Annotated in this window: 49 protein-coding genes and 1 CRISPR repeat array (1 of these 50 running past the window's edge); of the genes, 30 read left to right on the top strand and 19 right to left on the bottom strand. The window is 70.3% G+C overall.

All coding sequences use genetic code 11. The features are described from left to right. Both QM641_RS02510 and QM641_RS02505 read right to left on the bottom strand, forming a co-directional pair. Positions 1 to 535 carry the 5' portion of a response regulator gene (locus QM641_RS02510; protein ID WP_415113111.1) on the bottom strand. The gene continues 116 nt to the left of window position 1, outside the view, so the window shows 535 of its 651 coding nt (coding positions 1–535); the start codon lies at positions 533 to 535; the stop codon falls past the left edge of the window. Beyond that, complete coding sequence (locus QM641_RS02505) at positions 532 to 2,076, bottom strand: sensor histidine kinase (protein WP_415113109.1); 1,545 nt, start codon at positions 2,074 to 2,076, stop codon at positions 532 to 534. Before QM641_RS02505 ends, QM641_RS02510 begins: the two co-directional genes overlap by 4 nt. Positions 2,077 to 2,242: 166 nt before the next feature. Here QM641_RS02505 and QM641_RS02500 point away from each other — a divergent pair, with 166 nt between their 5' ends. Then, entirely contained in the window at positions 2,243 to 2,887 is a 645-nt protein-coding gene (locus QM641_RS02500) for a hypothetical protein (RefSeq protein ID WP_415113107.1), read from the top strand. A gap of 181 nt (positions 2,888 to 3,068) precedes the next feature. After that, the gene (locus QM641_RS02495; protein WP_415113105.1) at positions 3,069 to 3,944 is read left to right on the top strand and encodes a Fic family protein; all 876 of its coding nucleotides are present in this window, start codon (positions 3,069 to 3,071) and stop codon (positions 3,942 to 3,944) included. A gap of 147 nt (positions 3,945 to 4,091) precedes the next feature. Here QM641_RS02495 and QM641_RS02490 read toward each other — a convergent pair whose 3' ends face one another. Continuing rightward, positions 4,092 to 4,295, bottom strand: a complete 204-nt coding sequence (locus QM641_RS02490) for a hypothetical protein (protein WP_415113103.1) — start codon at positions 4,293 to 4,295, stop codon at positions 4,092 to 4,094. Positions 4,296 to 4,358: 63 nt separating this feature from the next. On the opposite strand from QM641_RS02490, the gene QM641_RS02485 reads away from it, so the two are divergent. From QM641_RS02485 to QM641_RS02470, 4 genes are all read left to right on the top strand, one after another. Then, positions 4,359 to 4,535 (top strand): hypothetical protein, encoded by a 177-nt coding sequence (locus QM641_RS02485; protein ID WP_415113101.1) that lies wholly within the window; start codon positions 4,359 to 4,361, stop codon positions 4,533 to 4,535. A gap of 109 nt (positions 4,536 to 4,644) precedes the next feature. Continuing rightward, positions 4,645 to 6,069, top strand: a complete 1,425-nt coding sequence (locus tag QM641_RS02480) for an ATP-binding protein (RefSeq protein ID WP_415113099.1) — start codon at positions 4,645 to 4,647, stop codon at positions 6,067 to 6,069. 104 nt (positions 6,070 to 6,173) lie between these two features. Next, on the top strand, positions 6,174 to 6,701 hold the full coding sequence (locus QM641_RS02475) for a GNAT family N-acetyltransferase (RefSeq protein WP_415113097.1): 528 nt from the start codon (positions 6,174 to 6,176) through the stop codon (positions 6,699 to 6,701). A 30-nt stretch (positions 6,702 to 6,731) separates the two neighbouring features. Then, entirely contained in the window at positions 6,732 to 7,127 is a 396-nt protein-coding gene (locus QM641_RS02470) for a type II toxin-antitoxin system VapC family toxin (protein ID WP_415113095.1), read from the top strand. 76 nt (positions 7,128 to 7,203) lie between these two features. Here QM641_RS02470 and QM641_RS02465 read toward each other — a convergent pair whose 3' ends face one another. From QM641_RS02465 to QM641_RS02445, 5 genes are all read right to left on the bottom strand, one after another. Next, entirely contained in the window at positions 7,204 to 7,641 is a 438-nt protein-coding gene (locus QM641_RS02465) for a hypothetical protein (protein ID WP_415113093.1), read from the bottom strand. Positions 7,642 to 7,836: 195 nt separating this feature from the next. Beyond that, on the bottom strand, positions 7,837 to 8,433 hold the full coding sequence (locus QM641_RS02460) for a GNAT family N-acetyltransferase (RefSeq protein ID WP_415113091.1): 597 nt from the start codon (positions 8,431 to 8,433) through the stop codon (positions 7,837 to 7,839). Further along, entirely contained in the window at positions 8,433 to 8,801 is a 369-nt protein-coding gene (locus tag QM641_RS02455) for a hypothetical protein (RefSeq protein ID WP_415113089.1), read from the bottom strand. Before QM641_RS02455 ends, QM641_RS02460 begins: the two co-directional genes overlap by 1 nt. 152 nt (positions 8,802 to 8,953) lie before the next feature. Then, a CRISPR array of direct repeats spans positions 8,954 to 17,615; the repeat unit is 28 nt; unit sequence GTGCTCCCCGCCCCCGCGGGGATGATCC. A gap of 508 nt (positions 17,616 to 18,123) precedes the next feature. Beyond that, entirely contained in the window at positions 18,124 to 18,564 is a 441-nt protein-coding gene (locus QM641_RS02450) for a hypothetical protein (RefSeq protein ID WP_415113087.1), read from the bottom strand. Beyond that, a complete protein-coding gene (locus QM641_RS02445) occupies positions 18,557 to 18,988 on the bottom strand; it encodes a hypothetical protein (RefSeq protein ID WP_415113085.1) in 432 nt (143 codons plus the stop codon). The genes QM641_RS02450 and QM641_RS02445 overlap by 8 nt, the downstream gene beginning before the upstream one ends. Before the next feature lie 231 nt (positions 18,989 to 19,219). Here QM641_RS02445 and cas3 point away from each other — a divergent pair, with 231 nt between their 5' ends. The 15 genes from cas3 (at position 19,220) to QM641_RS02370 (ending at position 36,059) form a co-directional block, all read left to right on the top strand. Beyond that, positions 19,220 to 22,129, top strand: coding sequence for a CRISPR-associated helicase Cas3' (gene cas3 / locus QM641_RS02440; protein ID WP_415113083.1), 2,910 nt, complete (start codon positions 19,220 to 19,222; stop codon positions 22,127 to 22,129). After that, a complete protein-coding gene (casA, locus tag QM641_RS02435) occupies positions 22,126 to 23,751 on the top strand; it encodes a type I-E CRISPR-associated protein Cse1/CasA (RefSeq protein ID WP_415113081.1) in 1,626 nt (541 codons plus the stop codon). The genes cas3 and casA overlap by 4 nt, the downstream gene beginning before the upstream one ends. 38 nt (positions 23,752 to 23,789) lie before the next feature. Beyond that, entirely contained in the window at positions 23,790 to 24,434 is a 645-nt protein-coding gene (casB, locus tag QM641_RS02430; RefSeq protein WP_415113079.1) for a type I-E CRISPR-associated protein Cse2/CasB, read from the top strand. A gap of 21 nt (positions 24,435 to 24,455) precedes the next feature. Further along, positions 24,456 to 25,598: a type I-E CRISPR-associated protein Cas7/Cse4/CasC gene (gene cas7e, locus QM641_RS02425; protein WP_415113077.1), complete on the top strand. Its 1,143-nt coding sequence runs from the start codon at positions 24,456 to 24,458 to the stop codon at positions 25,596 to 25,598. Beyond that, positions 25,595 to 26,383 (top strand): type I-E CRISPR-associated protein Cas5/CasD, encoded by a 789-nt coding sequence (gene cas5e, locus QM641_RS02420; protein WP_415113075.1) that lies wholly within the window; start codon positions 25,595 to 25,597, stop codon positions 26,381 to 26,383. The genes cas7e and cas5e overlap by 4 nt, the downstream gene beginning before the upstream one ends. A gap of 1 nt (position 26,384) precedes the next feature. Continuing rightward, entirely contained in the window at positions 26,385 to 27,050 is a 666-nt protein-coding gene (gene cas6e / locus QM641_RS02415; protein WP_415113073.1) for a type I-E CRISPR-associated protein Cas6/Cse3/CasE, read from the top strand. 13 nt (positions 27,051 to 27,063) lie between these two features. Next, entirely contained in the window at positions 27,064 to 28,017 is a 954-nt protein-coding gene (gene cas1e / locus QM641_RS02410) for a type I-E CRISPR-associated endonuclease Cas1e (protein ID WP_415113071.1), read from the top strand. Continuing rightward, the gene (gene cas2e / locus QM641_RS02405; protein ID WP_415113069.1) at positions 28,011 to 28,373 is read left to right on the top strand and encodes a type I-E CRISPR-associated endoribonuclease Cas2e; all 363 of its coding nucleotides are present in this window, start codon (positions 28,011 to 28,013) and stop codon (positions 28,371 to 28,373) included. The genes cas1e and cas2e overlap by 7 nt, the downstream gene beginning before the upstream one ends. A gap of 44 nt (positions 28,374 to 28,417) precedes the next feature. Further along, positions 28,418 to 30,850: a phosphoribosylformylglycinamidine synthase subunit PurL gene (gene purL / locus QM641_RS02400; RefSeq protein WP_415113067.1), complete on the top strand. Its 2,433-nt coding sequence runs from the start codon at positions 28,418 to 28,420 to the stop codon at positions 30,848 to 30,850. Positions 30,851 to 31,245: 395 nt separating this feature from the next. Next, the gene (locus QM641_RS02395; protein WP_415113065.1) at positions 31,246 to 31,380 is read left to right on the top strand and encodes a hypothetical protein; all 135 of its coding nucleotides are present in this window, start codon (positions 31,246 to 31,248) and stop codon (positions 31,378 to 31,380) included. A 44-nt stretch (positions 31,381 to 31,424) separates the two neighbouring features. Further along, a complete protein-coding gene (locus tag QM641_RS02390; RefSeq protein ID WP_415113063.1) occupies positions 31,425 to 32,594 on the top strand; it encodes a hypothetical protein in 1,170 nt (389 codons plus the stop codon). 233 nt (positions 32,595 to 32,827) lie between these two features. Then, entirely contained in the window at positions 32,828 to 33,577 is a 750-nt protein-coding gene (locus QM641_RS02385) for a hypothetical protein (RefSeq protein WP_415113061.1), read from the top strand. 495 nt (positions 33,578 to 34,072) lie between these two features. After that, the gene (locus tag QM641_RS02380) at positions 34,073 to 34,462 is read left to right on the top strand and encodes a GntR family transcriptional regulator (RefSeq protein ID WP_415113059.1); all 390 of its coding nucleotides are present in this window, start codon (positions 34,073 to 34,075) and stop codon (positions 34,460 to 34,462) included. Continuing rightward, positions 34,459 to 35,367: an ABC transporter ATP-binding protein gene (locus QM641_RS02375; protein WP_415113057.1), complete on the top strand. Its 909-nt coding sequence runs from the start codon at positions 34,459 to 34,461 to the stop codon at positions 35,365 to 35,367. The genes QM641_RS02380 and QM641_RS02375 overlap by 4 nt, the downstream gene beginning before the upstream one ends. Further along, entirely contained in the window at positions 35,364 to 36,059 is a 696-nt protein-coding gene (locus tag QM641_RS02370) for a hypothetical protein (RefSeq protein ID WP_415113055.1), read from the top strand. Before QM641_RS02375 ends, QM641_RS02370 begins: the two co-directional genes overlap by 4 nt. 43 nt (positions 36,060 to 36,102) lie before the next feature. On the opposite strand, the gene QM641_RS02365 is transcribed toward QM641_RS02370, so the two are convergent. After that, on the bottom strand, positions 36,103 to 36,396 hold the full coding sequence (locus tag QM641_RS02365) for a chorismate mutase (RefSeq protein ID WP_415113053.1): 294 nt from the start codon (positions 36,394 to 36,396) through the stop codon (positions 36,103 to 36,105). A gap of 80 nt (positions 36,397 to 36,476) precedes the next feature. Between QM641_RS02365 and QM641_RS02360 the strand changes: the two genes are divergently transcribed. After that, positions 36,477 to 37,664: an AI-2E family transporter gene (locus QM641_RS02360; protein WP_415113051.1), complete on the top strand. Its 1,188-nt coding sequence runs from the start codon at positions 36,477 to 36,479 to the stop codon at positions 37,662 to 37,664. A 158-nt stretch (positions 37,665 to 37,822) separates the two neighbouring features. Here the strand turns inward: QM641_RS02360 and QM641_RS02355 are convergent, their stop codons facing one another. After that, positions 37,823 to 39,109, bottom strand: coding sequence for an adenylosuccinate synthase (locus tag QM641_RS02355; protein ID WP_415113049.1), 1,287 nt, complete (start codon positions 39,107 to 39,109; stop codon positions 37,823 to 37,825). Between the two features lie 273 nt (positions 39,110 to 39,382). Then, complete coding sequence (locus tag QM641_RS02350; protein WP_415113047.1) at positions 39,383 to 40,597, bottom strand: cytochrome P450; 1,215 nt, start codon at positions 40,595 to 40,597, stop codon at positions 39,383 to 39,385. Positions 40,598 to 40,691: 94 nt separating this feature from the next. On the opposite strand from QM641_RS02350, the gene argG reads away from it, so the two are divergent. Next, positions 40,692 to 42,134, top strand: a complete 1,443-nt coding sequence (gene argG / locus QM641_RS02345) for an argininosuccinate synthase (RefSeq protein WP_415113045.1) — start codon at positions 40,692 to 40,694, stop codon at positions 42,132 to 42,134. A gap of 149 nt (positions 42,135 to 42,283) precedes the next feature. Beyond that, positions 42,284 to 44,890 carry a penicillin acylase family protein gene (locus QM641_RS02340; protein ID WP_415113043.1) on the top strand — a complete coding sequence of 869 codons (2,607 nt, stop codon included), beginning with the start codon at positions 42,284 to 42,286 and terminating at the stop codon, positions 44,888 to 44,890. Between the two features lie 231 nt (positions 44,891 to 45,121). Here the strand turns inward: QM641_RS02340 and mnhG are convergent, their stop codons facing one another. Genes mnhG through QM641_RS02310 form a run of 6 tightly spaced genes read right to left on the bottom strand, consistent with a single transcriptional unit; the run spans position 45,122 to position 51,296 of the window. Then, the gene (mnhG, locus tag QM641_RS02335) at positions 45,122 to 45,469 is read right to left on the bottom strand and encodes a monovalent cation/H(+) antiporter subunit G (protein WP_415113041.1); all 348 of its coding nucleotides are present in this window, start codon (positions 45,467 to 45,469) and stop codon (positions 45,122 to 45,124) included. Next, on the bottom strand, positions 45,466 to 45,735 hold the full coding sequence (locus QM641_RS02330; RefSeq protein WP_415113039.1) for a monovalent cation/H+ antiporter complex subunit F: 270 nt from the start codon (positions 45,733 to 45,735) through the stop codon (positions 45,466 to 45,468). The genes mnhG and QM641_RS02330 overlap by 4 nt, the downstream gene beginning before the upstream one ends. Further along, positions 45,732 to 46,295 (bottom strand): Na+/H+ antiporter subunit E, encoded by a 564-nt coding sequence (locus QM641_RS02325; RefSeq protein ID WP_415113037.1) that lies wholly within the window; start codon positions 46,293 to 46,295, stop codon positions 45,732 to 45,734. The genes QM641_RS02330 and QM641_RS02325 overlap by 4 nt, the downstream gene beginning before the upstream one ends. Continuing rightward, positions 46,292 to 47,854: a Na+/H+ antiporter subunit D gene (locus QM641_RS02320; RefSeq protein WP_415113035.1), complete on the bottom strand. Its 1,563-nt coding sequence runs from the start codon at positions 47,852 to 47,854 to the stop codon at positions 46,292 to 46,294. The genes QM641_RS02325 and QM641_RS02320 overlap by 4 nt, the downstream gene beginning before the upstream one ends. Beyond that, positions 47,851 to 48,366 carry a Na(+)/H(+) antiporter subunit C gene (locus QM641_RS02315; protein ID WP_415113033.1) on the bottom strand — a complete coding sequence of 172 codons (516 nt, stop codon included), beginning with the start codon at positions 48,364 to 48,366 and terminating at the stop codon, positions 47,851 to 47,853. The genes QM641_RS02320 and QM641_RS02315 overlap by 4 nt, the downstream gene beginning before the upstream one ends. After that, on the bottom strand, positions 48,363 to 51,296 hold the full coding sequence (locus tag QM641_RS02310) for a Na+/H+ antiporter subunit A (RefSeq protein ID WP_415113031.1): 2,934 nt from the start codon (positions 51,294 to 51,296) through the stop codon (positions 48,363 to 48,365). Before QM641_RS02310 ends, QM641_RS02315 begins: the two co-directional genes overlap by 4 nt. 71 nt (positions 51,297 to 51,367) lie before the next feature. Between QM641_RS02310 and QM641_RS02305 the strand changes: the two genes are divergently transcribed. The 3 genes from QM641_RS02305 (at position 51,368) to QM641_RS02295 (ending at position 53,173) form a co-directional block, all read left to right on the top strand. Next, the gene (locus QM641_RS02305; RefSeq protein WP_415113029.1) at positions 51,368 to 51,670 is read left to right on the top strand and encodes a ribbon-helix-helix domain-containing protein; all 303 of its coding nucleotides are present in this window, start codon (positions 51,368 to 51,370) and stop codon (positions 51,668 to 51,670) included. Between the two features lie 78 nt (positions 51,671 to 51,748). Continuing rightward, positions 51,749 to 52,450, top strand: a complete 702-nt coding sequence (nucS, locus tag QM641_RS02300; RefSeq protein WP_415113027.1) for an endonuclease NucS — start codon at positions 51,749 to 51,751, stop codon at positions 52,448 to 52,450. Positions 52,451 to 52,495: 45 nt separating this feature from the next. Continuing rightward, entirely contained in the window at positions 52,496 to 53,173 is a 678-nt protein-coding gene (locus QM641_RS02295) for an HAD hydrolase-like protein (protein WP_415113025.1), read from the top strand. Between the two features lie 172 nt (positions 53,174 to 53,345). Here QM641_RS02295 and QM641_RS02290 read toward each other — a convergent pair whose 3' ends face one another. Beyond that, a complete protein-coding gene (locus QM641_RS02290; protein ID WP_415113023.1) occupies positions 53,346 to 53,552 on the bottom strand; it encodes a cold-shock protein in 207 nt (68 codons plus the stop codon). Positions 53,553 to 53,699: 147 nt separating this feature from the next. Between QM641_RS02290 and QM641_RS02285 the strand changes: the two genes are divergently transcribed. Continuing rightward, entirely contained in the window at positions 53,700 to 54,191 is a 492-nt protein-coding gene (locus QM641_RS02285) for a GNAT family N-acetyltransferase (RefSeq protein WP_415113020.1), read from the top strand. A 182-nt stretch (positions 54,192 to 54,373) separates the two neighbouring features. Here the strand turns inward: QM641_RS02285 and QM641_RS02280 are convergent, their stop codons facing one another. Further along, entirely contained in the window at positions 54,374 to 55,015 is a 642-nt protein-coding gene (locus tag QM641_RS02280; protein ID WP_415113018.1) for a hypothetical protein, read from the bottom strand. A gap of 226 nt (positions 55,016 to 55,241) precedes the next feature. Here QM641_RS02280 and QM641_RS02275 point away from each other — a divergent pair, with 226 nt between their 5' ends. Continuing rightward, positions 55,242 to 55,880 carry an ABC transporter ATP-binding protein gene (locus QM641_RS02275; RefSeq protein ID WP_415113016.1) on the top strand — a complete coding sequence of 213 codons (639 nt, stop codon included), beginning with the start codon at positions 55,242 to 55,244 and terminating at the stop codon, positions 55,878 to 55,880. Further along, positions 55,877 to 57,370 (top strand): hypothetical protein, encoded by a 1,494-nt coding sequence (locus QM641_RS02270; protein WP_415113014.1) that lies wholly within the window; start codon positions 55,877 to 55,879, stop codon positions 57,368 to 57,370. Before QM641_RS02275 ends, QM641_RS02270 begins: the two co-directional genes overlap by 4 nt. Positions 57,371 to 57,671 lie beyond the last annotated feature (301 nt).

Here is a 57,671-nt window from a genome sequence, read left to right as displayed (position 1 = left end):
GCAGGTGGGCGGCGATCTCGGCGTTCGAGCGGCCCTGGGCGAGCGAACGCAGCACATCGTGCTCCCGCTCGGTCAGCTCGCGGTACCCCGGCGGCTCGGGCACCGGTTCCGGCCGCGCCGTGAAGCTGTCCACCAGCATCTCCAGCACGCGCGGGCTGAGGGTCGTGGCGCCCGCCGCGCAGTCCTTCACCGCGGCCACGAGGTCTTCCGGCTCGGTGGTCTTCAGGAGGAACCCGGCCGCGCCGGCACGCAAGGCATCCGCCACGTACTCATCGAGGTCGAACATCGTCAGCATCAGCACGCGCGTGGTCGGGAACAACCGATGCACCTGCGCCGTCGCCGCGATTCCGTTGCCGCCGGGCATCTCGATGTCCATCAGCACGACATGGGCCTCGGCCTCACCCAGCCGGACAAGGGCCTCGGGGCCGCTTGCGGCCTCGCCCACGACCTCGATCCCCGGATCGCTCGCGAGCACGGCCGAAAGCCCTGCCCGCACGAGCGAGTTGTCGTCCACGATCAGCACGCGCACGCTCATGTCGACATCCGCTCCAGCGGTACGGATGCCTCCAGCACGAACCCGCCGTCCGGGCCCGGCCCCGTCGTAAGGCTGCCTCCCGCAAGTTCGGTGCGCTCGCGCAGCCCCACCAGGCCATAGCCCGGTGCCGCGGTCGAGCCGTTGCCGGCATCCGAGATCGTGATCCGCACGGTGCCGCCGCGGCGCGTCACCACGACCCGTGCCTGCCGTGCGCCCGAGTGCCGCAGCACATTCGTCAGCGATTCCTGCGCGATACGCGCGAAAAGCGGTTGCAGCGCGCTCGGCACCTCTGCATCGCTGAACCGCACGTCCAGCCCGGCGAGCCGGAAACGGTCGACGATGTCGGCGACGGTCGCCTCCAGCGGCGCGCCCACGCCGATCGCCCCGAGCTCGGCGAGCGCGTCGTGCGCGACCTTGCCCGCGACCGCGAGCGCTTCGCGAGCCCGATCGGGATAGGCGGGCCACGAGATCCGGGCCGCGGCAGCCTGCACCGCCACCACGCCGACGGCGTGCGAAACCGTGTCGTGCAGCTCGCGCGCCATGGAGCCGCGTTGCATGGCGAGAGCGGCGTCGAGGGCCGGCCGCACGGCGTCGGTCCTGCTGCGCTCGCGGGTTCGCGCGGCATCTGCCCGTCCGCGAGCCCACCGCACGGCAAGGCCCGCCAGCGTGCCGATCGCAAGGAGCACGGCGGTGATCGGAGCGTTGTCAGGGTCGGTGCGCGCCACCGACCATACCACGGCCGCCGGGAAGAGAGTCAGCACAGCGATGGCCACCATGGGCGCGCTGTCGCGTGCGGCGCCGAACGACAGCAGGCCGAGCGTGGCGATCACCCAGAAGCCGCCGCTGACGCCGAGGCCGCCGAGCGCGGCCGCCATCCACACCGCGGCGCACAGGCCTGCGCCCAGCCAGGGGCGCCGGCGCCACCAGATCGTCGTGAGAGCCGCGATCACGCTCGCGACGGTCCAGAGGCCGGTTCCGGGTATCGGGCCCAGAGTCCGGTAGAGCAAGGATTCGCCGACGGCGAGCGCGGCGATGCCCAGCGCGATCGCGAGGTCGGCGTGCGGATGCCGCACCTCGGCCGCCGTCACGGGCAGGAGCCGCGGCTCGCCGTCGGACTGCCGCAGCATGCCCAGCCCGCGCCGCAGTTCCGCCGTGGCTTCGCGGCTGATCCGATGCACGCTTCGCGCCGCGAGCCCGATGTCTGCGGTCGCCTCCGCCGCACCAGCTGCGACATCCGCGACTTCAGCCAATGCGGCGCGAAGGCGCTGGTCGATGTCGGCGGCCAGCCGCGTGCGCTCCGCGGCGACCGCGGCCGCGACGAGTTCGTCATCGGCCAGCTCCCAGGCCCGCTGTGCCGAGTGCCGGGCGCGCCGGGCGTCGACCACCGCGCGGACGACGGCGGCGGCTACGCCAACGAGAGTGCCGATCATCACGCTGAGAAAGACCGCCTCGGCCGGCCCGACGCCCGACATCGCGGCGGCCACGGAACCGATCGCCACGCTTCCCAGCGCGACCACGAGCACCGTACGGCGTGGCGACATGCGCTCAGAATATGAACCGGCCGCGCGGGCGTCTACCTCCGAAAGGATGAGGCGCCCTCCCTCGCGCGGCGCGTGACTTTTCGCCCCCGAGACCGATGTGAGCGCGCTCACGCCGTCCGTAGGTTGGCGGCACGTGGCATCCGCCACTCGAACGAAGGGAGTCGCCATGGGCCTCACCGGATACCACCGCTTCGCGCTCGTCGCCAACCTCGCACTCGGTGCGATCGCACTCCTCGACGCGACCGTGCGCGGGATCACGGGCGACAACTGGTTCGTCGCCGAGGAGGCGAGCACGCTCGCGGTGCTGGGCGTGTGCGCCGTGCACGCGATCGCCTATGCCTCGCTCGTGGTCGTGCTGGTGCGCGAGAAGCCGTGTTTCCAGCGTGCGAACCGTTTCGCACGGGTGCTGCGGGTCGTGTTGCTGGTCTGCTTCAGCGTGCTGTGCGTCGGCTACACACTGCTCATCCCGCTCACCACCCTGCTGGAGGTCCCCGCCGACAGCCCCTTCCAGGTGGCCTCCGAGGCGTTCGCCACCACCGTGTTCATCGCCATGCTGCTCGGCGCGACTGTGCTCGGCTTCGCCCTGCTGCGCACCAATCCGACCGGCGTCGGTGGCCGCATCCTGCTGGCCGTCGTGCCCACTATCGCCCTGATGGTCGTGCTGGGGTTCGTGGCCCCCGACTGGTTGCACCCGGGGTATCTCGAAGCCGTCGTCGGTGTCGGAGTCGCGCTGCTCGGGGTCGGCGCGCCGGCCACAGCAGACGTCGTCGCGCGGGGGCGCCGCCAACGCCGCTACTCCACCGAAACGTGAGCGGAGCGTATCCACACGGCGGCTCATGACTACTCCATGAGGAGAGGGGGCCACGTGGAGATGAGTAGCGCGACGATCGTGGTGGCGGCGAACTCGCGACCGGCCGCACCGTGAATCTACTGATATTCGTTCTTTGATTCACGGTAACCTGACGGCAGGGCGGTGGGCAATGATCAATCAGGTGACGACGGCCCGCATCGACGCACTGTGGGCGCGGTATCGAGAGCTGGCGGCGCAGCATCCGGATGCGCTCACCGAGATCGCGTTGGCCGAAGTGCCCGAGGCCGTGCACCAGTCGAACGCGATCGAGAACTCCTCCCTCACGCTGGACGACACCGAGCGGATCCTCGAAGGCCGGCTGCCGCGGGGGACACATGAGCTGCGCGAGGTCTTCGAGGCGAGCAACCTCGCGCGCGTGACCACCGAACTGCTGCAGGCGACGGAACCGCTGACCTCCGACCTGATCCTGCGCTGGCATCGGGAACTGCTCACCGGCATCCGCGACGACGCCGCAGGCCGGTTCCGGAGCAGCAATGAGTGGGTGCGTGTCGGCGCCCATCTGGGGGCCAACCCAGCGTTCGTCCCCGAACTCGTCGACCGAGCGCTCGAGCGCTACCGGAGCGGTCCGCCCGACGGCGTGCTGGAGCGCATCGCGTGGTTCCACTGCGAGTTCGAGGTCATCCACCCCTTCGTCGATGGCAACGGCCGGATCGGGCGGGTGCTGATCAATCACCAGCTGCTGCGACAGGGCCTGCCTCCCGTGATCGTGCGGGCACGCGGGCGGCATACCGAGTACTACCCGGCGCTCGAGGCGTACCGACGCACCGACCGGCACGACGCGATGACTCGGCTGCTTACGCTGCTCGTACTCGAAGCGCTTCACAAGCGGCTCGCACTGGTCACCAGCCGCGACATCATCCCACTCGCCGACTGGGCTCGCGCCGCCGCCATTCGCAGCAACGTCGCCGCGAACAAGGCCAAGCGACAGACGATCCCCGCCTTCCGAATGCGAGACCGCTGGATGATCGCGGCCGAATACCGGGAGCCGACGCGATGAGCAGCAGCGGCCGGTGGTAGGGCGACTTCCGGGAGGATGCCACGACAACGACGACCCGAAAGAGTGTCCGTATCGAGCGACATCCAGTATCGGCGCGCACCGTTCCGGACGGCCAGCGATGCGCGAGCGGGGTGCCGCCGCGGCGTCTCAGGCGCGCCCGAGCGCCATCTCCAGCAGCGACACCGCCATCCGGTCGGTCGAATCCACGCGGGGGTCCCAGCCGGTCGCGACGAGCTGCTGGTAGCCCACGACGGACGCGGTCACGGCGATCGCGCGGCGACGAGCCTCGTCCTCGTCGAGACCGAGTTCGGTGAGGATGCCGGCAATGTACGAGACGCGACGCTCCGTCACCCGCGCCACCCGATCGGCGACCCCGTTGCGCTCCGCCGCCGCGTCCGCGGCGGCGAGATCTACATGCGGCTGATCACGCGGACCCGGTTCGTGAAGCGCTCCGGCGGCGCCATCACGATCGCCGAGGTCCGCGAACAGCTCGGCACGATCCCCGACGAGGTCCCGGAGTGGGTGTACGACTGGGCGGACGCGTCGCGCCTGGCCTCGACGAAGCAGCGGCTCGTCAGTGACTGGGCGTAGCGGTCGAGGCGCGAGGCTTGATCTCGGCGCTCGGCCCAGCGCCTGCCGAGTTCGTGGGCGCCAGCGTGCACTGAGCACACTATTACTCTAAAAGTTTTATAGTGTTTCCATGTCAACCAATGAGGTCGATCGCGCGCTCAACGCCGATATCCATCAGCGCGCGGCACAGTTGCTCGCCCTTCCCGAGGATCAGTGGTTCGAGCGCAAGTCGATACGCATCGCCCCGAAGGACCTCGCGAAAACCCTGTGCGCGATGGGGAACGCCGAGGGCGGCACAGTGATCATCGGACTCAGCAACGGTTCGGTCGAGGGGACCAGGAACCACGCGAAGGCGGTGAACGCGCTACGCCAGGCATCCATGGACCACACCTCACCCCCGGTGCGAACGCACTTCAGCACCGTGGGCTGTATCAACGACTCACAGGGGATGGACAATCTCCTGATCGCGCACGTGCAGCCCGGCGAAGCCGTACACGAGATGACGAACGGCGACTGCTACCTCCGCGTTGGAGACGAGTCGCGCAAGCTGGGCTTCGCCCAACGACAGGAGCTGCACTTCGACCGCGGCGTCGCGCAGTTCGACGGATCCCCGGTGTCCGATGTGACGGCCGCCGACCTCGATCCCGCTCTTCTACGGCACTACCGCGCAAGCGCCGACTTCAGCGGTACGAACACGCAGCTGCTACGCAACCGCGGACTGCTGACATCGTCAGGTGACGTCACCGCGGCCGGATACCTGCTGTTCGCGCCGAACCCCATCGAGCGCTTTCCGCACGCCGTTGTCCGAGTCGTGCGATATCGCAGCACGAGCCGGGGGACAGGAGCAGATCTCAACGTGGATGCGGGCTTCGATGAGCGTGTCGAAGGCCCGATCCCGACGGCCATCAATCGAGCGCGGTCCCTGATCGACGCCTGGCAGCCACGGCGAACCCGCCTGTCGGGTGGCATATTCGCGGATGAGCCCGTCGTCCCTCCTGACGCGTGGATGGAGGGGCTCGTCAACGCGGTCGTCCATCGCTCCTACAGCCTCGCCGGCGATCACGTGCGCGTGGAGATATTCCCAGACCGCATCGAGATCACGAGCCCCGGACGCTTTCCCGGTCTGGCAGATCCGACCCGGCCACTCGACATCAGCCGCTACGCGAGGAATCCGCGCATCGCTCGAGTATGCACGGACCTCCGGATCACGAGGGAACTGGGTGAAGGCATTCGCCGAATGTTCGACGAGATGCGCGATCGAGGTCTCACCGACCCGGCATACAGACAAGGCTCCGGATCCGTCACCCTCATTCTCTCAGCGCTGTCCCGCCTCCCCGACGTCGTTCTTCAGCGCCTCCCCCGCGGAGCGACCGAAACGCTGAGCACTCTGCGGGCGGCCAGACAGCCGTTGGGAACCGGTGACCTGCTCGGGCTGACCGGGCTCAGCCGCCCCACACTGGTCAAGCAACTCAATGCGCTCCGAGACGAACGGCTGGTGCTGTGGACGGGCAAGTCCCCCAAAGACCCCCGCGCGACGTGGGAACCGGTGGAGTAGGCGCGGATCGGACAACCGGGGTCAGATCGTCGACGTCGCGGCGCCCGACGAGGCGGCGCGAGGCGCGAGCGACTCCGGGACGGCACGGCACCTATCATCGGGCCATGGCCCCTCCGATCGTCGTGCGCCCGGCCCGCATCGACGACGTCCCCGCGCTGGCTCGCGTGATCGTCACGTCGTGGCGCGAGACGTACCGCGGGATCATGCGCGACGAGGTGCTGGACGACCCCGACCTCGTCGCCGCGCGCGAGCGGTTCTGGACCGCGGTCTTCGAGGACGAACGGTACGCGGCCAACCGCGCGAGCGTCGCCGAGCGCGACGGCGAGGTGATCGGCGTGGCGATGTCGGGGGTGCCGTTGGACACGGATGCCACGTGGCCGAGGCAGCTCTACGTGCTCTACGTGCTCGCGGCGGAGCACGGCAGCGGCGCCGGCCACACGCTGCTCGAGGCCGTCGCGCCCGCGGGCGAGGACGTGGCGCTCTGGGTGGCCGACCCCAACCCGCGCGCGCAGGCCTTCTACCTCGCGCACGGGTTCGCCTTCGACGGCGCCGTCAAGATCGAGGACGGGGTGACTGAGCTCCGCATGGTGCGGGTCGCGAGGCCCGGCGAAGGCGTCCGCCAAGCTGGCTAGCTACCTGGCTAGGATGCGCGAGGCGCGGGCGTGATCTATGTCGACGCGTGCCTGCTCAGCAACGCGATGGAGGACGAAGGCGAGCTCGGTCGTCGGACGCGCGCCCTGCTCAGCAGGCGGGACGAGGTCTTCACGATCAGTCCGTTGGTGATGTTGGAAGCTCTCGTCCTCCCCCTCCGAGCGGATGCCGCGGAGAGACGCGTCAAGCAAGAGAGCCTGTTCGCCGAGTTCGTCGTCCTCGGCATCGATGATGCGGCCTACCTGCTCGCCGCCGAGGTGCGGGCAGCGAGCCCGGGCCTGAAGACAGTCGACGCACTCCACGTCGCCATCGCGCAGCTCGGCGGATGCGCGGCCCTGTGGACGAACGACCAGCGGCTCGCCACGGCATCGGCCGGCTTCGCCGTCAACGTGATCGGGGCGAGGTAACCGCCGACGGATCGATCCCTCGCCCGTGGCTGATCAGGACAGGACCATTCGAGGGCGCCGACCGTGGCATCCGGGCTCACATGAGGTCGTCGGGCGCGATCATCCGCAGCCCGCCGCTGTGCAGCAGGAGCTGAGCGCGCACCCGAGCGCCCTCGTCCCGGAGCGCCGCGCCGAACGCGCGCGCCCAGGCGCGGGTCTCGACGTCGATCGTGTCGTCGCCCTCCCGCTCCCAGACCACCACGAGCTCGGCCGCGTCGACCGTGCGCACGATGTGCGCGAAGCGGGCGCCGAAGACCTCGGCGACCGTGCGCTCTCCCAGATCGTCGGTCGTTATCGGAAGCGAGGGGTCGGTCGGGTAGTCGTCGTTGGGCATGATCGGGTCGGCGATGCGGCCGTCCTCATCGAGGAAGAAGATCCAGAGCTGGCGTCGAATCGCCGTCTCCAGCAGCTGAGCGAGGAACGCCGTGAGCGTGGCGTCGTCGGTGAGTCGTGGGGTCTCGAGGTGTGTCGTCATGCCGACGAGCATGGCCCGCGGGGGCAGTGCCGTGGGGGTGTTTGGCCGAATCGGTGGACAGTTTCGCGAAATCGCCGATTGTGGAGGAGTTCACGCTCCAACCAACTGCGTACTCAGTTGGAGCGTGCGCCGGACGCTCCAACTGCAGTTGCTCCCCCGTCGGTCGCCCGGTGGAGAGGGCCAGACCCAGGTGGATCAGAGCTTCGCGGTCATCTGGACGCGACGGCCCAGGGCGGTGAGGCCGAGCTCGTCCTCGTGCGCCGCGAGCGCGAGCTGGAACTCGGTCGTCGGGCTGGTCTCGACGAAGCCGCACGTGGCGTAGAACGGGGCGTTCCACGGCACCTTCGCGAAGGTCCGGAGGGTCAGGCGCTCGTAGCCGCGGGCGCGCGCCTCGGCCTTGGCCGCCTCGACGAGCGCACGGCCGTACCCGCGTCGCGCATGCGCAGGGTCGACCGAGACCTGTTCGAGGTGCGCCAGGCCGTCGGCCTCCAGGACGTGCACGAAGCCGATGGCGTGGTCGGCGGCATCCGTCACGATTAGGACGAAGCCCGGCTCTTCCAGCCTCGACCTGCCAGGCGGCGCCGGATGCCACGTCTCGGGCCGCAGCAGTTCGACGAGCAGCGCGTCGGCGGCGTTCTCGATCTGTTCGATGCGCGCGGCGTCGTCGAGACGGGCGGGACGGATGCTTGTGGGCACGGTCGCCAGCTTATGGGCGCGGGCGGGGCTCTTGGTGGCATCCAGCCCGCGGCCCACCCGTACGACGCCGCTGACGCTCTCCAGGCGCTGCCGCATCAGAAGCCGCCGGGCAGAACTCCCAACTGCGAGCGCACTGCGGCGCCCTCCTCGGCGTCGAGCCATGCAAACTCGTAGTCTCCGCTATGGACACCGTCCGGCCGGGTGAAACGCCCATGCCGCATTTCGTCCACAGTCAGCCACGGTGGATAGTCCTCGGTGGACTGCTCGCGGGTGCCGTCCGCCCAGATGACGATGTACCAGACCCACCACTGCAGACGCAGCGGGGAGCCCGGCGACCAGAACTCTGTCACCGTGGTCATGATGTGGCCCGCGACCGCGCCCTCGCGCCGTAGGACGCCTACGCCGTCGCGAAACGGCGTCAGGGTCGCATCCGGCCGCGGCGGCTTGATCAGCCCCATGTCCACCTCCACGAGTCTCGCCGGAATGTCAGCGATACGCCCTCACCGCCCGAGGAGGCCACGCCGCCCGGCCCGCGCCCCGATCCGGACGTGCCCGTCGGTTGTCAAAAGTGAGCTCACTCCATGGGGTCGTCGATAGAATACCCAGATCAGCAAGTGTGCTCCCCGCCCCCGCGGGGATGATCCCCACGGAAGGCATCATCATGACCTGGCTCCACAGTGCTCCCCGCCCCCGCGGGGATGATCCGGCGATGGGACGCACCACAATCTCTCTGTCCAAGTGCTCCCCGCCCCCGCGGGGATGATCCCTCTCGCTGCGGATACGCGACCATCATTGCGTGGTGCTCCCCGCCCCCGCGGGGATGATCCCTCCTGTGGAGACGCACGATAGAGGCCGTCAGGGTGCTCCCCGCCCCCGCGGGGATGATCCGCGGGTACGCAGAAAGTGTCACTTTCTGGGGGGGTGCTCCCCGCCCCCGCGGGGATGATCCGGGCTCCCGCGAGCTCATCGACCGCACAATTTCGTGCTCCCCGCCCCCGCGGGGATGATCCCCTCATGTCCACTACAGCAGCTACCAAGGCCGCGTGCTCCCCGCCCCCGCGGGGATGATCCGGCGGGGAGGTGGAGAGTAACACTTTCCGGGGGGTGCTCCCCGCCCCCGCGGGGATGATCCCCTCTCGACGAACCCGTCCGTGGAGACGGTGTCGTGCTCCCCGCCCCCGCGGGGATGATCCGCCGACAGGTCCGCGGACCGCCAGCGGGCCGCCGTGCTCCCCGCCCCCGCGGGGATGATCCCTGGAGCGCCTGGAGCGCCTGGAGCGCCTGGAGGTGCTCCCCGCCCCCGCGGGGATGATCCGGCCGACCGGAAGGGGGAGCTCGTCCCCGGCCAGTGCTCCCCGCCCCCGCGGGGATGATCCCCCCGCCCCACAGGGCGTGGGCGGCACGCTCAGGTGCTCCCCGCCCCCGCGGGGATGATCCGTCCACCGTCTCCGACTACCGACCGCTCAGTGCGTGCTCCCCGCCCCCGCGGGGATGATCCGCCGGGAAAGAGCGGGCCACCCGCATCGATCAGGTGCTCCCCGCCCCCGCGGGGATGATCCGTGGTCACGCGGAGGACTTCAAGCGCCTGCGTGGTGCTCCCCGCCCCCGCGGGGATGATCCGTGAGCGCGCTGTGGCACTACCTGAGCACGCCGGTGCTCCCCGCCCCCGCGGGGATGATCCCGAGGATATCCAGCCCGTCTTCGGCCCCCTCATCGTGCTCCCCGCCCCCGCGGGGATGATCCCCATTATGGTTGTTGGCTCACTAATGTCTGTCAGTGCTCCCCGCCCCCGCGGGGATGATCCCAACGACACGAGTTCTTGTCCAATTTTTCGATGGTGCTCCCCGCCCCCGCGGGGATGATCCACATCATTTACGGCCATTTTGTATTTACCCTTCGGTGCTCCCCGCCCCCGCGGGGATGATCCTGAGGCCCTATGGAGACGCACGATCGAGGCCGTCAGTGCTCCCCGCCCCCGCGGGGATGATCCCCTTTCTGGGCGGCCGCGTCCGCCCTTCCGCGTGTGCTCCCCGCCCCCGCGGGGATGATCCCAGCCTGGCCGGCACATCCGTCGCCGTGTCCGTGTGCTCCCCGCCCCCGCGGGGATGATCCCGTGGTCAGGGTCGGCAGTCACGCTTAAGCCCGGTGCTCCCCGCCCCCGCGGGGATGATCCGGGTTCCAAGGACCTCATCGGCCGTACGGTTTCGTGCTCCCCGCCCCCGCGGGGATGATCCGTCCACCATCTCCGACTACCGACCGCTCAGTGCGTGCTCCCCGCCCCCGCGGGGATGATCCCCTCCTGGTCTACGACAAGCGCGTGCGCAAGCCGTGCTCCCCGCCCCCGCGGGGATGATCCGGTCACGGGGCCGGAGAGCGTGCCGTCGGCGTCGTGCTCCCCGCCCCCGCGGGGATGATCCCTTCCCGACCGTGTCGCCCGTCGCCGCGGACCTGGTGCTCCCCGCCCCCGCGGGGATGATCCGCCGTGGCCCGGGACTGCGCCTGCATGCCAAGGGTGCTCCCCGCCCCCGCGGGGATGATCCGCGTTACCTTCCACAGCGTAGCTCACAGCAACGGTGCTCCCCGCCCCCGCGGGGATGATCCCGCTGTGCGCGGTCCCGCCGCTGCGATGGCCGAGTGCTCCCCGCCCCCGCGGGGATGATCCGCCCCAGCTCCGGGTGTCGCTCCACCTGCCGGCGTGCTCCCCGCCCCCGCGGGGATGATCCCGTCATCCGCCCCCGCACCTGGTCGAGCAGGAAGTGCTCCCCGCCCCCGCGGGGATGATCCCGAGTCACGATGGACGGTGAGGATGCCGCTGCTGTGCTCCCCGCCCCCGCGGGGATGATCCCACGGGGGACGTCGCCTCACTGGCGAGCACGTAGTGCTCCCCGCCCCCGCGGGGATGATCCCCCTACAACAGTGGGCTGTTCTAATGTCATGACGTGCTCCCCGCCCCCGCGGGGATGATCCCACGGGAACCTCTAATGCTAACAGCGAGAATGAGTGCTCCCCGCCCCCGCGGGGATGATCCCGGAGATCATGGCCGAGGTGCAGGGGCTCGTCCGTGCTCCCCGCCCCCGCGGGGATGATCCCTCGTACGCCCACAGCTCCCCGGATGCGTGGACGTGCTCCCCGCCCCCGCGGGGATGATCCCTTCCAGCCGTGCTCCGTCCGCCGCTCGGGGTGGTGCTCCCCGCCCCCGCGGGGATGATCCTCCGCGCCGGCACGACTCCGCCGAGCTGGTGGCGTGCTCCCCGCCCCCGCGGGGATGATCCGGATTCGTCCGTGGAGCCTTTGCCCGGGGTGGTGAGTGCTCCCCGCCCCCGCGGGGATGATCCCCCACCGGCCACGCGTACCTTAGTGACACCCCGGTGCTCCCCGCCCCCGCGGGGATGATCCGTCGATGCCGACACCGAGAGCGTCCAGCGCCTCGTGCTCCCCGCCCCCGCGGGGATGATCCCTGCTCGCGAAGAGCGGTGGCGGACTCTCCGACGTGCTCCCCGCCCCCGCGGGGATGATCCGCATCGCATCGCGGAGCGGTGGCAGACCCCCTTGTGCTCCCCGCCCCCGCGGGGATGATCCGTCCCGCATCGCGTCCAGGGTCTGGGTGAAGGTGTGCTCCCCGCCCCCGCGGGGATGATCCCCGGCCGCCGCCAGTGCGGCGCCGAGCCACCAGCGACCGGGCCAGAGCGTGCTCCCCGCCCCCGCGGGGATGATCCTGCCCAGCCCTGCGGACTGGCCCACCGAGGCGGGGTGCTCCCCGCCCCCGCGGGGATGATCCCGTTCCGCGGGCGGGGTCGAAGAACCACTGATCGTGCTCCCCGCCCCCGCGGGGATGATCCGGCTTGGCCGACGCCGTCATCGCATCCCGGCTGGTGCTCCCCGCCCCCGCGGGGATGATCCCGCTCAGAGCGTGCCGAAGCTCAAGGCCCGGCGGTGCTCCCCGCCCCCGCGGGGATGATCCGAAATTTTTGGTGCTATGACGCCTGAGGTGCAGGTGCTCCCCGCCCCCGCGGGGATGATCCGCATTTAGGGGGTTCTCCTGGTCGGGAAGCGACGTGCTCCCCGCCCCCGCGGGGATGATCCGGTCGCGAGCGTGGGGCGGGAGCCGGCGTCGGTGTGCTCCCCGCCCCCGCGGGGATGATCCGGGCGATAACATCACCACCCTCGTCGTCCGCGAGTGCTCCCCGCCCCCGCGGGGATGATCCGGCGCGCGCGGCATACTCGCCGTCACGCCCCCCGTGCTCCCCGCCCCCGCGGGGATGATCCCGCGGCGACGACCCGGTCCACGCATACCGGGTAGTGCTCCCCGCCCCCGCGGGGATGATCCGCGTGCAGACCGCCTGCAGCATCCGGACCACGCGTGCTCCCCGCCCCCGCGGGGATGATCCCGCGGTGTGGGACGTCCCCGGCGGCGGCATCCGGTGCTCCCCGCCCCCGCGGGGATGATCCCATCGGCCTGATGGTCGTCTTCGACACCGAGCAGTGCTCCCCGCCCCCGCGGGGATGATCCCTTCAATGCCGCGATGGAGCAGGGCCAGATCACGTGCTCCCCGCCCCCGCGGGGATGATCCCGCCGTGGGAGGCGGGTCCGCCGAGACCTTCCAGTGCTCCCCGCCCCCGCGGGGATGATCCGGTGTGGGCGCCCGAATGGCTGCGCGAGGCGATGTGCTCCCCGCCCCCGCGGGGATGATCCGGATTCGTCCGTGGAGCCTTTGCCCGGGGTGGAGTGCTCCCCGCCCCCGCGGGGATGATCCCAGCTTCTTCACCGGGGACGCTCTCCCGACCGGGTGCTCCCCGCCCCCGCGGGGATGATCCGCGTTCGACCGGGGCGCGGTCGGATACGACTACGTGCTCCCCGCCCCCGCGGGGATGATCCCAGCGAGAGGCGCCAGGCGCTCGCCCCCATGTCGTGCTCCCCGCCCCCGCGGGGATGATCCGTTCAACGCGGGGTTTGGTGACGATATCCTCCGGTGCTCCCCGCCCCCGCGGGGATGATCCCTCGTCGGGGTGACCGAAGCAGCGGGCATGCTCGTGCTCCCCGCCCCCGCGGGGATGATCCGCGGTGGTTATTGCGCTTGACGAATCAGCCGCCACGAGTGCTCCCCGCCCCCGCGGGGATGATCCCTAACACAGCTCTGGCTGAAAGGTATGTCCCACGTGCTCCCCGCCCCCGCGGGGATGATCCGCACTTTCGGTGCGGCCCAGATTAGCAACGACGGGTGCTCCCCGCCCCCGCGGGGATGATCCGACGGGGTGCGGGCAGGTCTCGGCTGCTGACCCGTGCTCCCCGCCCCCGCGGGGATGATCCCAGGCCCTTGCGGTCCCACTCGATGCGATCCGGGTGCTCCCCGCCCCCGCGGGGATGATCCCCTGCGCGGCGCGTGGAGCATCTGGCTCGCGATGTGCTCCCCGCCCCCGCGGGGATGATCCCAATTGCATCAGCATGACCGACGCCGGCTCCCGGTGCTCCCCGCCCCCGCGGGGATGATCCCCGGAACACCGTCCCGGTCGGGTCGAGGGACACGTGCTCCCCGCCCCCGCGGGGATGATCCCTACTACTGACGTCTCCCACAGCTTGATTTCCTGTGCTCCCCGCCCCCGCGGGGATGATCCGGGCCTGCCGAACAAGGCCGTGATGCGCAGCATGTGCTCCCCGCCCCCGCGGGGATGATCCGTGCCTTGACGACCTCGCCCTGCGCGGCGATGAGTGCTCCCCGCCCCCGCGGGGATGATCCCGCGTTGTCCGATTCGCTGTCCAACGCGTTGGAGTGCTCCCCGCCCCCGCGGGGATGATCCGGCGGCGTCCCAGCTGGTGAGCAGGCGCGCCCCGTGCTCCCCGCCCCCGCGGGGATGATCCGCCCGCCTCTGCCCGCTTGCGATCGACGGCGGCGTGCTCCCCGCCCCCGCGGGGATGATCCCCAGCGCTACACCTCGGCGATCGTCAAGGCGTGGTGCTCCCCGCCCCCGCGGGGATGATCCCCGTCCGGACGGCGACTGCCACCCCGAGGCGACGTGCTCCCCGCCCCCGCGGGGATGATCCGGGGTAGAGCGCCCGGACCCGAGGCCCCGCCTGGTGCTCCCCGCCCCCGCGGGGATGATCCCCCTCACACCTGTACTCGGTTCAAACGGAAAGGGTGCTCCCCGCCCCCGCGGGGATGATCCCTAGTTCAATCGTCAGATAACGCCAGCCAGTCCGTGCTCCCCGCCCCCGCGGGGATGATCCCCGGGCGTGTCACTGTAACGGAATCGTCCGGTGGTGCTCCCCGCCCCCGCGGGGATGATCCCGCGTAGTCGCCGCAGTACCGCCGCCACACGTCGTGCTCCCCGCCCCCGCGGGGATGATCCCTGCACGCGGTACTTGTTCACGGTCACCCGTTGGTGCTCCCCGCCCCCGCGGGGATGATCCCCGCGCCGTGCGGAGAGAGGCGGCGACCATGTCGTGCTCCCCGCCCCCGCGGGGATGATCCGGACATGGCCAAGAGCGGCCAGGGGGGTGTCGCGTGCTCCCCGCCCCCGCGGGGATGATCCCCATCATGTCTGACACCATCGTCCTCGCTCGCGGTGCTCCCCGCCCCCGCGGGGATGATCCGTTACACACGCTGGAAAATGCTTAAGGTCAAAAGTGCTCCCCGCCCCCGCGGGGATGATCCCGCGTCGATCGCAGGATCCCCCGTGTGAGGGTCGTGCTCCCCGCCCCCGCGGGGATGATCCCCCTTCCGGTGTGCCATGGTCGGCACCGAGCAGGTGCTCCCCGCCCCCGCGGGGATGATCCCACTGGGATCGCGGGGCGTTGTGTCGTTGTCAGGTGCTCCCCGCCCCCGCGGGGATGATCCACAGTGCGGTGATCGCGGCCGGCGGCTGCTGCTGTGCTCCCCGCCCCCGCGGGGATGATCCCTGGAACCACGCGCCTTCACGGAGCGTGGCCTGGTGCTCCCCGCCCCCGCGGGGATGATCCGACCCCTCGAACCCTGGCCTGTACATCCTGGCCGTGCTCCCCGCCCCCGCGGGGATGATCCCACCGACGGCACACACGGAGTGTCGCTGCTCGTGTGCTCCCCGCCCCCGCGGGGATGATCCCGCCCCGAACGTCACGATCCGCAACTGCGTGATGTGCTCCCCGCCCCCGCGGGGATGATCCCGGGGCGGCTCCCCCTCCCGCCACAGCGGCGGCGTGCTCCCCGCCCCCGCGGGGATGATCCCCTCGCTGTCACGGACGCGAAGGTCGCGACCGGGTGCTCCCCGCCCCCGCGGGGATGATCCCGAACACGTTCGGGGCATCCATCACCACATTCAGTGCTCCCCGCCCCCGCGGGGATGATCCCTCGGCCATCAGCTCTCCCGGTGGGTGTCGGTGGTGCTCCCCGCCCCCGCGGGGATGATCCTGGAAGGACCTGTACCGTCCGTTCGAGCTCTGGGTGCTCCCCGCCCCCGCGGGGATGATCCCCAGGTCATCTGCGCGGCCGCGAACCGTGACCAGTGCTCCCCGCCCCCGCGGGGATGATCCCCTCCCGGTCCACGACGAGTGCGTGCGCAAGCCGTGCTCCCCGCCCCCGCGGGGATGATCCCGAGATGCCGAGACTCTACGACGATGCTGACGCGTGCTCCCCGCCCCCGCGGGGATGATCCGTCCTCGGACCGCCAGCGGGCCGCCAACTCGATGTGCTCCCCGCCCCCGCGGGGATGATCCGGACCACTGGTAGGAGGCGACGGTGCCGTCCGTGTGCTCCCCGCCCCCGCGGGGATGATCCCAGAAGTTCGTCCATGCTCGGACGCAGGCGGCGGTGCTCCCCGCCCCCGCGGGGATGATCCGCAACGGGCGTGGTGGTTGGGGGTGCTCTCAGGGTGCTCCCCGCCCCCGCGGGGATGATCCGCCCCAAGACGGGGGAGCGAGTCGTGCTGAACGGTGCTCCCCGCCCCCGCGGGGATGATCCCAGCCGACAGAGCCTTTCGCTGCGCCTTCACCGGTGCTCCCCGCCCCCGCGGGGATGATCCCCCGGGAGGGGGATTTGATGCCGAGGAGGTTCTGTGCTCCCCGCCCCCGCGGGGATGATCCGTCCCCCATGACGATCAACCCGCCCACCGTTCCGTGCTCCCCGCCCCCGCGGGGATGATCCCCGAAGGGATCGAGAGATGGACGTCACCAGCCTGTGCTCCCCGCCCCCGCGGGGATGATCCCGCCGACGATCTCACCACAGTCGGCCAGCAGACGTGCTCCCCGCCCCCGCGGGGATGATCCCACGGGGGACGTCGCCTCCGCGGGGAGCACGTAGTGCTCCCCGCCCCCGCGGGGATGATCCGTGCCCACTACGGGTGGATCGGGATCTCAATCGGTGCTCCCCGCCCCCGCGGGGATGATCCGGTGTACTCGTAGTCGATGCGGATGCCGCCGCCGGGGTGCTCCCCGCCCCCGCGGGGATGATCCGGATCGGGGCCGCATCGCCCTGGTCGCCCCCGGGTGCTCCCCGCCCCCGCGGGGATGATCCCGACATTCCCCGTACTCGTGAAGATCTCGACCGGTGCTCCCCGCCCCCGCGGGGATGATCCCTCCGGCGAGGCGATCTTCTCGTCGGCCATGCCGTGCTCCCCGCCCCCGCGGGGATGATCCCGGCGCGACGATCGACACCCGTGAGGTCCAGTACGTGCTCCCCGCCCCCGCGGGGATGATCCGGCCCGGGCACAACAACTCAGAGAGGGACAGCAAGTGCTCCCCGCCCCCGCGGGGATGATCCCTGGTACGTCCCGTCCACCTGAGCGCGGATGCCGTGCTCCCCGCCCCCGCGGGGATGATCCCCCGATCGACAGCTGGGTGACGACACCGTCGCGGTGCTCCCCGCCCCCGCGGGGATGATCCCCCCGTCGAACGCCTCGATCCTTTTGGCAGCGCGTGCTCCCCGCCCCCGCGGGGATGATCCCGGGACCGTCAACCTCACCACATCCAGCAGCGTGTGCTCCCCGCCCCCGCGGGGATGATCCGGCCGGGGACAGCGGATGGGAGTTCCTCACACCGTGCTCCCCGCCCCCGCGGGGATGATCCACAGCACGGCGGGCGACACAACATCCTGAGTTCGTGCTCCCCGCCCCCGCGGGGATGATCCGGACCTGTCGAGGTCGAGGCGCACCGGGCCGGTGTGCTCCCCGCCCCCGCGGGGATGATCCGCTGGGATCCTCGTTGCGGCGTTGCCGCCCGGTGTGCTCCCCGCCCCCGCGGGGATGATCCGCTGACGGGGCCGATGAGACTCATGCGTAGTGCGTGCTCCCCGCCCCCGCGGGGATGATCCCCGTCCTCCAGCTCAGGGGTCACGCGGCGCAGGGTGCTCCCCGCCCCGCGGGGATGATCCGTAATGCATTCTGGAAAGTAACGCTTTCCCCCGGTGCTCCCCGCCCCCGCGGGGATGATCCGCCGTGAATCTCCGCGGAAAATCCCGGGTTTCCGTGCTCCCCGCCCCCGCGGGGATGATCCCTCGTCGAGTGTCCGAGTCCTGGCGACCGTCCTGTGCTCCCCGCCCCCGCGGGGATGATCCCCCATTCGACCGGGAAGCCGAGCCGGTCGGTGCGTGCTCCCCGCCCCCGCGGGGATGATGCGACCTGGGACCACGGCGGCCACGGGGCCGGTCGGGACCGCGCCAGGCGGCGGCGAAAATCTCCCCCCGCCTGTTCATCGCCGCGACAGAGGGGAGGATGTCTCCCAAAGCTTGGGCTCCCCACCCATCCAACGGAGCAGCATCACTACGATTCGCACCAGACCCCCGTTCGGACGCGAACGACCGCCTTCGTCAACAGTTGTGCTCAGGATCCGGACAACGACATCTCTCTCGGCCGACCCACAATCGCGACTTCATCGTCATTCAAACGCGAGGGGATGCGGACGCCGTTGGGACGGGTGCGGAGGTAATCCAAGAACATCCCGACGTTCGCGGCGGCACTGGGGCGACCTTCTGCGCTCGCGAAGTCCTCTGCGGCATCCGGATCGATAGCACCCGCGACATCGATGATCGCAGTACGCGAGTGTCCCCCCGGTAGGCGCACGAAGACATTCGCGTAGCCGCCCACGTTTCGAACACGGGCAAGCAGCACGCTAAGGCGCTCTTCGGCGAGAGCGACCACGACCGGTGACTCCCCGTCATCATTCACGACCGGCAGCGTGGACGACGACAGTCCTCCGATCGCAAGCTCAAGATTGATCTCGCGACTGAACTCGTCTAGTTCGTCACGCAGAACGTCACTCATCGTCACTCCTTCCCGTGTCTCGAATCATACGGCTGATCTGGGCAAGGCGCTCGTAGGCAACCGTGAACGCAGTTCGCATGTCACCGGCGTCGTTCAACAGCATCAGCACCTCGTGACGATCGAGATCCTCCGGTGGGTGCAAATGGCAGGTACCACCCGTGCAATCGACCCGTGCGACGATCGTCCATCGATTCACATCCGCGATCTCGACACTCAGCGCGAAGTCTGCCAACACTGAGCCCTTGCGCCAGGTCCTGAAGTAGATGCGGATCGTATCGGCATCGTCGATGGACTGGAACCAGGTCTTGGCTCGGCACTCACCCCGAGGCGGGGGCTGGTAAGAACCATGCGTCAACAGCGCTCGTTCAACTTCACGCTGGGCCCGCTTCTCATCTCGACGCGGCTGCTGATCTCGTCGAACCATGACGCCTCCGACTCCTCGCTTTCTTACGTAGGATCGTGATGCCCCGCGTCCGCAGGGATGATCCCGTTGGCTCTAGACGGGTCGAAGTGCTCCCTGCCTATGCAGGGATGGAAGAAGGATAGCTGTACTCTCACGCGATCACTAACGTTGGTTCTTGGCGGGTTTTTAGGGATTGACGTCAGAACTAGGCTGTCCTACGCTTCTACAAGTACCCACCGACGGGCCACACTCATGCTCTCCGAACCCACCGACACCAGCGACGATGCCGGCCTCAGCGCCGCGGTGCGGCATGCGTGGGCGAAGAGCCGCGTCGATCCGACGAATCCAGGGCCACCGATCGAGTGGCTTCCTCTCCCTCAGCACCTCGCAGACACAGCCGAGGTCGCCGGCAGACTGTGGGATCACTGGGCGACCCCGTCGGTGAAGTCGCTCATCGTCCAGAGCGTGGGCGGCGACGATCTCGCCGCGCGGGCACTGTACGTCTGGCTCGCGAGCGTCCATGACGTGGGCAAGCTCAGCCCCGCGTTCGCGGTGCAGGTCGAGACCCTCGCCCAGACGATGCACGAGCATGGCCTGCGCAGTGACTCGACACTCGCGGGCACGGAGGAGCGCCGGCAAGCGCGCCACGAACTCGTCAGCCACATCACCGTCGCTGACTGGCTCGAGACCGCTCGCGGCTTCGACTTCGAACGCGCGAAGCGCCTGGCGAGCGTCCTCGCCGCCCACCACGGCATGCCCGCAGGCACCGAGCAGATCCGGGCGGCACGACCGCAACAGCGCCTGCTCGGCGACCAGGCGTGGAGCGACGCCCGCGTCGAGGTGCTCGAGTGGGCCACGCAACGCTACGCCGATGACACACAGCTCGCCATATGGCGGTCAGCCGAAATCCCGCAACCGACCCTCGTTCTACTGTCAGCGCTGGTGATCGTTGCTGACTGGATCGCCAGCAGCGACCACTTCCCGCTTGCACCCATCGGTGGGTTGCCCACGGAGACAGCCGCTGTCCGAGCTGCTCGGGCCTGGCTCGAGCTCGATCTGCCCTCCCCGTGGACGCCACGCCCGCCGAGAACAGATAGCGACCTGTTCGCGCGCCGTTTCGACCTTTCCGACGCACGCCCCGTCCAACGGGAGATGATGCGCCTCGCGCGCACGGTGGACGAGCCGTGCCTCCTCGTCCTCGAAGCGGAGATGGGAGTCGGCAAGACCGAGGCGGCGCTCGCCGCCGCCGAGATCCTCGCCCACCGTTTCGGTCTGGGCGGCATCTTCATCGGCCTGCCGACGCAGGCCACAGCCGACGGCATGTTCTCGCGCATGCTCTCATGGGCGGAGCGACTCGATCTCACGGTGCCGTCCAACGTCTTTCTCGCACGCAGCAAGGCTCAACTCAACGAGGACAACGCTCGCCTCTGGCGAGACGCCTACCGATCGATCGGCGACGACCAGCCGAGCGGACGCCGACAAGACAAGGTGGATGCCGGAGAGCTCGTCGTCGTGCACCGTTGGTTCGGCGATCCGAAACGCGGCCCGCTGTCGAACCTCGTCGCGGGCACGATCGACCAGGCGCTGCTCGGGGGCCTGCGCAACCGCCATCTGATGCTGCGCCATCTCGCCCTCGCGAGCAAGGTCGTGGTGCTCGACGAAGTGCACGCGTACGACGCCTACATGGGCCGGTACCTCGCCCGAGTGCTGCACTGGCTCGGCGCCTATCGCGTACCCGTCATCATGCTGTCCGCCACCCTCCCGGCGTCGAGCAGGCGCGCGTTCGTCCGGGCCTACGACGAGGGTCGCCGTGTCGGCCTCGTAGCCGGGCCATTCACAGCCGGCCGCGACAAGACTCGAGAGCGAGAGGCACCATCCGACATTCTCGACGGCGACATCGGATACCCGTCGATCGTCGTCTCCGGCGGTGCCAGTCCACCGCAGATCGTCCGAGCCGAGAGCGCGAGCGCGCCGAAGAAGATCCGCGTCGAGCGGCTGCCCGACGACGATGCCAGCCTCGTCACACTCCTGCGCTCCGCACTGCGCGACGGCGGCAACGCCGCGGTAATCCGCAACACGGTCACTCGTGTGCAGGAGACCGCCGCGCTCCTGACCGCGGCCTTCCCCGGCATCCCCGTCACGATCGCCCACGCACGATACCTCGCCGCCTGCCGTGCCGCGAAGGATGCGCAGCTGCTCAAGCTGTTCGGCAGAAGCGGCGATCGACCCGACGCGCACATCGTCGTGGCATCCCAGGTCATCGAGCAGTCCCTCGACCTCGACTTCGATCTGCTCATCACCGACCTCGCCCCGGTCGACCTCCTGCTGCAGCGCGCGGGCCGGCTCCATCGGCATGGGGGCCGCGAGCGGCCGGCACCGCTACGGGCGCCTCGCCTCGTCATCGCTGGCGCGGACTGGGCCGTGAGTCCTCCCGACCCGGTGAAGGGCAGCAAGTGGGTGTACTCGCCCCACATCCTGCTGCGCACGCTCGCCGCGCTGGAGGGGCGCACCGAGATCATCGTGCCGGACGACCTTCCGCCGCTCGTGCAGGCCGTATACGGCGAGGAAGAGCTTGGACCCGACTCGTGGCACACGGCCTTCGACGAGACGAAGCGCGCCTTCGAGGAGGAGCGCCGAGACAAGGAGCACCGGGCCAGCGCGTTCCTGCAGAGCGAAGTGAGGCACGCGCGGCTCGCGAGCCTGCTGGGGTGGCTGGATGCCGCGGCCGGCGACCCCACGCAGGAACGCCGCGCGCTCGCCACAGTGCGGGACGGCGACGACAGCCTCGAGGTGCTCGTGCTGCAGCGCGACGAGGAGGGGATCCTCAGAACGCCGTCATGGTTGCCTGACGGCGGCGGTCGGCAGATCCCCGCCAACGAGCGGCCGAGCCCCTGGCTGGCGCGCACGATCCTCGGCAGTTCATTGCGACTTCCCGCCGGGATGAACCGGGGCTCGCTCATCGACCGGATCATCGAGGAACTCGAACTCGCGTTCCGCCGCCAACCCGAGCTGGCGCACTGGCACTCGAGCCCCGCGCTGAGGGGCGAACTCGTGGTCGTCTTCGACACGAACGGTCACGCGACGCTCGGTCCGTTCGATCTGCGATATACCGATGTCGGGGGTATGGAGTATTCCTGGATCACCAGGGAGGGGGACTCATGACTGTTGCCGCGAACGACAGCTTCGATCTGCTGGAGAAGGGTTGGATTCCGGCACGGCTCCACGGCGGAACGACAGACGAGCTCTCGATCCGAGAGGTCTTCCATCGCGCGCGAGACATCCGCGAGCTCGGCGGAGAGCTTCCCACCCAGACGTTCGCGATCATCCGTCTGCTGCTTGCGATCGTCTACCGCGCCGCCGGGAGCCCGGTGGACGCCGACCGGTGGGCGCTCTGGTGGGACGGCGGCCTCCCGCTCGACAACATCGACGGCTATCTCGACAGGTTCCACGATCGCTTCGACCTGCTGCATCCCGATCGGCCGTTCTTCCAAGTCGCCGACCTGGCGACAGCGCGCGGTGAGGTGAAGGATGTCGCACCTCTCATCTTCGACCTGCCGAGCAACAACCGCCTCTTCACGAATCGAGCGGGAGAAGGTGCGACGCGTCTGTCCTATGCCGAGGCCGCGCGATGGGTGGTCAACGCACAGGCATTCGATCCCTCGGGCATCAAATCCGGTGCCATCGGCGACCCACGCGTCAAGAACGGCAAGGGCTACCCGATCGGCCTTGCGTGGACGGGGCTGCTCGGCGGCGTCCTGAACGAGGGCGACGACCTGCACGAGACACTTCTGCTGAACCTTGTCGGCGGCGACTCCGACCTCGCGTTCGACCTCGATGGAGACCTCCCGCCTTGGGAAGACGACGTCCCCGACAGCGCCGTCGAGCGCGGCATTCGCCCCTTGGGACCGGTCCGTCTCTTCACGTGGCAGTCGCGGCGGATCCGGCTGGTCTCTGACGGCTCTCACATCACCGGCTGCCTCATCGCGAACGGCGATGCCCTCACACCGCAGAATCTCTTCGCCTACGAACCGCATACAGCGTGGCGCTATAGCGAGCCTCAATCGAAGCGTGCGAGGGTCACGACGTACATGCCTCGCGAGCACCGTCCCGACCGCGCCTTCTGGCGCGGGATTTCCGCCCTGCTACCCGCAACGACCGAAACAGTCAAGGGCATCGATCTTGCCCGCAGCCCCGCGAACGTCCGCTGGGTAGGGTTCCTCCAAGAAGAGCGCCTCCTGAACCCCCGCAAACGCATTCGGCTACGTGCGATCGGCGTGGTCTACGGCAGCAACAACTCCGTAGTCGACGACATTGTCGATGACCGGCTCACCGTATCGCTCGCGCTGCTGAGCGAGCAGCATCCCGTGATCGCCGCCGAGGCCGAGAACGCCGTCCGCCTCGCCGAGGAGGGGATTCGGGCGCTGCGCCGACTCGCCGAGAACCTCGCGAAAGCAGCCGGGGGAGATGGGGAAGGCCCACGCGCGCGGGCCGAGGAAAGGGCATACGCGCGACTCGACGGCGAGTATCGCACGTGGCTGGCTCGCTTGGATGCGGACAGCGACCCAGCTGCAGAGATCGCGACGTGGCGCGAGACGGCACGAACCGTCCTTCACGAACTAGGCGCGGCACTCGTGCGCGATGCGGGCCCGACGGCATGGGTCGGCCGCGAGCTCGCCGGTCACGGCGGCACCGAGCTCGTCAACACGTCACGTGCGGAGAGCTGGTTCCTCCGCGCCCTTCACAACACCTTCGGCTCCTCGACCGGAAAGGACCAGGCCGCATGACACCTCCAGAGACCACGGAGATCAGCCGCGGTGAACGCGTGCAGCGGTTCGTCGAGGAGCGCGTGTCGGCGCTCCAGAGGCTCTATCGAGCAAACAGTTCGGCGGGGGTTGCGGCCCTGGCGCGGCTCCGGCGCGGGGTCGGGAAGCAGCCCACCGATGATCTCGAGCTGTTCGGGCTGGCCGTCCCGGAGGATGACACGACGACGGCGCGGCTGCACGATCCTCAATGGCTTCTGCCCGACGACGAGACGACGGAGGAGGAGCGCGCCGCGTTCGCGGCGATCACGCTCTACGCGGTGCACCAGCAGTCGCGACGCGAAACGTCCCTCCACCGGGAGGGATACTCTTTCGGACGCTCCGCGCGCCTGCTCGGTAAGCACAGCAATGCGAGTAACGCCGTCCGAGCCCGCTTCGCGGCGGTGGGCACCGCGACCACCTGGGACGAGACTCTGTATCACGCACGGGGCCTCATACAGCAGTTCCGGCAGCACTCCATCCCTCTGGACTACGGCCGGTTCGCTCGCGACTTGTTCGATCTCCAGCACCCCTCACGCGCCGACCGCGTACGCCTGCGGTGGGGCCGCGACTTCTATCGCGTACGGCGGGTCGATGACGACGGTGACGACGCAAACCAGCCGAACGATGGGAATGCCCGCATCCCCGCATCCGACTACGAAGACTGACCGCACTTTCGAGGAGCAATCATGACCCGGACCATCATCGACATCAACATCCTGCAGACGGTGCCCCCGTCGAACATCAACCGCGACGACACCGGCAGTCCGAAAACGGCCGTGTACGGCGGAGTGCGTCGCGCGCGCGTGTCGAGCCAGGCGTGGAAGCGCGCGACACGACGCGCCTTCGCCGACCTGCTCGACAAGGAGAACCTCGGCACACGTACCAAGCGCGTCGTGGAGCTGCTCGCCGACCGGGTCCGGGAGAAGGACGCCTCGATCTCAGCCGAGCGCGCCGAGGAACTTGCGGCGCTCACTTTCAAAGCGGCGGGTATCAAGCTGCAGGCGCCGAGGAAGTCCACGAAGGAGAACCCTCTGCCCGAGGAGTCCGGCTACCTGCTGTTCGTGAGCGCGCGCCAACTCGACCGCCTCGCCGAGATCGCGGTCGCCGCCCACTCGAGCGACGACGCGGATGCCTCCATCAAAGCAGCGGGAGTCAAGAAGAGCCTCGACCTTGACAACTCCGTCGACCTCGCGCTCTTCGGTCGCATGGTAGCTGACGCGAGCGACCTCAACGTCGACGCCGCAGCGCAGGTCGCGCACGCGATCAGCGTGCATCCCGTCGAGAACGAGTTCGACTACTTCACGGCCGTGGACGACCACAAGGACGCCGACGACGAGGAGGACGCCGGCGCGGGCATGATCGGAACCGTCGAATTCAACTCCTCCACCCTCTACCGCTATGCAACGGTCGACGTGAACCGCCTCCGCGACAACCTCGGCGACGACGAGGCGACTCGGCGCGCCGTCGAGGCGTTCGTGCAGGCGTTCTCGCGCAGCCTGCCGACCGGCAAGCAGAACACCTTCGCCAACCGCACGCTGCCGGACGCGATCGTCATCAGCGTGCGCGACGCGCAGCCGGTGAACCTGGCCGGAGCGTTCGAAGAGGCGATCACGACTTCCTCGGGACGCTTGAAGGCGGCTAGCGCGGCACTCGCGAGTCAGGCGACCTCGGTGGACGATGCCTTCGGCACGACGCCCGTCAAGACGTGGGTGATCAGGGTATCCGAAGCGACCGATGCGCTGGACGCGCTCGGCGACCGCACCTCGTTGGACGCGGCGGTGACCGCTCTCGGCTCGCTCGTGGCCGAGCGACTCGCGGAGCCCGCGTGAGCACTCTCCTCATCGAGCTGGCCGGCCCCCAGCAGGCGTGGGGCTCGCGCAGCCGCTTCGCCGTTCGCGCCACCGAGCTCGCGCCGACGCGCAGCGGCGTGATCGGGCTGATCGCCGCAGCACTCGGCTACGAGCGGACGGCCTCGCTCGAACGCTTCGCACCGCTACGCTTCGGCGTGCGCATCGATCAGCCCGGAACACTCGAACGTGACTTCCAGACGGCTCGCTCTCTGGACGGGTCGACCGCGTTCCCGCTCTCCCAGCGCTTTTATCTTGCCGATGCCGTCTTCCTCGCAGGACTCGAGTCCGATGACGAAAGCGAGCTTCGCGCCTTCCGGGACGCGCTCGCCAGGCCCTACTTCCCGCTGTTCCTCGGCAGGAGGGCCTTCCCACCCGCTGGTCCCCTGCGGACCGACATCGTCGCGGAGCCGCTCGAGGCAGCTCTCCGGAGCGCCGCCTGGCGGTCTCGTGCCCATCACCTGCGTCGGCTCCGGCGGGAACCATCCGTCTCGCTCCAGCTCGTGCTCGATGTGCGCCCGGGAGACCCGGCAGGCGAAAGCAGACGGGACGTGCCGGTGAGCTTCGACCCACGACGCCGCGAGTACGGGTGGCGAGACCTCCGCATCGAGACGGTCACGATCGCCAACCCGCTCGCGGTGCCGGAAGGCCGGGACGACGATCCTGAGATCTCGGGCGCACCGCGGGTCGCCGCGACCACCTCCCGGCTGCTCGGCTCTCCCACCGATCACGATCCTGAGACGCTGCTGTCCGACGAGGAGGTCTGACGTGTACCTGAGCACCTTCACGTTCAATCCCCAGCGCCGCGGAGCGCAGAGGCTCCTCGGCTCACCGCACGCACTGCATGCGGCGGTGCTCGCGGGGTTCCCCGATCCTTCGCCCACCGCGACCGGACGCGTGTTGTGGCGGCTTGACAAGGACGCGCACACGCCCAAGCTCGTCGTCGTGAGCCCGACAGCACCCGATCTCACTCACCTGGCCGAACAGGCCGGATGGCCGACTCTCGAGGACTCCTGGCGGGTAAAGCCGTATCAGCCGCTGCTCGATCGCATCGAGAACGGTCATCGCTACGCCTTCCGACTGACGGCGAACCCCACACACGCCGTGCGCGACGGCGGGACGGGGCGAGGCAAGCCCCGTGGCCACCTCACGGTCGCTCAGCAGGAGAAGTGGCTGCTCGATCGCCAGGAGCGTGCCGGCTTCCGCATCAACGATCGGAGCGATGAGGATGACCGTATCCACCACGACCTCGTCGTGCGCGACCGGAAGCTGCTCGCTTTCCGGCGCCGCGAAACGGAGGTCATCCTTCGCGTTGTGACCTATGAGGGCACCATCGCCATCACCGATCGTGACGCGTTCGTCCACACGCTCTGCCACGGCATCGGTCGCGCGAAGGGCTACGGATGCGGCCTCCTGACCATCGCACCGGCTTGATGAGGTGAGCGTCATGACGATCCCCGGCGCACGCCCGCCCGACCTGCCCGACCTCGTCCGCGCACAGGATCGGATGACGTTCATCTACCTGGAGAAGTGCCGTATCCACCGCGACGCGAACGCGATCACAGCCACCGACGAACGCGGCGTCGTGCACATCCCGGCGGCCTCCCTCGGTGCGCTCCTCCTTGGGCCTGGCACGACTGTGACGCAGCAGGCGATGGTGCTTATGGCCGAGAGCGGATCGACCGTCGTCTGGGTCGGGGAGGAGGGCGTGCGCTACTACGCACACGGCAGGTCGCTCGCGCACAGCTCCCGGCTGCTCGAGGCGCAGGCCCAGCTCATGACGAACCAGAGCAGCAGACTGCGGGTCGCGCGGGAGATGTACGCGATGCGATTCCCGGGGGAGGACACGTCCGGCCTGACGATGCAGCAGCTTCGCGGACGCGAAGGCGCCAGGATCCGCCGCGCCTACCGTGAGCACTCGAGACGGACCGGCGTGCCGTGGAGTCGCCGCGACTACGAAGTCGAGGACTTCGCTGCCAGCGATCCTGTCAACCAAGCACTGTCCGCTGCCAACACGAGCCTCTACGGCGTCGTGCATTCGGTCATCGTCGCTCTCGGATGCTCGCCGGGGCTGGGCTTCGTCCACACCGGCCATGTCCGCTCGTTCGTGTACGACATCGCGGACCTCTACAAGGCAGAGCTCACCATCCCGCTCGCATTCGACCTCGCAGTCGAGGAGCCCTTCGACATCGGTGCCGCAGCGCGCCGCGCACTCCGCGACCGATTCCACGGCGGCGCGTTCCTGGACCGCTGCGTGCGCGACGTCCGGCATCTTCTGCTCCCCGAAGACGACGATGACTCATTCGATGCCCGCCTCGGTGAGAACGTCGTGCAGCTCTGGGACGGGTCACGGCGAGCTGTCGCCGGCGGCACCGGCTACGGCGAGGACACGCCGTGGTAGTGCTCGTGCTGTCAGCCTGCCCCGCGGGCCTGCGCGGGTATCTCACGCGATGGCTGCTGGAGATCTCGGCGGGCGTGTTCGTCGGCGCTGTCTCCAAGCGTGTCCGAGAGCTGATGTGGAAGCGCACGGTGCAGATGGTGCGCACTGGCCGAGCGATCATGGTGTTCTCCGCCCGCAACGAGCAGCGGCTGTCGTTCCTCGTCCACGGCCATCACTGGGAACCGATCGACGTCGACGGCATCACCCTCATGCTGCGCCCGACTCCCCGCGACAAGTCGATCACGCCGCACGAGCCCAGCTCTGGTTCGGCGCCGGCGACGGGCTGGAGCAAGGCTGCACGTCGGCGGAAACGATAGATCTGCGGAAAGCGTACGGACTCAGCGCAGCGACACACAGGCGGATGCCGTGTCCGACCACGCAACTAGACTTGTCCCGTCCGGCATCCCCGATCTTGGAGCACAGCCGCGTGACCACCCTCCAGCCAGCGACCACGGCCGCGCGTCCCGTCGCCGACACGATCGACAACGCGCTCGCAACGCCCGAGAAGGAGCAGCCGTACGGCGCGCTCGGCCTCAAGCCCGACGAGTACGAGCAGATCAAGACGATCCTCGGCCGGCGCCCCACGAGCGGCGAGCTGGCCATGTACTCGGTCATGTGGAGCGAGCACTGCTCCTACAAGTCGAGCAAGATCTACCTCCGCCGCTTCGGCGAGAAGGTGTCCGACGAGATGAAGACCCGGCTTATGGTCGGCATGGGCCAGAACGCGGGCGTCGTCGACGTCGGCGAGGGCTGGGCGGTCACCTTCAAGGTCGAGTCGCACAATCACCCCTCCTACATCGAGCCGTTCCAGGGTGCCGCGACCGGTGTCGGCGGCATCGTGCGCGACATCATCTCGATGGGCGCCCGCCCGGTCGCCGTGATGGACCAGCTGCGCTTCGGCGCCATCGACCACCCCGACACGGCGCGCGTCGTGCACGGCGTGGTGAGCGGCATCTCGTTCTACGGCAACTGCCTGGGCCTTCCGAACATCGGCGGCGAGACCGTGTTCGACGCGGTCTACCAGGGCAACCCCCTCGTCAACGCTCTCGCGGTCGGCGTGCTCCGCCACGAGGACCTCACGCTCGCCAACGCGTCCGGCACCGGCAACAAGGTCGTCCTGTTCGGTGCGCGCACGGGCGGCGACGGCATCGGCGGCGCCAGCATCCTGGCATCCGACTCCTTCGACAGCACCGGTCCCACCAAGCGTCCGGCGGTGCAGGTCGGCGACCCGTTCGCCGAGAAGGTGCTCATCGAGTGCTGCCTCGAGCTCTACCGCGACGAGCTGGTCGAGGCGATCCAGGACCTGGGAGCGGCGGGCATCTCGTGCGCGACCAGCGAGCTGGCCGCCAACGGCGGGTCGGGCATGCGCGTGGATCTGGAGAAGGTGCTGCTGCGCGACCCCACGCTCACGCCCGAGGAGATCCTCATGAGCGAGAGCCAGGAGCGCATGATGGCCATCGTCGCTCCGGGCAAGCTCGACGACTTCCTCGCCGTCACCGAGAAGTGGGATGTCGAGACGAGCGTCCTCGGCGAGGTCACCGGCGACGGGCGCCTGCAGATCTTCTGGCACGGCGAGCAGATCGTCGACGTCGACCCCTCCACGGTGGCCGTCGACGGCCCCGTCTACGAGCGCCCCGTCGCCTACCCGACCTGGATCGACGCGCTCCGCGACGACTCCGCCACGGCCCTCCCCCGCACCGACGACCCCGAGACGCTGCGCGTGCAGTTCGCGCAGCTGCTGTCGAGCGCGAACCTCGCCGACACCTCGTGGATCACCAACCAGTACGACTACTACGTGATGGGCAACACGGCCCTGTCGTTCCCCGACGACGCCGGCATGATCCGGGTCGACGAGACCTCCGGCCTGGGCTTTGCGATCGCGACCGACTGCAACGGCCGCTACTGCCAGCTCGACCCCTACCAGGGCGCGAAGCTCGCCCTCGCCGAGGCGTACCGCAACGTCGTCGTCACCGGCGCCGAACCGACCGCGGTCACCGACTGCCTCAACTTCGGCAGCCCCGAGAATCCCGAGGTCATGTGGCAGTTCGAGCAGGCCGTGGACGGCCTCGCCGACGGATGCCTCGAACTCGGCATCCCGGTCACGGGCGGCAACGTCAGCTTCTACAACCAGACCGGCGACACCCCCATCTTCCCGACCCCGGTGGTCGGCGTGCTCGGGATCATCGACGACGTCGCCCGGCGCATCCCGTCGGGGTGGCAGGATGCCGGCGAGAACATCTACCTGCTCGGCGTCACCGCGCCCGAACTCAGCGGATCGGCCTGGGCCGGCACCGTGCACGGCCACCTCGGCGGACGCCCGCCCGCGGTCGACCTCGCGAACGAGAAGCGGCTCGCGCGGCTGATCCACGCGGCATCCCAGCAGTCGCTCGTCTCCAGCGCCCACGACCTCTCCGCCGGCGGACTCGGCCAGGCCCTCGCCGAGGGCGTGCTGCGCTTCGGCGTCGGCGCGCGCGTGTGGCTGCGCGAGATCATGGAGCGCGACGGGGTGGATGCCGCGACCGCCCTGTTCAGCGAGTCCACCGGCCGCGTGATCGTGACCGTGCCGCGCGAGGACGACGTGAAGTTCCGGGGCCTGTGCGAAGGACGCGGCTACCCGGTGCTGCGCATCGGCGTCACCGATCTGCCCGCGCACGAGGAACCGGCGCTGGAGGTGCAGGACGTGTTCACGATGCCGCTGTCAGAGCTGCGGGCGCTGTCGACGGGCACCCTGCCGGCCGTGTTCGGCGCGACGGTGGCCGAGCCGGCCGGGCATCCCGATAGCCTGCCCACCTGACACATCCTGCCGCCAACGCGCCCCGGCGCGGCCAGGTGCGCCCACCGAAGGCCAGACGGCACCCGCACCCCGCATTCACCTGACGCATCCTGCCGCCAGTGCGCCCCGACGCGACCATATGCGCCCACCGAAGGCCAGACGGCATCCGCACCCCGCATTCACCTGACGCACTCTGCCGCCCACGCGCCCCGACGCGACCATATGCGCCCACCGAAGTCGACAGACAGCCAGGCCTCCACGCTCGGGTGGGCGCAACCTGCCGCCGACTCGCGCCATGACGGCGAGACGCGCCCACCCAGGCGCGAGCCCATCCGGCGACCAGAGGCGCCGACTGAAGCGGGATGCCGTGGGCACCGGCCTCCGGCCGGCGCTGCAGCCCGCCATAGGATGGGACCGTGACCGACCAGGACGAGTACGCCGACTTCGCCGAAACGCGCACACGTCGCACGAAGGTCGTGGCGTGGATCGTGATCGCGGCGCTGATCCTCATGGGCGGCGGTGCCACGGTGCTCTCGCTGCTGTTCGGCTGAGCTTCACGCTGCCGGCTGCCGGCGCGGACAGGTACGATGACGCCGTGGATCCGCTCTGGGCAGCACTGGCCGAGTGGTGGTGGATCGGGCCGGCGGCGATCGGCACGGGAACGCTCGGCGTCATCGGCCTGCGCCGCCTCGGCGGCGGGCGACGCGCCCGTCGGCTCGGCTACGACGCTGCCAGGCATGCGCTGCGCAGCTCGCACACCGAGGCCGTGGCCGCGCGCAACGCGGTGCGTATCGCGCGCGCGGAGCTGACCCGCGCGCAGGCCGAACGCGCGGCATCCCGCGCCACGCCCGCCGACGTCGCCGCGGCGCGCCGGCGCCTGCAAACCGCGCAGCACGACGCGAAGGCCGCGACGGCGAGCACGCGGGTCTGGCGCACACGCGTGACCGCGGAGCGCCAGTCGCTTCCCCGCGGCGGCGACCCGTCCGCCCTTCCGCTCGCTCGGATGCTGGCGATCCACGATGCGGTCACCGCACGCTGGCTGGAGTACGAGACCGATCCCGCGAAGCTCATCGCGTTCCCGACCATGAGCGACGCGCGCGTGCCGACCGTGGCCGCCTACCTCACCGCCTATCGGGAGGCGCAGCGGCTGCGTCCGGCCTCTGCGACGGAGCGGATCAGCCCGGCCCGGTTCGCACAGTACCGGGAGTCGGTGTCGCGCCTGGAGACCGCGTTCGTCGCAGCCGAGCAGGAGGCGTGGCGGCAGGCCCGCGCCACCGGCTCCGTGGCGCCAGACCCGGCCGACCGCTCCGGGGCGCCGTGGACCACCGTCGCCCAGACCATCGTGTCGCGGTCGGCCGCCGCGATCGCGCGCGCGACGGAGAGCACGGCCGCGCGATACGGCGCGGCCGCCGAGCACAGCGCGCCCGCCGGACGCGGCGCGGCCGCCGGACGCAGCACCTCCGCAGGATCCGACAGCACGTCGAACCGCCGCGCGCCCACCCGGATGGAGTCCTCGACCCGCGCACCGTCCCGAAACCCGGAGCCGACTTCCGCCGAAGCAGCGGCGTCGGCCGGTCACGGTGACGCCGTGCACGGGCCGGCCGCGTCGGCCCTCGGAGCCGCGCCCGGCCCCGATGCCGCGCCCGACCCCGATGCTCGGGCCGGCCCCACACCGACGGCCAGCCCCACACCGACGGCCGGCCCGACACCTTCGACCGAACCCTGGCCGGTGCCAGCGCGTACGGACCGGCGCGGGCGCCCCTGAGCCCCGTCCCGCGAGTCGAACCCGGCGAGGCTCGACCGCAATGCGTCCCGCTTACAGGCTGGATGTGACGGGCCGTCTCGCGCTCCCGCGTGATTCCGGGCCTCGCGCTCGGGCAGGCGTCGATTGAGCCTGTAAGCGGGACGCATTCGCGCCGAGACACCGGTCGGAGCCCGGCAGAAACGGCGAATCGGCGTCGGCCCGGCCAGTCCGGCGCGGCGACTAGCATGGCACCCGTGGACCAGTTCTGGATCTTCGCCGGCAACTACTGGTGGCTGGTGTTCCCGCTGGCCGCCGGTGTCGGCGGGCTCGTCCGACGCTGGGACTATCTGTCCGGCCGCCGCCATCGCCGTCGGCTGGAGATCCTCAAGGCGAAGGCGGAGCTGCGCGCCGCGAGCCTGCCGCAGGTGGCGACGGTGTCCGACCCGAAGCCGATCACGCGTCCCTCGCCGATTCCCACACAGCTGGAGCAGCTCTTCGCCATCCACGACCGCGTGACCGCGCGCTGGCTCGAGTACGAGCTCGACGTCGCGAAGCTCATCTCCTACCCGGCGATGAGCGATGGTCGACAGCCGCTGACGGCAGCCTTCATCCGCGCCCGCAAAGTCGCCGACGGGCTGCGTCCGGCCTCCGCCGAGGCCCAGGTCACACCCGAGCAGCTGGCCGAGTACCGCACCGCGGTGACCGACTACGAGGTCGCGTTCGACCTCGCCGAGCGCGACGCCAAGCGTGTCAAGGACTCCGGCTTCACGGAGTTGGAGCGCAAGCGTCTCGACAAGGCCAAGCAGCTGCTCACGATCGCCGTCGACGACGCGGCGACCCCCGCCGAGCGGCAGGTCGCGTACAAGCGCGTGCGCGACGAGCTCGACGGGCTCATCGCGGTCTCCGACGAGGCGCTGGTGATCCTCGAGGAGAAGGTGGCCCTTCCGCTCACCGCGCGCCCGACGAGCGCACGACCGGATGCCGCTCCCCCGACCCACCTATGACCGGATGCCGCGTCCCCCGCACACGGGAACGGCATAGCCGATGCGGCATCCGCCCCGCTCGACGACTGAGCGCACGCGCCGCTGCTGCGACCATCACGCCGACGGCCCATTCTGCAGGCCCGAGGTCCCGCGAGACCTCCCGTCTGCACCACATTCCCCGCCAGAACGGTGCACACCGGAGGTCTCGCGAGACTGCACAACTGCACCGGAATCCGGAGTGAAACGGTGCAGACGGGAGGTCTCGCGCGCCGTGGCCGCCGGAGCTTGAGCCGCAGGCCGGGCAGCCGGCAGAGCCGCATGCCGGGCAGCCGGCAGAACCCCGCGGGCCACGCGACCGACACACCCCGCGGGCCACGCGACCGACACACCACGCGGGCCGGGCGACCGACAGACCCCGCAGACCGAGTCGCGGAACCCCGCATCGGCCAAGGGCTTGACATCCGCGCCAGACTGTTGCATGGTTAGTTAGTCAAGTAAGTAACCAAGGAGGCTGATGTGATCGACGAAGGCCGCGCGCTCTTCCTGCAGATCGCGGAGAGCATCGAGGACGCCATCATCGACGGGAGCCTTGCCGAGGACTCGCAGGCGCCGTCCACGAACGAACTCGCAGCCTTCCACCGCATCAACCCGGCCACCGCTGCGAAAGGGATCGCCATGCTCACCGACAAAGGCGTGCTGTACAAGCGTCGCGGGATCGGCATGTTCGTCGCCCCGGGGGCGCGCGCACTGCTGCGCGGCGAACGCCGCGCCGCTTTCGCCGACCGCTACGTCGAGCCGCTCCTGGCCGAGGCGCGCACGCTCGGCCTGTCCCCTGACGACCTCGTGACCCTGCTGCGCGAGCGCGCCGCGTCACTGACCACCCGCCCGGAAGGAACGACACGATGACCACCGTGATCGAGGTCGAAGGCCTCACCAAGCGCTATCGCGACACCGTCGCCGCCGACGACGTCACCTTCTCCATCGAGGAGAACACCATCTACGGCCTCCTCGGCCGCAACGGCGCCGGCAAGACCACCGTCATGTCGATCCTCACCGCGCAGAACTTCGCGACCAGCGGCACCGTCCGCGTGTTCGGCGAGGACCCGTACGAGAACGCCCCAGTGCTCGGACGCATGTGCTTCGTGCGCGAGAGCCAGAAGTACCCCGAAGACGCGACCGCGCGGCACGCGCTCGCGATGGCCCGACTGTTCTTCCCGCACTGGAACCAGGAGCTCGCCGACCGCCTCGTCGCCGACTTCCAGCTGCCGATGCGCAAGGGCATCAAGAAGCTCTCGCGCGGGCAGCGCTCGGCGGTAGGCGTGATCATCGGCCTGGCCAGCCGCGCCGAGATCACCTTCTTCGACGAGCCGTACCTCGGCCTCGACGCCGTCGCCCGGCAGATCTTCTACGACCGGCTGCTGGAGGACTACACCGAGCATCCGCGCACGATCCTCCTCTCCAGCCACCTCATCGACGAGGTCGCCAACCTCATCGAACGGGTGCTCGTGATCGACCGCGGCCGCATCATCATGGACGACGAGACGGATGCCGTCCGCGGCCGCGCCGCGACCATCATCGGCGACGCCGCCGCGGTCGACGCTTTCGTCGCGGGCCGAGAGGTGCTGCACCGGGAGACGCTCGGGCGCGTGGCATCGGTCACGGTGCTCGGCGCCCTCACCACCGACGATCGCCGGCGACTGGCCGACGACGGCCTCGAGGTGGCGCCGGTGTCGCTGCAGCAACTGATCGTCCGCCTCACCCAGCATGCCGCCGAAGACGCGGCATCCGACACCGAAGGAGCACTCCGATGAGCCGCACGCTCAACGTCGTCCGCATGCAGCTGGTGAACCGGCAGACGTTCATCTGGATCCCGCTGATCATCCTGGGCGGATGCCTGGTCATCAGCCTGGCGATCTACGCCCTTCTGATCAGTTCCGGGGTGCACGGCGTCAAGGTCGGCGGGGCCGCTCAGGGACCGCTGTGGTACTTCCTCGCCGTCGGCATCCAGTCGCTGACCCTCACCTTCCCCTTCTCGCAGGCGATGAGCGTCACGCGCCGCGAGTTCTATCTCGGCACGCTGCTCACCGCGGCCGTGGCCTCGGCGGTGCTGGCGACGATCTTCGTGCTGGGCGGACTCCTCGAACAGGCCACGAACGGCTTCGGCCTCAACGGCTATATGTTCTATCTGGAATGGATCTGGCAGGCGGGTCCGCTCGCGGCAGGCCTCGCCTACTTCTCCGGCGCGATGCTGCTGTTCGTCATCGGCTTCGCGTGCGCGACGATCTGGAAGCGCTTCGGCGCCATGGGACTCACGCTCGTCCTCATCGCCGCGGGGGCGGCGATCCTCGGCATCCTCTGGCTGATCTCTCGCGCGGACGCCTGGGGCGGCGTGGCCGCGTGGATCATGACGCAGGGCGCGCTCGGCCTTGCCGCGTGGGGCCTCGTGGCCACCGCCCTTCTCGCGGGCGCGTCGTACCTGATCCTCCGTCGCGCCATCCCGTGACCTGCGGAGTCCGTCCCGGCCCTGCCCGGGGCGGACCCGCCCGTCACGGGTGCTGCTCGGCGGCGGCCGTGTGGTGGCGGATGACCTCGGCCACCACGAAGTTGAACCACTTCTCGGCGAACTCCGGGTCGAGGTCGGCCTCGACGGCCAGCCGGCGCAGGCGTGCGATCTGCTGCTCCTCCCGCGCGGGGTCGGATGCCGGCATCCCGTGCCGCGCCTTGAGCAGGCCGACCTGCTTCGTTCGGCGGAAGCGTTCGGCGAGCACGAAGATCAGCGCCGCGTCGATGTTGTCGATGCTCCCGCGGAGCTCTCGCAGCTCGTCCTGTGCGTCGGTCATGATTCCTCCCGGCCCGACACTACCCGCTCGTCCGGGGCGTGCGCCCATGCGCACACGCCCCGAGCCCTAGAGTGTTGAGCATGACCGAGGGAACCGGCCCCGCAGAGTCCGCCCCGCGCAAGCCCTCGCGGCTGCTGCGCCGACCGCGGGCCGCCTCGGCGCCCGACGCCGCGAGCGCGGTCACCGAGGCGGATGCCGGCGAGCCGACGCACGCGCTGTGGACGCACATTCACAGCCCGTTCCCGACCGGGTTCTTCGTCACGCTGGGCGGTCTGGTCGCGATCGGCCTCGCCGCCGCGCTGAGCAGCCTCGCCACCATCTGGATCTACATCGCGTTCGCGCTGTTCGCCGCCCTCGGGCTCGACCCGATCGTGCGGCGCCTGGGCGCGCGCGGCATCAGCCGCACGTGGTCGATCGTGATCGTGTACTTCCTGTTCGCGCTCGCGCTGGTGGCCGTGCTGTGGCTGATCATCCCGACCGTCGTGACCCAGATCGCGCAGTTCGTCGAGGACCTGCCGTCGATGGTCGCCGACTTCCGGCACACCGATCTGTTCGCGTGGCTGCAGGCCAACCTCGGCGATCAGGCGCCGGCGCTCCTGGCCGAGGTGCAGAAGTTCATCACCGACCCCGGGAACATCGCCACGATCGGCGGCGGCGTGCTTCAGGTGGGCGTCTCGATCGCGACGACCATCTCGGGCCTGGTCATCATCATCGTGCTGAGCCTGTATTTCCTCGCCACCCTCCCGCAGATGAAGCAGGCGTTCTACCGGCTGGCCCCGGCCCGCAACCGGCCGCTCGTTTCCGAGTTGACCGAGGAGATCACGGCATCGGTCGGCGGGTACCTCGGCGGCATGGTCGTGCTCGCCGCCGCCAACGCGGTCGTGTCGTTCCTGCTCTACACGGTGCTGGGCCTGCCGTTCCCGCTGCTGATGGGTGTGGTCGCGTTCGTCATCACGATCATCCCGCTCGTCGGTACCGTGCTGTTCTGGAGCATCGGCACGCTCATCGCAGTCTTCGCCGACCCGCTCGCTGCCCTGATCTTCGCGGCGGGCTACCTCGTCTACATGCAACTTGAGGCATACGTCCTCACCCCGCGCGTCATGAGCAAGACCATCTCGGTGCCCGGCTCGCTCGTCGTCATCGGCGCGCTCGTCGGAGGCACCCTCATGGGGCTCCTCGGCGCGCTGGTGGCCATCCCGGTCACCGCGTCGATCCTGCTGATCGTCAAACGCGTCTTCATCCCGCGGCAGGACGCCAAGACGGACTGAGGTTCGACCGTCCCGCCGGGATGTCGTCCCGGTGGGGTGCGCATAATTCAGGCAGAACGCCGCTGCCGCCCGGCAATACCCGCGCAATCGCGGGTATTGCCTGAGTTATGAACGCCGCGCCCGGTTGCCGGTGTACCCGCCGACCAGCAGCCGCGACATCAGTCGACGAGGTCGTGGCGCACGATGACCGCATCGCGCGCGGCGCCGACGCCGATGACCGAGATGCGCGTGCCGCTCATGGCCTCCAGCGCGAGCACGTACTCGCGCGCCGCGCGAGGCAGCTCGTCGAAGGTGCGCGCCTCGGAGATGTCCTCGGTCCAGCCCTCGTAGTACTCCAGGATCGGCGTCGCATGATGGAAGTCGGTCTGGCTGACCGGCACCTCCTCGACGCGCTCGCCGTCGACGTCGTAGGCGACGCACACCGGGATGCGCTCCAGCCCGGTGAGGATGTCGAGCTTGGTCAGCACCAGGTCGGTGATGCCGTTGATGCGCGTCGCGTAGCGCGTGACCGGAGCGTCGTACCAGCCGACCCGGCGCGGGCGCCCGGTCGTGGTGCCGAACTCGAATCCGCGGCTGCGCAGCCATTCGCCCTGCTCGTCGTGCAACTCGGTCGGGAACGGCCCCGACCCGACCCGGGTCGTGTAGGCCTTGACGATGCCCACGATGCGATCCAGCCGGTTCGGGCCGACACCCGCGCCGGTGGAGGCGCCGCCCGCGGTCGCCGACGACGACGTCACGAACGGGTAGGTCCCGTGGTCGACGTCGAGCATCGTGGCCTGACCGCCCTCGAACACGACGACGTCGCCCGCGTCGAGCGCCTCGTTCAGCAGCAGCGAGGTGTCGGCGACCATCGGGCGGAGCCGCTCGGTGTAGAGGAGAAGGTCTTCGACGATCTCATCGACCGTGATCGCGCGGCGGTTGAAGACCTTCACGAGCAGGTGGTTCTTCTGGTCGAGCGCGCCCTCGACCTTCTGGCGCAGGATGTTCTCGTCGAAGAGGTCCTGCACGCGGATGCCGACGCGGTTGATCTTGTCGGCATAGGTCGGGCCGATGCCCCGACCGGTCGTGCCGATCATGCGCTTGCCGAGGAACCGCTCGGTCACGCGGTCGAGCGTGCGGTGGTACTGCGTGATGACGTGCGCGCTGGAGCTGACGCGCAGCCGCGAGGTGTCCACGCCGCGGGCGTTGAGGGCCTCCAGCTCGGAGAACAGCACCTCCAGGTCGACCACGACGCCGTTGCCGATCACGGCGTTCACGCCGGGGGTCAGGATGCCGGAGGGCAGCAGGTGCAAGGCATACTTCTCGTCGCCGATCACCACCGTGTGGCCCGCGTTGTTGCCGCCGTTGAACTTGACGACCCAGTCGGTGCGGTCGCCGAGAAGATCGGTGGCCTTCCCCTTGCCCTCGTCGCCCCATTGGACGCCGACGATCACGATTCCGGGCATGGCCGCTCCCTTGTTCTGCGCGGGGATTACGCCCCAGTCTATCGAGGCCGCCCCCACGACCCGGCATCCGCCCACCCTGCCCCGCGAGTCACTGCCCAAACCACCAGTCACTGTGCTGGAGGGCAGTGACTCGCGAGCAAGGCAGTGACTCGCGAGCCAGAGCAATGACTCGCGAGGGGAGAGAGGAAGAGGGAGAGAGGGAGAGAGAGGGAGGGGGAGAGAGGGAGGGCGGGCAGCAGAGAGAGGGCGGGCAGCAGAGAGAGGGATGCCGGGTCAAGACGCCACGGCGGCGCGGAAGCGGATCGGGAACCGGACCGCGCCGGTGTTGCCCGAGACCGGCAACCACTCCCCCGGGCCGTCCGGCTCGGCCCCCGGCATCCGCCGCGCCAGCAGAGGCAGCGCGACGCTCATGTCGGTGCGCGCGACGAAGTGCCCGAGGCAGTGGTGCACGCCGCCGCCGAACCCGCTGTGCAGCGGGCGGTGCTCCACGGCGAGGTCGATGCCCGCGTCGGGGCCGAACGCGCGTGGATCGGTGCCCGCGGCGTGCGAGAGCACCTGCACGATCCCGCCCTTCGGGATGTGCAGCCCGTCGAGGTCGACGTCCTCGACGGCCTCGCGGGTCACCCACGTCACGGTCGGGTTCACGCGCATGACCTCCTCGACGGCGCGTCCGCCGAGCTCGGGATGCTCGGCCAGCAGCGCCCACTGGTCGGGGCGCGCCAGCAGGGTCTGCAGCGCCAGCCCGAGCTGGTTGCGCGTGGTCTCCATCCCGGCGAACGCGAGGAAGACGAGCGAGACGCTCAGCTCCCGCCGTGTGAGGGCGTCGTCGTCCTCGTGGGCGAGGAGGAGCGTCGTGACGAGATCGTCGCGCGGGTGCGCCTGCCGGTCGGAGATCACCTGCTCCACGTAGCCGGTCAGTCCCGCAAGGGCCGCCTCGATGCGCGGAAGGTCGCGACGGATCCGGATGCCGAAGGACTTGCCCAGATCGTCGGCCCAGTGCGCGACGCGGCTCCACTCGTCGTCGGGCAGCCCCAGCAGCAGGCACAGGATGCGGGCCGCGTACGGCTCGGCGAACTCGGAGATGAACTCCACCCGCCCGCGCGCGGCGAAGGCGTCGATCAGCTCGTTCGCGAGCGCCTGGAACTGCGGCCGCATCCGCTCGATGGCACGACTGCGAAACGCCGGTCCGAGCAGGCGCCGCAGGCGCATATGGTCGGTGCCCTCCAGGCTCAGCAGCGTCTCGCCCCACCACTGCGCGAACGGGCCGTCGTCTATGCCGTTCTGCGCGGGCCAGCGCGCGTTCCCCTGCTGGAACCTGCGGTCCTTGAGGATCGCGGTGCCCTCGTCGTAGCGCAGGATCGCCCACCCGTACGGGGTCCGGGCGTACCAGTTCGCCTGGCGGGCGCGGTGCACGACGTCGGAGGTGACGTCGAAGGCCGGGTCCGCGAGATCGAGGTACGCGATGCCGTCCGCGCTGGCCGTGGTCATGCCAGGGATCTTACGAGGTTCCGCCGTCCCCGCTGCGCGCCGGAGCGCCGCAGCGCGAACGAGCGATGGATGCCGCGACCGTAGGATTGAGGGCATGTCGAAGGTCCTCCAATCCCTGCCCATCGGCGAGCGCATCGGCATCGCCTTCTCGGGAGGGCTCGACACCTCCGTGGCGGTCGCGTGGATGCGCGACAAGGGCGCGATCCCCTGCACGTACACCGGCGACCTCGGCCAGTACGACGAGGACGACATCGACTCCATCCCCGGCCGCGCGCTGGCCTACGGCGCGGAGCTGTCCCGCCTCGTGGACTGCAAGCCGATGATGGTCGAGGAGGGCTTCGTGGCGCTCGCGTGCGGCGCCTTCCACGTCCGCTCCGCCGGCCGCACCTACTTCAACACCACGCCGATCGGGCGCGCCGTCACCGGCACGCTGCTCGTGCGCGCGATGAAGGAGGACGGCGTCGGCATCTGGGGCGATGGCTCCACCTACAAGGGCAACGACATCGAGCGCTTCTACCGCTACGGGCTGCTGGCAAACCCCGCCCTGCGCATCTACAAGCCGTGGCTCGACGCCGACTTCGTCACCGAGCTCGGCGGACGCCGGGAGATGAGCGAGTGGCTCGTCGCGCACGGGTTCCCCTACCGCGACTCCGCGGAGAAGGCGTACTCGACGGATGCCAACATCTGGGGCGCCACGCACGAGGCGAAGACCCTGGAGCACCTGAACGTGTCGCTGGAGACCGTCGACCCGATCATGGGCGTGCGGTTCTGGGACCCGGCCGTCGAGATCGCCACCGAGGACGTCACGATCTCGTTCTCCGCCGGCCGTCCGGTCGCGATCGGCGGCGTCGAGTTCGACGACCCGGTCGCCCTCGTGCACGAGGCGAACGCGATCGGCGGACGGCACGGCCTCGGCATGAGCGACCAGATCGAGAACCGCATCATCGAGGCCAAGAGCCGCGGCATCTACGAGGCGCCCGGCATGGCGCTGCTGTTCATCGCGTACGAGCGGCTGGTCAACGGCATCCTGAACGAGGACACCCTCGCCACCTACCACGAGCAGGGCCGGCGCCTCGGGCGTCTGATGTACGAGGGCCGCTGGCTGGAGCCGCAGTCGTTCATGCTGCGCGAGTCGATCCAGCGCTGGGTGGGCTCGGCGATCACCGGCACGGTCACGCTGCGCCTGCGCCGCGGCGACGACTACACGATCCTCGACACCACCGGGCCGAACCTGTCGTACGCGCCGGAGAAGCTGTCGATGGAGCGTGTGGGCGACGCCGCGTTCGGCCCGACCGACCGCATCGGCCAGCTGACCATGCGCAACCTCGACATCGCCGACTCGCGCGCCCGCCTGGAGCAGTACGCCGGGCTGGGCCTGATCGGCGGGGCGACCGCCGAGCTCGTGGGCGACCTCTCGTCGGGGTCGGCGGCGGCGATCACCGGGCACGCGGAGCCGTTCACGGCCGAGCGCGAGGCCTTGGCGGATGCCGTCGACGAGGCCTCCGAGTCGGCGTCGTTCGACTTCGGCGCGGACTGACCCGACGCCTCGGCGGCGGCGCGGGCGTTCCGCTCGTCCGTCGTGCGGGCTACGATGCCCGAAGCGGTGCCGTGCGAGACCGGGGGGTCGGCGCCGCGACCCGGGGTGCACGGCATCCCGTCCCACGTCGCCCCGGGGGAGTGCCAACGATGTCCACCACCACCGAGATCGCGCCACTCACCGATGCGGGCGGGCCTCGCAGCTCGCTCGGGCGCCGGATCGGCATCGCCGTCTTCGCGCTCGTCGCCCTCGTCACGGTGCTCGCCCTGGTCGCCGCGGGCGTAATCGTGTGGACCGTGCAGCGCTCGTTCCCGCAGCTGAGCGGCACCGTCGCGGTGACCGGACTGGGGAAGGATGCCACGATCCAGCGCAACGCGCTCGGCGTGCCCACGATCGTCGCCGACACCACCGACGACCTGTTCTTCGCGCAGGGCTACGCCCACGCCCAGGACCGCTTCTGGGAGATGGACTTCCGCCGCCACGTCACCAGCGGCCGGCTGGCCGAGCTGTTCGGCCAGTCCCAGCTCGGCACCGACATGTTCCTGCGCAGCCTCGGCTGGCGGGCGATCGCCGAGCAGGAGGTCGAGGCGCTCGACGAGGCCACGCGCGGCTACTACGAGGCGTACGCCGCGGGAGTGAACGCCTACCTCGACGACCACGACGGGGCATCCGTGTCACTGGAGTACGCGGTGCTAGGACTGCAGAACTCCGCGTACGAGATCGAGCCGTGGACCCCGGCCGACTCGGTCGCGTGGCTCAAGGCGATGGCGTGGGATCTTCGCGCGAACCTGGTGGAGGAGACCGAACGGGCGCTTCTGGCCCGCACGCACACGCCGGAGCAGATCGCCGAGCTCTACCCGCGGTATCCGTACGACCGCAACCCGGTCATCGTCCCGACGGTCGTGGCGGCCGAGGAGACCCCGGCCCCGGCGGCGGAGACCGATGCCGCAGCAGCCGCCCCGGCGAGTGTCGTGTGGACCGAGGTGGGCGACGTCGTCGAAGCCGCGAGCGCCCTCGTGGGCGGGGCCGGCGAGGGCATCGGCTCGAACTCGTGGGTCGTGTCGGGCGATCTCACCGAGAGCGGCCTGCCGCTGCTGTCGGACGACCCGCACCTCGGGGCCTCGCTCCCGAGCGTGTGGTACCAGAACGGCCTGCGATGCCGCGAGGTGACCGAGGCGTGCGCGTTCGACGTCGCAGGCTTCGGGTTCGCCGGCGTCCCCGGCGTGATCGTGGGGCACAACGCGTCGATCGCGTGGGGCGTCACCAATCTGAACAACGACTCCGCCGACCTGTACCTCGAGAAGGTCGACGGCGACCAGTACTGGCGCGACGGCGCGCTCGTGCCGCTGCAGACGCGCACCGAGACGTTCGCCGTCGCCGGCGGCAAGGACGTCACCACGACCGTGCGCTCCACGGTGCACGGACCGATCGTCTCCGGCCTGAGCGACGACTTCACCGCCATCGCCGAGGCCCCCGTCACGGGGTCGACCGATGCCGTGACCGTCCCGCAGGACGGCCTTTCCGGCGAGTACGCCGTGAGTCTGGCGTGGACCGCACTTGAGCCGGGCACGACGGCGCGGTCGATCTTCGCGATCAACCTCGCGCAGGACTTCGAGCAGTTCCGCGCCGCCGCGGAGCTGTTCGACGTGCCCGCGCAGAACCTCGTCTACGCCGACCGCCAGGGGAACATCGGCTACCAGGCACCGGGTCGCATGCCGATCCGCGGCGCCGGCGACGGATCGATGCCGCAGCCGGGCTGGGACTCCAGCTACGACTGGCAGGGGTACATCCCGTTCGCGGAGCTCCCCACCCTCTACAACCCGCCGGCGGGGTTCATCGTCACCGCGAACAACGCCGTCGTCGACGAAGCGTACCCGTACCGCATCACCGACGACTGGGACTACGGCTGGCGCGCCGCCCGCATCGTCGACCGGCTGGAGCGCGCGGCGGCACGCGGCGGCATGACGGCCGACGACATGTCCGCCATCCAGGCCGACCAGCAGCTGTGGATCGGCAAGCGGCTCGTGGCAGCGTACGCCGACGTCGAGGTGGACGACCCCGGCGCCCGCGCGGCGCTCGAGCTGCTGCAGCAGTGGGACACGCAGAACCGCACCGACTCCAGCGGCGCCGCCTACGCGAACGTGCTGTGGGACGAGCTCGTGCAGGACCTGTTCACGCGGCGCGACGACCCGGCATCGGTCGCCGGCCAGGACCGCATGTTCCTCGTCGTCGACCGGCTGCTCGGCGACCCCGACTCCGCGTGGTGGGTCAACGAGAAGCTCGGCGTGAACGGCCGCGACGAACTGCTCGCCAAGGCGGCCGTCGACGCCTACGACCGGCTCGTCGAGCTGCAGGGCGATGACCCCGATCGCTGGGAGTGGGGAGCGCTGCACGCCATCACCCTGACCAGCGGCACGTTCGGCTCCAGCGGCATCCCGATCATCGAGTGGCTCTTCAACCGCGGCCCCTACCCGGTGGGCGGCGGATCGGCGGTCGTCGACGCGACCGGCTGGGTGCTCGGCAGCGGCGGCTTCGCCACCGTCACGGTGCCCTCGATGCGCATGACCGTCGACCTCGCCGACCTCGACGCCTCGCGCTGGAACCACCTGACCGGCGCGAGCGGGCACGCATTCCACCCGAACTACACCGATCAGTTCGAGACGTGGCAGCACGCGCGCCAGACGTCCTGGCCCTTCTCGTCCGACGCGGTGGGCCAGGCGACCGTGGACAGCCTCACCCTGGTCCCGCGAGGCTGATCAGTCGCCGGAGCCCCGCGTCCCGGCATCCCGCCCCCTGTCCCTGCCCCCTCTCGACACTGTTGGCGACACCTTCCTGCTTCTGCCCCTACGAATATGTGGCGCCATCGCAGGAAACTGGCGCCAACCTCAGAGGCGGTGCAGGAACCTGGCGCAGTCGCAGGAAGGTGTCGCCAATGGCACCGAGGTCAGGGCGGCGTCAGCGCGGGGGCGTCCGAGGTCAGGGCAGCGTCAGCGCGGGGGCGTCCGACGCGACGCGGCGAGCTCGTCCACATAGAGCGAACGCTCGTCCACGGTGCCGTTGCGGTACGCCTGCCGGCCCACCATGTGCGCCGACAGCGGCGCGGTGGCGAAGTGGATCACGATCACCGGCGTGAGGAATGCCACGACCTCCCACGAGCGCAGCGACAGCGCGATCGCGAGGCAGATGAGCGCGAAGCCGAGCACCTGGGGCTTGGTGGCCGCGTGCAGGCGCGTGGGCACGTCGCGGAAGCGCAGCACGCCGATCGCCGCGGTCAGGCACAGGAGGGCCCCGGCGAGGATCAGCACGAGCGAGATCGTGTCGAGCAGCTCGTTCATCGCGGTCCCCCATCCCGGCGGGCGACGAAGCGTGCGATCGCGATCGACCCGAACACGCCGACGGCCGCGACGATCAGCAGCAGCGGCAGACTCCGCGTGTGGTGGTTGATCGCCATGTCGGCGCCCAGCACGCAGATCACGAGCGTCAGCAGCACGTCGGCGGCCACGGCGCGGTCGAGGATCGACGGACCGACGATGACCCGCCACACGGTCAGGAGCACGGCGGCGGTGAAGGCGACGTAGATCGCGGCGAGCAGGAGGTTCATACGGCATCCGTCCTCTCCGCCCGCATCGCGGCGACCTGCGCGCGGGAGCCGACCGCACGCACGAGGCGCCCCTCCCAGTGCTGCACAGCAGCGCGCTGGCGTTCGAGGTCGGCGTCGTTGCGCACACCGAGCACGTGGAGGTAGAGCACGTGCCGGTCGCGATCGATGTCGACGATCAGCGAACCCGGGATGAGGGATGCCGTCACCGCCACGTGCGTCATGATCAGGTCGTCCTCGGTGACCATCGGCACGGCGATGACAGCCGTGCCCGGATAGCGCCGCGGATCGAGCACCTGCCAGGCCACCGTGAGCGAGCCGACCACGAGCGCCACGAGGAACTCCGCCACGAACACGAACAGCCACCAGAGATTGACCCGGCCGGACAGCTCCACCGCGGGCAGGCGGAACACCCGCGTGACGAAGACCGCGACGATGACGCCGGTGACCGCCGCGAGCATCGTGAACTGGCCCCACAGCAGCATCCACAGCGCCACGAGCCACACGAAGAACGGCAGCTGGCGCCACACGGCGCGCGCGAGCTCGCGGGTCTGGGTGGTCATCGCCCCGCCTCCTCGTGCAGCTGCTCCAGGGTCGTCGGCACCAGCAGCGCCTCGCCGATGTGCGCGCACAGCTCGTACAGGGGGCCGGCCAGCACCGTCAGCGCGATCGTCACGGCGACCATGCCGGCGGTCGCCGCGGTCATGATGCGCGGGATCGCGCGGCGCACCGTCTGCGTCGCGGCGGCCGGAGCGCCGTCGAGGTAGGCGATGCGTCCGGCGACGTCGGGCTCCTCCGTCTCGTCGTCCTCCCGCCAGAACGACAGATTCCATGCCCGCATGAGCGCGTACAGGGTCAGCAGCGACGTGACGATGCCGCCGACGATGAGCACGTACATGAGCGGGGTGCCCGTCGAGGCGGCCGCGTCGAACAGCGCGAACTTGCCGATGAAGCCCGAGAACGGCGGCAGCCCGCCGAGGTTCACCGCCGGAAGGAAGTACAGCGCCGCGATCAGGGGCGCGGTCCGCATGAGCCCCTTCACCTTGAGGATCGAGGTCGACCCGGCGCGGCGCTCGACCAGGCCCACGGCGAGGAAGAGCGTCGTCTGCACCACGATGTGGTGGACCATGTAGTAGATCGTCGCGCTCAGCGCCGCCTCGGTGCCGATTCCGAGGCCGAAGACCATGTAGCCGACGTGGCTCACGAGCGTGAACGACAGGATGCGTTTGAGCTCGGCCTGCGCGACGGCGCCGAGGATGCCGACGACCATCGTCGCGAGCGCCACCACAAGCAGCAGCGCGTTGATGTCGTTCTCCTGGAACACCTGCGTCTCGGTGCGGATCATCGCGTACACGCCCACCTTCGTGAGCAGTCCCGCGAACACCGCGGTGACCGGCGCCGGGGCCGTCGGGTAGGAGTCGGGCAGCCAGAACGAGAGCGGGAAGACCGCGGCCTTGATGCTGAAGGCCAGGATCAGCAGGAGATGCAGCACGAGCTGGGTCTCCTGCGGCAGCGCGGTCATGCGCTCCGCCACCTGCATGAGGTTCACCGTGCCCAGCGCCGCGTAGATCGCGGCGATCGCGGACAGGAACAGGATCGACGAGACGAGCGAGACGACGATGTAGACGACGCCGGTGCGGATGCGGGACTCGGTCGATCCGAGCGTGATGAGCACGTACGAGGCCACCAGGAGGATCTCGAACCCGACGTACAGGTTGAACAGGTCGCCCGCGATGAACGCGTTGAAGATCCCCGCCGCGAGGATCAGATAGGAGGGGTGGAAGATCGACACCGGCGTGTCGTCGTCGCCGTCCGCGGCGCCCTGACCGACCGAGAACAGGAGCACCGCCAGCAGCACCACGCTGGAGACGACCACCAGCAGCGCCGCGAGCCGGTCGACGTAGAGCACGATGCCGAACGGGATCGGCCAGCCCCCCACCGATACCGCGATCGGCGCGCCTCCCGTGTCGACCGTGTACAGCAGCACCGCCGCGATCGTCAGCACCAGCGTCAGCGTGACGATCGACACCGCCACCTGCACCCGCCGGCGCCGACCGAAGGTGAGCGCGATCGCCGCGCCCAGGAGGGGCAGCGCCACGAGCAGGGGGACCAGGCCGCTCATCGTCGGCTCTCCGGGCGATCGGTGGGCGCATCGTCGCGGATCGCGTCGAGGTCGCGGTGGCGCAGCACGGTGATCGGCGCGGTGACCGTGCCGACGAAATCGCTCGTGGCATCCTCGTCGCGATTCTCGTCGTCCATCGTGCGCTCGTCCTCGGCGGCCCGGGCGCGCACGGCGAGGTCGGCTTCGTCGTCGGGCACGGTGTCGGCCTGGCCGAGCTGCCAGGAACGGTAGATGAGGGCCAGGAGAAAGGCCGAGACCGCGAACGTGATGACGATGGCCGTGAGCGTGAGCGCCTGCGGCAGCGGGTCACTCAGCTCGTCGGGCGATGCCGCCGCCCCGTAGAACGGCGCGAGCCCCGGCTCTCCCGTCACGACCAGCAGAAAGAGGTTCGCCGCGTTCCCCAGCAGCAGGAAGCCGATGAGCACGCGCGTGAGGCTGCGCTCGAGCATCGCGTACACGCCGGCGGCGAACAGCACGCCCATGATCACGATCAGGATGAGAGAGACGTTCACCGGACCGCCACCCCCCGGCCGCGCAGCTCCTGCGCCTGCCTGTCCACCTCGGCACCGAGCGAGCGCAGCACGTCGAGCACGAGCCCGATCACGACGAGGTACACGCCGACGTCGAAGATCGTCGAGGTCACGAACTCGACGTGCCCGAGCAGCGGCAGCTCCGCCTCCAGCACCGCGCTGGTCAGCGGTGCGAGCCCGAAGAAGATCGGCACCACCGCGCACGCGACGGCCAGGGCCATCCCGGCGCCCAGCAGCCGCCCGGCATCCGTCGGCGACGCCGCCCCCAGCTCGTACCGCCCGCCCGCGATGTAGCGCATGACGAGCGCCATGCCCGCCACCAGTCCCCCGGCGAACCCGCCGCCGGGGAGGTTGTGGCCCGCGAACAGCAGGTAGATCGACACCACGATGATCGTGTGGAAGAGGATGCGGACGATCACCTCGAGCATGATCGAGCGGTTCTCCGGGCGCACGCGCTGGCCGCCGACCAGCCACGCCTGGCGCGTGCTCCCGGTCGCCGCGGCGCGCGGCCGCGGCCCGTCGGCGGTCTCCACGAGCGGCCGGTGCGTGCGGACGGCCGCCGTCGGCAGCGACGAGATCGTCCGCGAGAGCGTATCGGAGCGGTGGGTGACGAAGACGAGGGATGCCACGCCCGTGGCGGCGAGGATCAGCACCGACAGCTCGCCCATCGTGTCCCAGCCGCGCAGATCGACGAGGGCGACGTTCACGACGTTCTTGCCGTGGCCGAGCTCGTAGGCGAGCTCGGGGAAGCTGTCGGAGATCGGCCTGTCCACCCGAGCCCCCGTGGCCACGACCGCGACGATCGCCATCGTCACGCCCACCGCGATCCCCAGGAGCGCGCGCAGCACCGGGAGCACGGAGGCGTTGTGGGTGCCCAGCCGCGCCGGGATGCGGCGCAGCACCAGGGCGAAGGCCACGAGCGTCACGGTCTCCACGAGGATCTGCGTCAGGGCGAGGTCCGGCGCGCCGCTCGTGGCGAACAGCAGGATCATCCCGAGACCGGTCACCGAGACGAGCACGACGCCGGTGTAGCGCTTGCCGGCTCGGACGGCGACGACCCCGGCGAGGATCATGATCGGCGCCACGACCACCTGCATCGGCGTCTGCCACGGATCCAGGTTCGCGCGCCACTCCGGTCCGGCCAGGAGCGCGGTCCCCTCGGCCGCGACCAGCACGACGAAGATCGTGCCCACGTACACCGGGAGCGATCCGCGCTGGGTGAGGTTCGCGGTGGCGACCGCGACGCGGGCGACGCCGCGCAGCGTCGCGTTGTACACGCCGCCGGCGGTGAACGGCAGCAGCCGCGAGCGCCAGCGCGTGACCTGCACGAGCCAGAACACGCCCACGCCGACGACGATGCCGCCCAGCGACAGGAACAGCGCCGGCTCCAGCCCGTGCCACAGCGCCAAGTGGTAGGCGTGCGCCGGCGCGGCGACGCCGGGGCTCGCCGCCGGCGCGGTGTCGGCGTAGCCGGCCAGGGCGCGATCGATCAACAGGGCCGACAGGCCCGCGACGAGGGTCAGCGCGGCCAGCACGAGGGGCGGGGCGATGAAGCCGAGCGGGGGGTCGGGCCAGCGGGTGGGCGGGAGGGCGTGGCCGGCGGCATCCTTCTTCGTCCAGAACGCGCCCCAGAAGAAGCGCAGGCCGTACGCGGTGGTCAGCGCCGAGCCCGTCACGATCCCGCCGAGGGCCACGATCGCCCAGCCCGCACCCGCGCCGCTCTCGTGCAGCAGCGCGGTGAGCGCCGCCTCCTTCGCGACGAAGCCGATCATGGGGGCGAGCCCCATCATCGACGCGACCGCGAAGGCCGACGCGACCGCGAGCGTCGGCGCCTGCCGGCCGACGCCGGACAGCTCGCCGATGTCGCGCGTGGACAGCTGGCGGTCGATCACGCCGACCACGAGGAACAGAGCCGACTTGAACAGCGCGTGGCCCAGCAGCAGCGCAAGGCCTGCCAGCGCCGCGTCGCGCGTGCCGTACCCGAGCACCACCGTGAGCATGCCGAGCTGGCTCACCGTGCCGAAGGCGAGGATGCGCTTGAGATCCGACTCGCGCAGCGCCTGGAGCCCCCCGAGCAGCATCGTGAACACGCCGAGCGAGATCACGACCGGCCGCCACGGCTCGGCGAGCGCGAACACCGGCGCGAGCCGTGCGATGAGGTACACGCCCGCCTTGACCATGGCGGCCGCATGCAGGTAGGCGCTCACCGGGGTGGGGGCGGCCATGGCGCCGGGCAGCCAGAAGTGGAACGGGAAGATCGCCGACTTGCTGAGGGCCCCCACGAGCACCAGCACCAGGGACAGGTCGACCAGCGGGCCGTGCGGGGCGGCCTCCAGCAGACCGGAGAGGCTGCTGGTGCCGGTGTGGACCACCAGCAGCACGACGCCGATCAGCATGACGAGCCCACCGAGCGTCGTGACCATCAGCGCCTGCAGCGCGGCCCGACGGCTCGCTCCTCGGGTGTGGTAATGCCCGATCAGGAGATAGGAGAGCACGCTCGTGACCTCCCACAGCATCACGAGCACGACGATGTCGTCGATGAGCACGAGGCCGTACATGGCGCCCGCGAACCCGAGCAGCACGGCGGCGAACTGCCCGACGCCGACCGTCTTGCCCGCGAAATACCAGCGGCAGTAGAGCATGACCAGGGCCCCCACGCCGGTGACGATGAGCGCCATGATCCAGCCCAGGGTGTCCATGCGCATCGAGACGGCGAGCCCCAGCGAGGGGATCCAATCGTATGCCTCGAACGGAATACGACCGGAGAGCACCGTGGGCGTCTGGGCGATCGCGAAGCCGAAGGCCGCGATCGGCAGCAGCGCCGCGACGCTGAACACGCGCGGCCCGATGCGCGAGAACAGCCACGGGATCACCAGCGGAACGATTGCGAACGCGGCGAGGAGGATCAGCACGGGCTACCTCCTGCTGGTCGTCAGCACGGACCGGGGATGCCGGGGGGACTCCGCGCTCGGGCGATCAAGGCGTGCCTCCATCCTACGGGCGGAGGGCCTTTCCAGGATGGCGCTGGAGAAGCGCTCCACCGACGATCGGCGGGATCCCCGTCGCCGAACAGCAGATCACCGCCTGGGCGACCGAGGCGGAAGAGGGATACGACATCGAGGCTCTGAAGAGGCGCGGCCGAGGGCGGCCGGGCAGAGGCTCCGCCCCTACCCAGGTCATCGCGCTTCGACTCACTCTGGAGGAGATCGCAGCACTCGATGCTCGCGCGAAGCGTGAAGGAAAGTCGCGATCAGAGGTGATTCGCGCGGCACTGAGGGCTGCATGAAGGCTCACCCGTCCGCGTTGAAGCATGGATCGCCGGGACGGATGCCATTCATGCAGCGGCGCCGGGTAGCGTGGAGCGGTGAGACTCGTCATCGCCCGCTGCTCCGTCGACTACGCCGGCCGGTTGAACGCCCACCTCCCGCCCGCGACGCGCCTGCTCGTGCAAAAGGGCGACGGGAGCCTTCTCGTGCACTCCGACGGCGGCTCGTACAAGCCGCTGAACTGGATGAGCCCTCCGTGCTCGCTCGTCGTGGAGACGCCGGACCCGCCCGACGAGCCGGGCGACGAGGTGGTCGTCGAGCAGTGGCGGGTCACCCACGCCAAGAGCGGCGACGCTCTCACCGTGCGCCTCTACGAGATCCTGCACGACTCCACGCACGAGCTCGGGGTCGACCCGGGACTGATCAAGGACGGCGTCGAAGCCGACCTGCAGCGCCTCCTCGCCGAGCAGGTCGGCGTGATCGGCGAGGGACTCACCCTGGTCCGGCGGGAGTTTCCCACCGCGATCGGGCCGGTCGATCTGCTGCTGCGCGACGCCGCCGGCGGCACGGTGGCCGTCGAGGTCAAACGCCGCGGCGACATCGACGGCGTCGAGCAGCTCACGCGCTACCTCGAGCTGCTCGGACGCGACCCGCACCTGGCGCCCGTGGCGGGCGTGTTCGCCGCGCAGGAGATCAAGCCCCAGGCCAGGGTGCTCGCCGCCGATCGCGGCATCCGCTGCGTGACCCTGGACTACGACGACCTCAAGGGCGTCGAGTCGGGCGCCCCGCGCCTGTTCTGAGCCCTGGGCGTCTCGATCGTTCGAGGCCGCTTGTAGGCTGGAGACATGCCGCCGAGATCGCCCTGGTCATGCATTCTGTGGGACGTCGACGGCACGCTGGTGGATGCCTCGGACGGCATCCTGCAACGCCTGACGCGCACGCTGGATCACTTCGGACACCCCGAGCCCACGCGCGCGGAGCTCGTGCACTGGATCGGGCCGCCCATGCACGAGTCGTTCCAGAAGAACCTGGGCATGTCCCCCGACCAGGCCGCCGAGGCGGTCACGTACTTCCGCGCGCTCGGTGACGTAGACGGCCACACCGGTGGGGCGCGCACCTATCCGGGCATGGTGGAGCTGGTCGCCGACCTCGCTGCGGCCGGGGTCGCCCAGGCCACGGCGAGCTCGAAGCCCGAGCCGCAGGTCGTCGCCCTCATGGAGCACTTCGGACTCGCTCCGCACCTGCAGGCCACCGCCGGCGCCTCGGCCGACGAGCAGACGATGGCGGCCAAGTCCGACATCGTCGCCGAGGCGCTGCGCCGGCTGGATGCGCTGGGCCTCAACACCGATCGCGCAGTCCTGGTCGGCGACCGCCACCACGACGTGGAGGGCGGTCGAGACAACGACGTGCCGGTGATCTTCGTGCGGTGGGGGTTCAGCTGGCCGCACGAGTCGGAGGGCGCACAAGCGGTGGTCGACACCGTCGATCAGCTGCGCGCGCTCCTACTGGTGGACGCGGACTGAGCCGCGCCGCGCCCCCGCGCCGCATGCCCCGGCCCACACCCCCGGCATCCCGCCCCCGCGACTCACTGCTTCTGCTCGCGAGTCACTGCCCCCGCGCCGAGTCACTGCGCTGCAGCACAAGGACTCGCCGGCAGAGCAGTGACTCGCACGCCGGGAGGGTGAGGCGAGTGCGTCAGATCGGGCGGATGTTCTCCGCCTGCAGGCCCTTCGGGCCCTGCGCGATCTCGAACTCGACGCGCTGGTTCTCCTCCAGCGAGCGGTAGCCGCTCGCCTGGATCGCGGTGTAATGGGCGAAGACGTCAGCGCCGCCCTCGTCCGGAGCGATGAACCCGAAGCCCTTCTCCGAGTTGAACCACTTGACGGTGCCGCTGGTGCTCATGAACTGCCTTACTGCTGTGCTTCCACCGGCGCAAAACGCGCCCGCGTGCTCCCACGGTAGCCAACTCGAGCGTCCGCCGTCGCGCACACCACGAGATGGTGACACAAATGTTGCATCGGATGCCGCGGCGATGGGTACGGTGATGCCGTGGCACACGTGGACCTCCGGCCGTTCGACGACGACGACCTCGACGCCGTCTTCGAGATGATGCGCGACCCGGATGCTGTCGCCCTGGCATCCTTCACCGCCGACGATCCGGACGATCGCGCGGCCTTCGACGCGTGGATCGCCGCCGAGCGGGCAGCCCCGTCGGTCGCGCTCCACGTCGTGACCGAGGACGGCGGGTTCGTGGGCACGGCGGCGGCGTTCCAGGCCGACGGCGACCGCGAGGTGAGCTTCTGGATCGCCCGGTACGCGTGGGGGCGCGGCGTCGGCTCCGCCGCGCTGCGCCTGCTGATCACGAGGGAGCCGGAACGTCCGCTGTACGCGCGGATCGCCGCGCACAACGCCGCGGCGATCGCGCTCGTGACCGCCGCGGGCTTCACCGAGGTCTCGCGCTCGCTCGCCTACGCCCCGGCGCTCGGCCGAGACGTCGAGGAGGTCGTGTTCACACTCGTCCCAAGCCTCGACGGGGTGTGAGGCCCTGCGAGATCGCGGCCTCTGCCCCGCGGGAGCCCAGCCTCTTCGACCGGGTCGCGCCGGCACGATGCGCATAACTCAGGCAGAACACCGAACCAGCCGCCTGAACCCCGCGTCGGCGCGCGAATTGCCTGAGTTATGCGCACTGCGGCAGCGCACCGGGCGCGAGGCGCCCTCGGCCTTCAGAGCCCGGCCTCGTCCAGCATGCGCTGCACCTCGGCGTCGACGGCGGCCTTCAGCTCCGGGTTGCGCTCGAGGGCGAGGGCAGCGAACCGGGCCGAGGCCAGGTGGTGGACGAGCGCGGAGGAGTGCAGCTGGTGCCAGGCGGCACCGACCTCGCCGGCGCGGGCCGGGATGATCGACCGGACGTCGACCGGTCCGTGCACGTCGAGGTCGAACCGCCCCGTCACCGGATCGGTGTGGGCGCGGCGCTGGGATGCCTCGACCGCCGCCCGCGCCCGCGCGGTGCGACGTCGCTCCCGCGCGATATCGAGGCGCACGCGGAACACCGCGTACGCCTCGGGCGTGCCGCGCCGCATCAGCTCGCGGACGAGCTCGCCGTGGCGCCGGGTGAGACCGGCGAGCTCGACAGGAGTGAGCTCGCCGTCGGCGACGCCGCCGAACTCCGCCCTGGCCAGCCGAGCGGCAAGCTCCTGCGCCGAGGCCGCGGCATCGACGGAGATGCCGCGGCGGCGCATGCGGTCGCGGGCCTGCTGCTCCGTCACGGAGGCCAGCTCGTCGGCCAGCTCGTCCGGGACCTCGAACAGCGAGGCGATGGCATCCGCCGCGGGCCGGGAGTGGTGGGGACGCACGGGCTCGCTCATGCCGCCCACACTGCCCACGATGGGGCGGCGCCGCAAGCCCGCAGGAATACAGACACGCACCCGCGCTTCACTTGGCACGTTTCGTCGCCGCGGGCAGCGTCGGCGACCATACGCGCCAGGTATGCGCACGGCACCCGCGCTTCACTTGGCGCGTTTCGTCGCGATACGCGAGTTCGGCGACCATACGCGCCAGGTTCACGCCGTTCCTCGGACGGCGCCTGGGAGGATGGGAGCTGTGATCGAGGTGGACAGCGTCGACGTCGTCGCGGGTGACGCGACGCTGCTGGCTCCTGTCTCGGTGTCGACACGGCGCGGCGAGGCCCTGGTCGTGCGCGGCCGGAACGGGAGCGGAAAGTCCACGCTGCTGCGCGTACTGGCCGGCTCCCGCGCGCCATCGCACGGCACCGTGCGGATCGGCGGCGAGGCGGTGACCGAGCGCGATCGCGGATTCCGCCGCCGGGTCGCCGCGATGATCGGCCTGCCCCCGCTGGCCCCCGATCTCACGGTGCGCGACCACGTGACGCTGGTCGCGACGACCTGGTGGGACGACCCGCGCGCCGCGACGCGGCGTGCGGAAGAGGTGCTCGCCGAGCTCGGCCTGTCGGCATCCGGCAGTCGATTCCCGCACGAGCTGTCGTCGGGGCAGATGCAGCTGCTCGCCCTCGCCATGGTGCTGGCGCGCCCGTTCGAGGTGCTGATCCTCGACGAGCCCGAGCAGCGGCTCGACCCGGGGCACGTCGCGTCCGTCGTGCGCGCTCTGCGAGCCCGGCGCGACGGAGGGGCCACCCTGGTGGTCGCCACGCACAGTCCTGTGCTCGCGGAGGCACTCGCCGACCGGACGCTGCAACTGGATGCCGCGGCATGAACGGACGGGCACGGGCGGCCTTCCAGCTGTGGCGGGCACGAAACGCACGGACAGCCGGAGGACGCGCATACGTCGTGTACGCCGTCGTCATGGTGATGCTGGTCATCGTGGCCCCGCTGGCGCGGGCGATCTGGGTGAGCGCGACGAGCCCTGCGGGCATCGCCCTGCTCACGTCCCCGATCGCGCCGCGCGCGACCGGGTTCGTCGTCGCGACGCTCTGGGCGGGTGCGCTGCTGCTGGGCCGGGATCGCGGCCCCGCGCTGCTGCCGCCGCTGCTCACGCACGCGCTCGCCACCAGCGAGCTGCCGCGCTCCGGAGCGTTCGGCCCGCCAGTGCTGCGGGCCGGTCTGCTCGTGACCGCCATCACCGCGCTCGTGGCAACGGTGATCGGCGGCGGCCTCGCGCACCACGGGGCGACGGACCTGCTCGGCATGGCCGTCTTCGTCGCGGCAGGAGCGCTCGTCGGCGTCGTCACGACCATCGCGTGGCTTGCCGGGCAGTCGCTTCCGCGTGCCGCAGTGCCGCTCGCGCTGAGCCTGTTCGGGCTCGGAGCGCTGACGGCGGTGGCGCCCGGGGCGCTCCCGTTCGTCCCGTGGGGCTGGGCCGGACTGGCCTATCCCGGCGGTGGACCGTCACCTGCCGTGGTGCTGCTCGCGGCCTGTGCCGCCGCGCTCGTCGCCGCAGTGCCGACGCTGCTGAATCGGCTCGGCCTCGAGGAGCTGTCGGCGCAGGCCGCACGGTGGGACTCGGCCGTCACGCACGCGACCGGACTGGAGCTCGGCGCAGCCGCGGAGCGATACCGAATGCGCCCCCGGCTCGGCCGTCGGATCCGTGCCGTGCGCCCGGTGCGCCCGGTGACGCTGAGGTTCCTGCTGCGCGACGCGATCGGCGCGATCCGCACACCCGGACGGCTCGTCGTCGGCGTGCTCACGCTCGGGTCGGCCGGGGCGCTCCTCGTGCTTGCGCTCGCCCCGGCCGCTCCGGCCTGGCTCCTCGGCGCCGGCGCCGGCGTGCTCCTGTTCGCCGGCCTCGGCCCGCTCACCGATGGGATCCGGCACGCGGTGGCCGTGGCATCCGGCACGCCTCTCTACGGGATCAGCGACGAACGACTCCTCGCCGGCCACGCACTGTTCCCGCTGGCCGTCGTCGTCATCGTGCTCGTCGCGACGGTCGTCGTCTGCTCGATCGCCGCCGGCGTGCCGGCCGCTGCGGCGATCGTCAGCGCGCTCGCGGCGGGGCTCCTCGCCCTCGCCGCACGTGTGGGAAACGCCCTGAAAGGTCCCCTGCCGCCCTCGCTCCTCGCCCCGATCCCGACGCCGATGGGCGACCTGGGTGCCGCCGCACGAGTGGTCTGGGCTCTCGACGGGCCGATGCTCGCCGCGGCGGCGGGAGCGGCGGCCGTGCTCGCGTTCGTCCATCCTCTGCTGCTCGTCGGCGTGGTCGTCGCGGTCGCAGCGGTGGGCATCAGCCGCTGGCGGCATCGAGGGTAGCTCGTGGGCACGGTCGCCCGTCGGGACCGGCTCGTTCGCTTGGCGCGTTTCGTCGCCGCGGCGGCATTTGGCGACCAGACGCGCCAACTCTGCGCCCGGCGCCCACGCCAAACCTGGCGCAGCTCGTCGCGACACGCGGGGTTGGCGACCGGATGCGCCAAGTCTGCGCCCGGGACAGCCGGCCCCGGCTCGCGGCGAGCCCTGCCGACGAAAATGAGCGAAGGGCCCCTACCGGGACCCTTCGCTCATTCGTGCGCGAGGGGGGACTTGAACTGATCCGTTCCCCCTCGCGCACGAAATC

Origin of the sequence: Microbacterium sp. (assembly GCF_047605725.1) — a bacterium.
In the GTDB taxonomy this organism is placed as follows: domain Bacteria; phylum Actinomycetota; class Actinomycetes; order Actinomycetales; family Microbacteriaceae; genus Microbacterium.
The sequence above is the reverse complement of the archived record's forward strand: the minus strand, read 5'-3'. Positions and strand labels throughout refer to the sequence as shown.

Excerpts from the sequence above, each read along its gene's own strand:
- QM641_RS02295 (WP_415113025.1), top strand. The coding sequence starts at position 52,496 with ATGCCGCCGAGATCGCCCTGGTCATGCATTCTGTGGGACGTCGACGGC.
- QM641_RS02330 (WP_415113039.1), bottom strand. The coding sequence starts at position 45,735 with ATGAACCTCCTGCTCGCCGCGATCTACGTCGCCTTCACCGCCGCCGTG.
- mnhG (WP_415113041.1), bottom strand. The coding sequence starts at position 45,469 with ATGAACGAGCTGCTCGACACGATCTCGCTCGTGCTGATCCTCGCCGGG.
- QM641_RS02465 (WP_415113093.1), bottom strand. The coding sequence starts at position 7,641 with ATGACGACACACCTCGAGACCCCACGACTCACCGACGACGCCACGCTC.
- QM641_RS02505 (WP_415113109.1), bottom strand. The coding sequence starts at position 2,076 with ATGTCGCCACGCCGTACGGTGCTCGTGGTCGCGCTGGGAAGCGTGGCG.
- QM641_RS02500 (WP_415113107.1), top strand. The coding sequence starts at position 2,243 with ATGGGCCTCACCGGATACCACCGCTTCGCGCTCGTCGCCAACCTCGCA.
- QM641_RS02280 (WP_415113018.1), bottom strand. The coding sequence starts at position 55,015 with ATGAGCGAGCCCGTGCGTCCCCACCACTCCCGGCCCGCGGCGGATGCC.
- QM641_RS02480 (WP_415113099.1), top strand. The coding sequence starts at position 4,645 with ATGTCAACCAATGAGGTCGATCGCGCGCTCAACGCCGATATCCATCAG.
- QM641_RS02445 (WP_415113085.1), bottom strand. The coding sequence starts at position 18,988 with ATGGTTCGACGAGATCAGCAGCCGCGTCGAGATGAGAAGCGGGCCCAG.
- argG (WP_415113045.1), top strand. The coding sequence starts at position 40,692 with ATGTCGAAGGTCCTCCAATCCCTGCCCATCGGCGAGCGCATCGGCATC.
- QM641_RS02365 (WP_415113053.1), bottom strand. The coding sequence starts at position 36,396 with ATGACCGACGCACAGGACGAGCTGCGAGAGCTCCGCGGGAGCATCGAC.
- casA (WP_415113081.1), top strand. The coding sequence starts at position 22,126 with ATGACTGTTGCCGCGAACGACAGCTTCGATCTGCTGGAGAAGGGTTGG.
- QM641_RS02355 (WP_415113049.1), bottom strand. The coding sequence starts at position 39,109 with ATGCCCGGAATCGTGATCGTCGGCGTCCAATGGGGCGACGAGGGCAAG.
- QM641_RS02325 (WP_415113037.1), bottom strand. The coding sequence starts at position 46,295 with ATGACCACCCAGACCCGCGAGCTCGCGCGCGCCGTGTGGCGCCAGCTG.
- cas3 (WP_415113083.1), top strand. The coding sequence starts at position 19,220 with ATGCTCTCCGAACCCACCGACACCAGCGACGATGCCGGCCTCAGCGCC.
- QM641_RS02370 (WP_415113055.1), top strand. The coding sequence starts at position 35,364 with ATGAGCCGCACGCTCAACGTCGTCCGCATGCAGCTGGTGAACCGGCAG.
- QM641_RS02270 (WP_415113014.1), top strand. The coding sequence starts at position 55,877 with ATGAACGGACGGGCACGGGCGGCCTTCCAGCTGTGGCGGGCACGAAAC.
- QM641_RS02450 (WP_415113087.1), bottom strand. The coding sequence starts at position 18,564 with ATGAGTGACGTTCTGCGTGACGAACTAGACGAGTTCAGTCGCGAGATC.
- QM641_RS02475 (WP_415113097.1), top strand. The coding sequence starts at position 6,174 with ATGGCCCCTCCGATCGTCGTGCGCCCGGCCCGCATCGACGACGTCCCC.
- QM641_RS02485 (WP_415113101.1), top strand. The coding sequence starts at position 4,359 with ATGCGGCTGATCACGCGGACCCGGTTCGTGAAGCGCTCCGGCGGCGCC.
- cas1e (WP_415113071.1), top strand. The coding sequence starts at position 27,064 with ATGACGATCCCCGGCGCACGCCCGCCCGACCTGCCCGACCTCGTCCGC.
- QM641_RS02360 (WP_415113051.1), top strand. The coding sequence starts at position 36,477 with ATGACCGAGGGAACCGGCCCCGCAGAGTCCGCCCCGCGCAAGCCCTCG.
- purL (WP_415113067.1), top strand. The coding sequence starts at position 28,418 with ATGCCGTGTCCGACCACGCAACTAGACTTGTCCCGTCCGGCATCCCCG.
- QM641_RS02375 (WP_415113057.1), top strand. The coding sequence starts at position 34,459 with ATGACCACCGTGATCGAGGTCGAAGGCCTCACCAAGCGCTATCGCGAC.
- QM641_RS02350 (WP_415113047.1), bottom strand. The coding sequence starts at position 40,597 with ATGACCACGGCCAGCGCGGACGGCATCGCGTACCTCGATCTCGCGGAC.
- QM641_RS02275 (WP_415113016.1), top strand. The coding sequence starts at position 55,242 with ATGGGAGCTGTGATCGAGGTGGACAGCGTCGACGTCGTCGCGGGTGAC.
- cas7e (WP_415113077.1), top strand. The coding sequence starts at position 24,456 with ATGACCCGGACCATCATCGACATCAACATCCTGCAGACGGTGCCCCCG.
- QM641_RS02290 (WP_415113023.1), bottom strand. The coding sequence starts at position 53,552 with ATGAGCACCAGCGGCACCGTCAAGTGGTTCAACTCGGAGAAGGGCTTC.
- QM641_RS02320 (WP_415113035.1), bottom strand. The coding sequence starts at position 47,854 with ATGAGCGGCCTGGTCCCCCTGCTCGTGGCGCTGCCCCTCCTGGGCGCG.
- QM641_RS02460 (WP_415113091.1), bottom strand. The coding sequence starts at position 8,433 with ATGCGGCAGCGCCTGGAGAGCGTCAGCGGCGTCGTACGGGTGGGCCGC.
- QM641_RS02340 (WP_415113043.1), top strand. The coding sequence starts at position 42,284 with ATGTCCACCACCACCGAGATCGCGCCACTCACCGATGCGGGCGGGCCT.